Raw genomic sequence first — 49,093 nt, forward strand, 5'->3', positions numbered from 1 at the left:
ATATCAAGAGATTAAACTTAATTCAACTAGATAGATGTTGTAGTAAAATATCCGAATTGATGATCATAACATCCATCTGTTTTGCTAATTCAACATCTCCTTTCTCATAATCACTTCCGATAAAAAGTATATCCAAATTGATATTTATTTGATTTTGGAGAATGGCACCGCGTACCTTTAATTCTTCTTTCGTCCAAGGGTCAAAATTTCCTGATAAAAAAATCTTTTTTCCATTTAGATAATTGTCCCTCATCACCTTATAAGTATAGATTAGTAAACAACCTGTGGTCTCGCATAATAAACTATTGCAATATCGCCAAACTATGTTTTATAATCCTGTACTTTAAGGAGCCTTTACCACGACATTGCTTTTGGGGTGTGATTCCAAACTAAAAATAGAGATAGATAAAACATAAAATTTGCCTTATAATCAATTATTTATGATAATATTTTTGCCCATAGGACTTTATTTTACTCTTGGCTATTTTCATATCGCGTTGAAACCGAATCATCAATAATTTTCGGAAGTACCAGATAACCAAGAGGGACAACAATGAACTTCCTATAGCATACCACTCCAAATAATTATCATCTACAATCCTATGATCTTTAAAAACAAAATATAGTTGTAAAAAGTAGCAGTAAAATGGAATGATTAGAATGATATTGAACCAACGAATGGCCAATGCTGTCAGTAGCAATAAAGGAGAAATAGTTTGAGATATCAACCAGATATAAAAAGAGAAATCCATCCCTATGGCTTCAAATTTCTGTAACATTCCAAACTGAATATCAAAATGTAAAAAAACCTTGTCCAAATAGAGCACTAATCCGGACAAGGCAACTAATATATAACTAACTAAGTATGAAATTCTAATTATCCCCGGGTCGTTTCTTTCCTTTGGAAAGATCAACGCTTTCAATTTGATAACTTGGATTTTTCTGATCATCTATGACTCCTTCTTCAATACTATCTGCTGTACATGAAGAAAAAAGAATCATCAAAAAAATTGTAAAAATTAAATTTTTCATAATCTACTAATTTATGGTTAAAAACCTGAAAATTAGAGATTTTACTTATTCTTTTTCTAAGTATTGAAAAGGCTTTATTAAAAAGTTGTTCAAACAAAGTTATCATTACGAAGGACAAATGGTGCGAGAACAACCCCATAAATTCTGGGGTTTTTCTATGTCCAATGGAATTCTATTGGAAATGATTAAATGGAGTTTGCAATGTAATCATATTCATTACAATCATTATTGGTGGATGTAGAGGTGTGCTACCGAGTTCAAAAAACACTTGGCTAATGGCTACCATTTCCTAATTGGAATAAAGTAAATCTATCTTTCGGTTACCTTTCTCTTCCCTAATGGCAATAGAAATTTTCTCATTTGAATTGGGAACAAACTTATTCAATACCAAAACAAATCTACTGGCTTGCCCTGAAAATAATACGCGCGGAAGCTTGTGGCTATATTGTATCTCTTTCGTTAATTTTTGAAAAGAAGCGCTTTTCTTTTTATTACCATTTATAATCGATACCCTAATATCGTTAATTTCAAAAGGTATATTGGAATTATTTGAGAACTCACAAACGAGATAAACGTCTGGTCCATTGTAGACAATTTTCTCCAACTGTAACTTAATTCCATTCATTCGGTTAATAGCTATTGATTGTTGGGCCAAACTCAATAAATATTCTGATGCGCGACCATAGTAAGTAGCATCTAAAGGTCCTTTGTCGTTTACGTCTCCATTTTTAATTAATGGGGAAATTCCTTCCTCATGCCCAATTCTTTCATTCTCTGTAAAAAAGTAATTCAACAAAGTTAATTCTTTAGAGTACTTTAAGTAATAGGAATACACACTACCATCTTTTGTGACCACCAATAAATTACTCAGGGGGCCCGGAAATGATTGGAGTGTACCAAAATATTGTTCTCTTTCACGATTATAGGTGAAGATAAAGCGAGAATGGCCAGTAATAGCCTGACGGATTGGACTTGGAAAAAAGAGCGTAAGTATTTGGTTCTCATTGGCGTAAAGTGTATCTAGTTCTTTTTGGGCAAACCCCTTACTTATCCAAAAAAAGACCATTGACAATAAAATATAATTTTTCATAGAATGATTTTAGTCATTATCGAGAAGGACCCAATAAAAATTGATAGTTATCTAGGACAAGTACTTTAATAGCCCGATGGTTTCGTTGAAATACTTTCTTCAAACTGTTAACTGGCGGGACACCAGCAATATTAAAATCATCAACCATATCACCTATAATCTCATTGGTAACCTCCTCCTTTATTTGATTTTCAACATAAATTCCCTCACTTCCATCCTGAAAGTCATAGGCCTTTAATTCGACGGAGCGATGATTAATCTTATTTATATCAACTATGACTCTATTAGGCTTAAAACTTATGAAACCATAAATGGGTGTATTTTTCTCTACGATTTCGCCGTCAATAATTGCATCTTTGACCAAGCGCATTTTCAGACGATAGTTTTTTCGAATTTTTTGGTTACCGTCTACTCGAACTATAATTTTTTCAGTGTCGTTTGATAATCCCTTCTCAACAAGGATCCTGGGATTAGAGGAGAAAAACAGTTGATGTTCTAGACCCAATTCTTGACCCGCTACATTAATATCTTTCGAATTATTGTTAGATGGTGTATTTTGAATCATAGTATCGTTTTTCTTTCTCAACAAAATACTGGAATTGGTATCCGTTGCTATTTTTCTTTCACTTTGGAATAGGCTTTGGTTATAAATACTATCTATAAGGCGATGCTTCTCGTATTGTATGTAGTCTGGATTGATGTAGCCCTTTTCATCTACCATATGTTCCGGATATAATGAAGGAACATTTTTTATGCGAGGTTCTTTTAATTCCTCAATAGCTTCTAATTTAGATTCATATTGTTTCTGTTCATCGACTAATTTAGGAGTCAAAACTTCAGTTGAATTGCTCATCTCTTTACCTTCATTCTTAACGTTGCTATAATAATACCCCCCTATGAACAACAACACTGTTGCTAATCCTAAGTAGAAGACCACTCGTTTCTTGTCCAATCTCATCATAACCTTATCTTTTTAGTTTTCATGACTACCTAGAATTAAGTTCTTCAGTGTAATTTTTTTCTAGTTTCCTCAGGGATTTCTCAAAAAACTCGGTGATTAACAACCCATGGGTATTGTTGGGAAAGTTTCTATCTACATGTATCAGCTTACCTGAGGTAATCAATTCATAGGCATCTGTAACCTTACCTCGATTTATTTCCAATACTATTCGGGTCCTAAAGGAATAAGGTTCCTCCTTCAAATCAATTTGAGATTCTATTCGACTCGTTTTTTGAACTAAGGAATATTGTAACAATCGATTATAGAATCCTTCCGCCTTTTTTTGACGGTATAGCTCATCTACCGAACTATTCCCTAACCATAGTGCCTTTTCCAGTTTTTGTTGGTAATTAGAAGCGTCCAGACCGTAGAAATAATTATGGAACAACTGTAAATGTGCCAGTGCCTCCACCTCCAAATTCTCTTTTTGAGAAACCATTTTCAAGGGAATAACATTCCCCTCCGTATTCACTACAAAAGCCCTGTCCACAGTCTCCTTATGTAACTTCAGGACCATTAAAATGGAAAAGATGCAGGTCGAGGACGCTCCTATCACGCAAGACAGAACAATGAATCGATTCAGCTTGAGAATATTATAAATGTTCCTAAAAGGTGTCTTCATATTATGCCGAGAATAGTTTAAGGGTAAAAGAAATTGCTTTGCGGTAGAGCTTGAATTTTATCAACACTATAAAACCTATGGTTGCCACATCTATCAAGGGCGCAAAAAATGCACTTCCCCAATCTGTCCCAAAAAGACGATTCCAAAAATGTTGAGTCATCTCATTATATAAATGGTTGATAAATACGTTGACCAAAAAGAAGGCTGGGACTAACATGTAGACTCCGGCATACAGTTTAAAAAAATGGTAGGCCATATTCCGAAACTTCTCAAAAACAGCCATGCTGATGACCAAGGGGAAAAATGCCTGTAGAATACCTAAAAGGAAAAATCGCTCTGCAAGAAAAATGGGGTAGATAAAAAGATCCAATAGCCATAAAATGACTCCCCCTATGAAAGCTAACATTTTCAAACCATACAAGGGAGTGACCAAGGCTTCATATAGAATGGCCATCGCTTTTTTGGCGGCCTCCAACGCGCCTACTTCCTGTTCCAGGTCTACCTCTTGTAACTGTAAAGGAAGAAGCGCAGGGGCCGTATTCCTATATTGGCCTTCTATTGCCACTAGAATACCGTCAAAAGTTTCTAAAACTTGGGAGGAGAATAGGACTAAGATCACTACCACAAAATTCTTTAAAAGTTCCTGAGGTGTTAGACCCCACGTTTGACCTTCAACAGAAACCATCCCCTCATTATATTTTTTGATAATATTTACCAAAAAGAATAGAATGGCCAGGGCCTTCATTCCTGTCATGGTATATTGGGCAAAGTCACTATTCTTAATCGTTTGGAAAACCGTATCGACATATTCCAATCCCATCCCTACCCTCTTTTAATAATGTGCTAGGCGATTGTTAATTATATCCTGCATTCTACGGAAGGATATGATATCCCTATATCTTTGCGTTTTGGCCTCTATCTCTATCACCATTTCTTTGGATTCCAACTCTTTTTTCTTTAAAATAGCTGTTCGTTCTCCATCGGACATTTTCAGGTTATCACTGGATAGAATTTGATCAATATATTCCAATGAGGCTACCGAATTATCAATAATGTCATTAAAGGATTTGGTCACCCTTTCTACCTCATTGGCTTTGATATAAGGGGAATTTAAAATTTCACGTAAATCCTTTTGAACCAGTTCGTAAAGGCGTTGGTTATTATTGTATAGTTCTTTTACTGCATTCAATTGTTTGATGACATCATTAACTTTTTCTAAATTTTCTTTTTGCTGTTTTAGGAAACTAACCGTTTTCATCAAATTGGAAGTTTGTTTGCCAGATTCAACTAATTGCTTTACCAAACTGATAAAGTTGGTATTATCGTAAACCGGCATGCCTTGACTCCGTGCCTTTTCTGAATTTAGCATGGTCACAAGTATTAAAGACAGGATGACCAATGGCCTTTTTATTTGTTTTTTTTTAATCGTTTTCATAGGATCTATGTTGAATGTCAATAAACTCTCGTATTGCTGATTCCATACTATTGGATTTTTGATAGAGTTTCATAATGGCCTCACTTTCCTTTCCATCGGTTAAATAAGCAGCATATACTTCGGGCGGTACTTCCAAACGATAGATATTGCTCTGTTTACCTATTTTGATAAATATCTCGGTATACTTTCGTTCCCCTGTCAAATGGTTCCGAATGGATTTCAATTGATTCAAATCATGGTTGGAGAGATGAAGCCTATTTTTCAATTCATCGTAACCCTTTTCATTTCGAAGGCTATAGATTACTTGAGTATTTTCAAGAATACTTGCAGACGTAGAATTAACAGGTAATTGATTGATGGATTGTAATATGATACCAATAGCACCATTTTGTTTACGGATGGCTTGATAGTAAAATTCAACGCTTTCCAAAACGTTTCCCAACTTGAGTTGTTTGGCAAATTCATCAAACAAAATAATACCTCGTTCCGACCTATTCCTCCAAATGGTGCGTTGGATGGCAGATTTGATGAGCTTCAGCATTACGGACAATATTTCCTTATTATCCTTTACTTCATCCAACTCAAAAATGATAAGCCGTTTGTCCTCAATTTTATAGGTCTGATCTTGTTCTATATGAAACAAGTAACTATAGATGCCCCCATTAACATATTCCGATAGGATGTGTAAAAAATCATAAACGCTAAAATGCATTTCTTTTATCCCTAATAAATCAAGAAGTGTTGTTTTTCGTTCATCAACAAATTGATATAAAGAAGCCAGAGAGTGCCCAGTAAGTACATTTTCATAATAGAAGAGCAAGACTTTCTTCATGGCTACCTCTTGTGCTTTTGAAACCGTATTTTGCGCCAATAGTTCCATTATAAACACTGACAGGTCTTCCAACCGTTCTGGGGTAAGGTCTGCCTGACCGGAGATGTAAAATGGATTAATTCCTAAATTTTTACCCTGTTCATACCGAAGAATAATGTGCTGTTCGGGATAAAGTTTAGCGAATTTAGTATAGGAACCTCCCAAATCGATAATAACCAGTCGAACGTTTTGCTCAAAGTACTGCCTGAGTATATTGTTTGCCAAAAACGACTTTCCTTCCCCAGTCGGGGCAAAAATGGCAAAGTTCCGTGCCTTAATTCGAACCTTATTTTCATCCCAAACATCCTTTAATACGGGTACATTATACTGCCGCTCATTGAAAATGATTCCCTGTGGATCGGATAGATAATTGGTATGGTTGATAAATAGACAAAGTGCATGTTTTAGATCGGTGACATAGAGGTCCTCATTCGAAAAATTAGAGGCGTGGCAGGGATACGAATTAAGAAAGTAGTGCTTGCGGTGCTCCCCCTTCGGATAATAAGGAACGATGTCTAACTCTTTCAACTCTGCCTTAATATTAGAAGCAATTCGTTTAAGTTCTTCGGACTCGGCATGCCAGAAGATGATGTTCAGATGTCCCCTGATTATTCGCGAGGTGTCATCTTCATTGATACGGTCCATGATGCGTTGAACTTTCTTAAGGACCACTTTATTTTGAGTTCCAAAATTGGAGCTTTTGGTTAATTCTTCTATTTTCTTCTCCAAAAGTTTACGCCATTTTTGTTTGTCATCCAGGTATAGGACCTGGTTAACCATATGGTTTTCTTTAATGTCTAATCCCAAGCCATCGATAAAACCTTGGTGGAAAGTAAATTCGTCGGAGGTGAATTTTTCGTTTGTTTTCGAACTCTGAACAGGTCCCCCAAAACAACCCTCATTGTTGATAACCATCATATCGAAGTAATGCTCTCCTATTTCAATGCTTTTCTTACCCAAAACTATATCGGTATCTAAATCATGATTAAAACCATTGAAATAGTCATTAGTCATTCCCATAAATTGGGACATACTCATAGGTTTCAATAGTAGCTTTCGACTATTGTTAATAAAGGAGATAACATCATTCACTGCAGTTACAAATTCAGCTACTTGGAGGTCCATTTTTCTGTGCAACCCTTTTTCTGATTTTTTGAAAGGATTCACATATTTTGATGCCTTAAGGGTCTTGTCCAATGGCAATAAAAAGTAGAGGTAACTTCTATGCGCTAAATACCTACGCCCTCTAAAATAATTCCTTGTTGCCTTCTCCAAAAAGGACTTATTGGGAAGATTGGAACCCTCATAACCCAGATTTTGATAAATATCTTGTTTATGCACTACGGTTCCTGGGGGTAGAGTTTTCAATGCTTGAAACCAAGTACTGTGCAGTTCATCAAAGTCAGATTCCGATAGGGAATACACCTCTGGTAATTGGGCTTCATAACATAGTAATACATTGCCATTACTAGCAAAAACCATGTGGTCCTGGATATCCAATATGGGGTGAGAAGATTGGAGGTTAATTTTCTTCATAGCTACTAAGACCTATTTTTTTATTACTGATAGATGGAGGAAATGGTTCGTGTTGCAGCGTCAGATTCGGTCGACTTACTAAATAGATTAGAATCGCATAGAACAGAATGTTCCAAAAAACCAAGGATAGGATAATAATGAAACCAAACGAAAATATGATGGCCAGGAGGGACCCTATTACCGAAATCATCATTAGAGCAAAAGAGGAAATCGGTAATCCGAATATGAGCGCACTTTTACGGATGTTTCTATATATCTCAAACTTCTTCATGTTATACGACTATACCGATGAGATACGTGAAAATACCTACTACAGCCCCAGCAATCAGTACAAAAATTAGTACACGGGTGATACCCTTTTTGAGATCAGCGTTCTCTCCAAAAAAATGTCCGGCATTGAATAAAAAACCAACTAGAAATATGACTCCCAAGATGATGGGAAAAATAGTTCGAATGGTATCTGATATTTCGTTTACCGAATCCTCGATACCTCCAATCTGTGCCAAAAGAGCATGAGAAATTAATAATGATAGCAATACGGAAAAATGCAATTTTTTCATATCCAAAATACTTAAAAGATTAAGAATTATTGACACGCTAAAATTATCAAATTAAAGTATTAAAATATTGATTATCAGTTATTTGTGAATAAAATTTTTTAAAGTAATAATTCTTAAAAAAAGTAGTTAAATGACCTTAAATAAAATGATAAATCAGCCATGCATGTTGATAAGTGGTGATTTGAAATTTACACCTGGGAAGGTTTTAGGGAAATTATCCTAATTGACCGGGTTTTAACATCACTGTGTTGCTATTTAAATTGGAAAGCTCGTACGATCCAAATATTAAATGGCAAAGCAGTGTATTATACAAATGTCGCAGTGTGTATAGCACCTTTTGTAGGGAATATCAATTGTGAGAATTCTAAAAGTAAATCATGCCGGCCCTACTGCAGAAAAGTTATAATTCTATAGGTTTCAATCAATCGCATTAGCATTTGACTTATTTTCTCTTATCAGAAGTCTTTTTGTTAAAGGCTACTAAGTTAAAGAGTTCACGCATTCGAGACCGCACGCGGCTGCCATAACGTTCTTCCAGCTCTTTTGCGTTTAAGTTGGTAGTAGCGTGTGTTTTGTAGTTTTTATTGACAAAGAGCTCGTGGCGTGAAAGCAAAATTTCCCCTAACACATTACATTGCTGCCCAAAATGCACTCCCAGGGGCTCAATTCCTAAATCATCAAAACAATAGAGTCTTTGGTCTCCGTAATCCCCGATGATTTTATAACCTAGATGGTTGAAGGCAAAAACAATATTTCGGCTAGGGATGACCGCATACGACCGCTGATGTGGAACAATATGCTTCAACAATTTCATCAGGCTGGTTTTACCGCATCCAACAGGTCCAGATAGTAGTATTCCTTTCCTGATATCAATATCCAACTGATGACAACGTTCTTTATCTTGGATAAAATAGAGACATAATTTGTAAAGTATATCCCGGTCTTCTTTGTAAATTTTAAAATCTTTACCGAACATCAATTGCCCTTTAGCATTGAGGTAAACCAAGATTTTTTCAAAATCATATCTAATTTCTTTGCCTTTAAGAACCCCCAATTGGTATTGTTTAACACCTTCTGTAATGATATGTGGCGCCTTAAAATTCATAAAGGCTCATCATAATTTTTTTCATCAGAAATTTTCAAGTGGTCTCTATAGGGAACACTGGGATAGTTCTTGCCGTAGTTTTTATTTTCGACCGATTCTGAATTCCTTAAATTCTTTTTTTGGACCTTGTTTTTATTAGTTTCTATAGTTTGTATTTGTTTTATTATAGGTACCACTACTTGTCCAGTACTTGTCCCATTTTTGGTACCGTTTTGGTCCACAGCTTGTTCAGTACTTGTACCAAATTCGAACATCATAATGCGACTGCCTTTAAATGGATTGTGCGATGGGTAATAATTTAAATACTTCCAATAATTAAGCTCTTTAATACAACGATGATAGGTGGATTTGGAACCGATTTTGGAAATAGCCATAACTTCTTCACGATTGATGTAAAATTCCTGTTTAAAAAAATTATGGTTCCAAAGCTGAAATAACGCAACATACAGGCTGATATGAGTCGCATTCAACCTCTTATCTTTTGAAAAATGCTCAAATACCGCATTCAGATGGGTGATGTAATTAATTTCCCCCAAAATAATTTAGATATGGTTGTGAATTTTGTTTCGTTCTAATACTTGCATTATTTCATGATATTCATAATAGAGTACCCCTCCAATTTTAGTATAAGGTAAAGTGCCGTTAATACGTAAGTTCTGCAAGGTCCCTGGGGATATACCCAATAATTGCCGTACCTCGTTCGACCGGATCCATTTTTTTTCCATTTTACCCTGATTTTGAAACAATTGTTTAATTTCTTCCAAGAGGTTCATTTTAAATTCATACAGATCATCAGTAGTAACAATTCTTTCTCCCATAACATTTGATTTTAATAAAGAGACCAAAGGCAAAATTCAATTCTGCCATGGTCTCTTTTGAGATTTGACTTTCGTTTGGTAAAGATGTAAAAGGATTTTAATAATCTTTCCCAAGATATGTCCCACCTTGGGGAAGATTATTGTTTCACTGCTAATCGCTCAAATGCCCTTATTCAGGACACGATTTATACTATGACACCCTCTGAAAAGAAACTTTAGTCATTTATGATTGGAATTTGTCAAAAGCCCAAGTTGGCACCCAACTTGGGGTAGCGATTCATTCATTCATCCAAGGAATCCATACGATGTTGAAGAGCATCGATCAATTTCTCTAAAAACCGTGTTCTAGTGGTTTTTCGTGATCGAATTTCAATAAAGGTGTGGTAATAGTTGCCAAGGTCGATATTATAAAAATGTTCAAAATGAGAAGCCATTTCCTTTATGTCTACGGTACCACCATTAATCGATTGACTGGCATGAAGGGCGTATATAAGTTCTATAAGATCTGTTTTACTTCCAGTCCAGAATAATTTTGATGGTTTTTCCATTGCAATGGATTTTTGAGTTTCAAGGTTAATATTTAAATCATCAATCTCCTTTTTAAGGTATACAATGAGCATATCGTATGCCATTATGGTGGAAACAGTACCGTCATGGCACGTAGAAAATTGATCATCAATTAAAAAATGAAATGATTCCAGAGGTAGTCTTAGATCGCGGTTTCCCCTTATAAAATACTGTTCGTCCAATGACATGGCACCCCGTCGGTAATAATTATAAAATTCTAAGTTATCATTGAAAAATGCTTGAAGTTTATCAATTTGATTTTGAAGGTATTTGATTTGCGCTGCGTCATTACCCCGAGGTCTCTTGCTTTCTATATTAAATAACTTCACATAATAAATTAGCTTACTAAAGATTTGAGGTTTGATATGCTTAAAGAAATAGATCTCATCCTCAGGGGTGGCAAAAGGTTTGCCAGTTATTTCTTTTTGAAGTTGCCGAATGCTTTTCTCTACCAATACAATGCCTTTTTCGGCCTTGAAAAGAACATCTCCCTTCCCTCCTTCCAAGGCGTCCAAATGCGACTCAAAGACCGATAGCAACTTTAGGTATTTCATCCATCAACTTTTATTTTGTCCTTCCATAAGACCTAAAAATTCCAACTTATAATTATCACGAGTCTGTAAAAATGCATAGGCTTCATGAATGTGTGCGCCCAGTTTTCTTTTTTCAAAGGACGCTGTCATACCAAAATCAATCTTATGCAAGTCCAAAGCGATAGCTCGTTTGATAGCCTGATAGAGTAGTTGACGGTAAAGGTGATAACTGGAATTGTAGCGATAATCCATTCCAACAAAGGCAGGAATATATTTACCTAATGTGTTGATATAACAGAACATCACGCCAATTAAGGGCATTCCTGATTCGCTTTTCAATCGTAGTATTATGAATTCCCAATTAGGGTTGGAAGCCATTTGGGCCAACATACTTATGGGCAATGGAAAAGTATTTAAACCTAAATTATTTTTTTGAACATTGAGATAGAGCTTATACAAATGTTCCCGCTCCGCCGAGTTGACGTTCTGTAAAATTTCAATTTGGAATTCCGCCTCATAGGGTAAAATCTCTTTTCGAAAATGCCTTCTGTTTCTGGGCGAGAGTTGAGCAATATGACTTTCTGCGGTAATTCCTAACGGTAATGGCAGCGAACAGGTATCTGGCATTCTTATCTTCATATACCCTTGGTTAAAAAGGAAGCTCTGAAGGCGATTTTCTTTGCCAAAATCACGAAAAACCACCATTTGGGCCCCTGTATCACCTTCCATTTTTTCTATAGCTAAAATAAATAAGTGCAAGGCCTTTTTATATAGCGGATGCTTTTCATTTAAAAAAATATGCTTTCCCTCTGTAAATAAGGATCCCATTGAAAGCACTTTTGATGTCATGTAATATGGATTTCCTTTTCTTTTTGCCTCCAATTCCTGGGACACATTTTCTGGTGAAAGCATATCATCCTTCCATAAAGAAATAGTCATAAAGGTTAGAAGAACAGGAATACCCTCGGAATCCTGAATGATGATATATTGAAACTGCCAATTGTTTTCTATCGCCGAGTTATTCTTAAAGTTTTTCTCAAGCCATAACAGCCCATCCCAATTAAACAAACCGTTCCTACCCAAATTGGAATCCCATAATTCTTTATCAACCTTCTCAATAGTTTGGTACACCTTTACAAGTAATTTGCTGTCATTTTTAAAGCTTGGATTCGATGAGGAATGGATTCCAAAGGCTCTTTTAATTCTATCGGTGGATGTGACCGTTTCTTGCAAAGCCTTCGGATAATGATGCTCTAAAGCTTCGGCCAAGGCTTTGATATCATCGAGCTGGTTATGTCGAGATATAGTAATACGGATACCTGTATTTTTAACGGGAACGGCTGGAAACATTCCCAAGTTCGTATAAAAACCGTCGTCCATTAAACGTCGAACCAATTTATATCCCGTTTCAGGCGTACCCGTGCCCACATAGAAAACGGGAGAGTTATTGTCGTCAATAACCACCACTTCCCTTAACTTCAATAGATCATTAAAATACTGAATACGAGTCCATAATTCCGCCTGCAATTGATATATTTCCTTTGAAAGATGAATCTTGGCCGAAGCAATGGCCGCCCCCACAGCTGATGGTTCCAACTGAGCCGAAAAGGTTAGGGGCCCACCAAAAGTCTTAACTTTTTGATGTAGAGTCTCGTTTGGACATATGAGTACCGCTCCACTTGCTCCAAAGGTTTTGCTCAATGTACCAAATACCAAAAGTTGATCGGACAATTCCTTTAACTGATCTAAAACGTATCCTGTTCCGTTTTTTCCAATCCAACTCATCCCATGTACATCATCAAAATACAAATGCAATTGGGGATATTTTTTTGTCAATTCCATTAATTGAATTACTGGGGCGTAATCCCCAAACATTGAATAAATGCCATCGGCCATATACCAAATTTTTCTCCTTTTTGAATGAAACTTGATTCGGTCTTCCAACATTTGTAAATGATTATGCCTAATCATATCCAAAGCGACCCCTTGTGACTTCAGAAGTCGGCATGCGGACTGAACGCTCCAGTGAACCTGATGATCTAAAATGATCGCATCGTTCGTACCGACAATACTCGGAATGACCCCAAGATGTCCCAAAGTGCTATTTTTAGTTACCACTATGGGATATCCATACATTTGATTCAAATGGAATTCCAACTGTTCATATAATGGATGGGAAATGTAGGATTTGGATAAGGGGAATTGGGTGCCATAATTCTCAATGGCTGACATAGCCGCAGACTTCAATCGCTGGTCTTGTTCTAATCCAAGATATCCGGTCGTTCCGAAATGCAAGAGCGATTTTCCCTCTACTGAGATATGTCTTCCGGTTAAATGTTCGCCTTCAGCGTATAGATGCAATACCCCTTCTCGAGAAGCGTTCGTCATCAGCTCGTGTACGGTGTCTAAAAAGTTATTGTGTCTGATTTTTGCCATGATATGATATGATTTATCATAAAATGTACTTTGAATCGTAGGAATAATTAGATACCACAGATATATTAATCCTTTTAACGTATGTTTTAATCCTTCTTACGTATAAATTTCCCTTATATGTAGGGCCTTAAAGGTCTAATCAAAATTTTCAATCATCATATTTTTGTAATTTCAACTTTGATTACCAGTTTTCTAACCATGATGCGAATTTTTTTTGAAAATGAATATGCTGTTTATAGTATCGAGAAAAATATAGTCCATATTGCCTATAAGCCCGGTATAGCTATTAACCGAACAGCTGCAGTTCAAATCGTAAAGGACAGGATTGCCTTTCAAGAGGAACAATCCTATCCCATTTTATGCGATATTCGACAGCTGAGAAAAATAGATAAGCCGGCTCGAGATTATCTTGCCTTGGAAGGTTCAACCTTGGTGAAGGCATTGGCATTTATGATTGATTCCCCAGTAACGGACGCCATGATTCAATTTTACATTCGCACCAACCATTCTTCTATTCCGACCGCATCTTTTTATCAAAAGGAAAAAGCCATTGGATTTCTACAGCGATTTCTTAGCTTCCTAGTGTTACTGGGATTGTTTATTATTTAGATAGATTACGAAAATGTCTTTAAACTAAAAAAAATGTCACCATATAGATCGGATAAAAGATTACAGGAAATTCAGCATATGCTTATGGAAATGGCCAGCGGAAATTTCTTTTATAGAGTGAGAACTTCTAGCGCAAATGACAATGTGGAAGCCTTGTCCATTGTTCTAAATATGCTTGCAGAAGAAATACAGGAATCCTTTTATCATCAAGGTTTTGTAAATAATCAAAATACAACCACCCATCTAATTCAGATGAGCTTTTTGCTGGATCAATCCGGAAGAATACAGATGGTTAATCAAAAGGCTTGCAGTGTGCTATCAAGGTTATGCAATACCATGGTACAGAAACCATTTGAAGATCTTCTTTGCGATAAATCCAAAGATATTTGGAAGAACAAATGGAAAACCTTTTGTAAACGCAAGGTCTATGATACGATTATGGAACTTAGATTTATCACCCATGAGAACCTCACCATTCCAAATCGATGTTACGTAACTTCATTTGTAAATCCCGATTCGGGGGATTTGAGCGTCCTAGTTAACGTCATTCAAACTACAATGGGAAAAAATACTGGTTTGGATAAAAAAGACTACCAACTCCCATCGAAAGGGAGCATGAAAGAACCTAAAAAGTCAAAGGTTCGGTTGAGTTATGATGATATTAGAAAAATTAGACAAGGAAAGGATATGATTCTTAATAACCTTGAAATGGACCCTCCCCATTTGAAGGATTTGGCTCATCAATTAGGGACCAATGAATTCAAGTTAAAATATGGTTTTAAGGAACTATATGGCACTACAGTGCACAAATTTTTGGTAAGGGAGCGTCTTCGCAAAGCAAAGACCATGGTGCAATATACTCAGTTACCGTTCAAAACTATCGGTAAAATGGTAGGCTTCAAAAGTTTCCCACATTTCTCTTGGGCATTTAAGGAAAGGTATGGGGATTCCCCCCGCTATTACCGGGCAAAAATGAAAAGGGAGGAAGCTACATAATCCCTCAGGGCTACATAAATATCCTTTTCAAGTAAATCAGGCTTCCGAAATTCACCATATCAATCCAAAAGATATGGGCACTAAACAAATTTCCCGAAAAGTTCTCTTACTAACAAGAGCCTTCTTTATTTTTCTTTTCACCTATACGGCGGTCAGTAAATTTATTTATCTAATGGAATTTGAAGCTCAATTGGTGCGATTTCCCCTACTCGCTCCCTATAATCACTTCATCTCCATTACAATTCCAGCGATTGAATTAACCATAGCCTGTTTATGGCTGTTTAGAGCAACTACGTATTTAGCTATCTATTCTAGCTTGGTATTGCTCTCTTTATATACGGTTTACATCCTTTATGTTTTAGAATTTAGTAATTCCATCCCATGTTCTTGTGGGGGTATCATCTCATCTTTGAGTTGGAATGGGCACCTCTTAATGAATATGGGTTTCATACTTCAGTTAATCCTTGGCCTTTACCTCCTGAAGGTTTTGAATAAAAATAGACACAATTATCGTACTACGTAGTAATAGGGGAAGCCGAAAACCTTCAAGAGTAGGCATCATTATTTAATACACAAATCCATGAAAAATCGTTTTTTAAAACCCGTTCTTCCGGCATTTGCCATTTTATTAGCTATGGGACTCGCCTTTGCTGAAGCATCTCCTACGGCTGATAGAGAGGCTTATTACAAACCTCTCAATCAAGATTGGCAGCCGATTATGGTTGAAGAAGCTTGCTATCAAGGGGGAGATAACCAATGCACCTACTTAGGGCATCAGTTGTACTCTTCACCCAGTTTTTCAAGCACTGCGCTGAGTAAACCATAAGCATTTGCTTACTGTAATAGAAAGGTGCCCCTAACAAAGGCACCTTTCTTCGCTAATTCAAATCAACTGCATTGAATTTGACAAATCTCGCTAATTAGGTTTTAAATTAAAATTACAAGATCCTATTGAGTGTATGAAGACATTTGGCCCAATGGCCCATTCGAACGGCTTTGGGATATTGGCGCATGTTTTTCTTTATCAAAGTTCGTAAATCCATCAATTCTTGCCATAAAAGACCTTTACAGTAATCAGAAGCAATAAAAAATTGGCTTTCCATATTCATAAAATCCCCCTCTTGCTCCAATAATATTTTTATAATATCAATGTAGGTCTTTTGAATAGCATCTCGTCTTCTATTACCGAGATTTAAAGTTTTGCTTTCGTAAAATAATCCTTTCTGCAATTTGGTAAGGAAGGAATGAAGGAATCCTCCATTTCCGCTTACCTCTTCCAAATATTCCAACCGTTTGAATCGATGGGCCGCTAACATTTCAACTAATAATTTCTGTTGTTCCTGTAAAACAATATCTGGAAAGGTTGAATAACTTACCTTCCTTAGAAAATCAGGGCTAGTTAACCATTTCGGCGGGTCAAAGGCCCACTTTAATAAGAAATCAAGCGCCTTGATTTGCTCTTCCCAAGGAATGGGTTCATACATCTGACCTGGCTGGTTCAGAGCTTTGTAATGAATCGCATATCCTCCGATGAGGGTGGAAAGGTGCTGCATGTGTTGGTAATATAGTTTTAGAGTTTTCCCATACAGGCGATTTAATTGACTATTATCCTTTTGATTTGCACATATGCCAGGTAATAGAGATACTACCCGTTCCAAATTTTTAAGTGCGAGTTCGGTACTTTTTATGGGATTATCGGTTTCGACCACCTCATTAGAGGAGGTGGGCCCAATAACTTCCATTTGATTGTTATTGAATCGGTACCATGGAACCGAATCCTGCCAACGAATCATGCGTTCCAATACCTGTTTTTCTTCTTGAGCGGTAGTACCCCATGGAAATTCTTTATAGGCCCATTGAATTTGGTATTTATCCGTGGGGCCCACGTGTCGTAGCAACAAAGATGGAGAAATGCTATCCGATGGCTGCGGAATATTGGAGGTACGCGTATAGTTCATGACACTTGGAGTATGTCTCATGGTGCGCAACCATTCCTCATCGTTCATTTTTTCCCAAGGATATTGGTATTCCCCAAAATTAGCATCGATGAGACCAAATACATGTCCCGCCTCATGGGCTGCTATCACTTGAAACAATTCGCCAATCAATTCATCGGGAAAGGGCAATTTTCTTGCTCTTGCATCCAATGGAGCTGCCCGAATAAAATAGTTTTCCATGACGGTACGTGCAGAAGCTCCCATAAAAATATCACCCCGAAGGATTTCACCGGATCTTTCATCTATCAGGTGGCCAATGGTTCCCCCAAAATCTTTATTTTCAGAACCTCTTATATATTTCTTTGGATTCCAGTACACCACATTGGAATGGATGCTGTGTGCTTCCCAATCATTGAGGCTGTCCATTTCCTTGACCACGATGGCATCTTTAAAACCAGCCTGTTCGAAAGCCGGCAACCATTCTTCAATTCCCGCTTTTATATAAGGTCTCCACTGGGGCGGCACCTTCGGGGATATGAGAAACGAGATGGGTTTTTTGGGTACACTCCATTTTTGATTCTTAAATTTCTTTTCCAATCGCCACCTGGTAATGTTCGCCACTCCGTTTTGCAAATTAAATGGCGACCCCATTTTACTTTCGTAATAGAACCCCATTCGATAATCGTATCCCCTAGCCTTCATCGGTATGCCTAATTTAATGAGGCCGAAATAGATAGGGATTGAAAGTTTAGATTTCCTTCGCACCATACCCCTGCGCGTTTTAATGATGACTTCATCATCAAAATTCTTGGCATCCAATAAAAGGGATAGACTTGGTACGGGGCTTCCAAAATCGACGCCATAATTGGGCCATTCAATTTCTTGATTTAGAAAGAAATCGGTAGCATTGATCCAATGAGCGTCCCGTTCGGCCCCTTCCTTTTCTATAGGAAACCTTGCTAGCAAAGTATCTTCGAGGTATAAGCCTTCTTTAATGGGAATCATAATTCCCGAGGTAGAGCGAATCGATTGGCGCATCAGCAGAATCTCATCGCGGTGTTTGACCCAGACCACCTGCATATAACCACGTCTCATATCGTCATAGCACGTTAACAACATGGGCGCATTAAAAAGGGTTTCTGGAATTTTGAGGTACAACTGGTTCCCTTTAATTCTAGAGCTGATAAAAGAAGTTTCTTGACCCAAATTATCCATGGACGGATTATCCGTTGGGATTATTGAAGGACTTTGTGGATATCCCCACATATAAATCCATAACAAGGCGATCCATACACTATATTTCATCTCAATTTCAATTTTGGGTTTAGAACTCTCCTAACTGTATTAATGAAAGGATCTTGAAGCCTAAGAATTAACATCAATATCCCGGATTTTGTGGTAATAAATTCGGATTGAGTTCCAGTTCATTCTCAGGTATGGGGAGTAGGAGATCGGTATTTTTCCAGTTTGCCTTGATGTCTCCCAATACCTCTTCAGCCTTTTCCATTCTCTTCAAGTCCAGCCACCTGTGCCCTTGTTCCGTAAATAGTTCCATACGTCTTTCATGTAGTATGGCCTCCAAAACATCTTCTTGCGAGTGGGCTATGAGGTTGGATAATCCGGCTCTACTACGAACAAGGTTCACATCCGCTAAAGCGCCTTCCAACTCTCCCAACCGTGCCTTTGCTTCCGAACGTATAAGTACTTGTTCCGTCGATCGGAACAATACCGAATATTCAAACGATTCCAAGGCATTAATTCCTGCCTTGTATTTATAGGGATAATAGAGTGTTACGGTTGAGTCTTGGTCCGAAATGCTACGGGTCCAATTCATCAGTCGTTGGTCACCCGGCTCAAATGCATTCATAAAATCATTGGACAGTGCATAGGTCTGGCTAGGAACTGCCTGAATAATCAATTGTTGGGCCTCCCTGGTGTTCTTAGGAAAATCATTATCTGCCTTTAGTTGCCAAATAGTTTCTTTGGAATCTTTTAGAAATACCTTGTTCAAATCGGATTCCATTGGAAATAGGTTGATTAGTTCGGAAGAAATAGTTACCGCCCTTTCCCAATTTCCACTCCTTAAATAGTGACGTGCCAATAAAGCCTTAACGGTATATTCATCGGGATAAATTTTTTCAGTTGACACTGGCTCCATACTATTTAAAAGAAGAATGGATCGTTCCAAATCCTCCATAATTTGATTGTTTATAGAGTCTTGGTTCGAACGTGCGACATTATTATTGTCCAAATAATTAGTAGTTTGCACCAATGGTACATCTCCATATAGGTTAACCAACAGAGTATACAGATAGGCTCTTACAAATAAAGCTTCCCCTTCAAAGCGATTTTTTTCCATGGAGGAAAGTTCCGTTGATGCCCGAACGCCCTGCACGATGTCATTCGTTGCGTAAATCAGTTGAAAGGCTTGTGACCACCAATCAGAAACGATACCATTGATAGGAAGCACATTATGCTGATAGAATTGGAGGTAGTCCGCTCCGAAACCATAATAATCCAATTCATCGGTGTAGATACCCATTACGGTGGTCATACCGTAGGTGCCTGAAGTCATTCCGCCCTCTCGCAAATTGTAGTAAAGATTGGCCAAAGCGGATTCGACAGTTGCCGCATCTTGAAAAACCGTTTCTGATACCAAGGTATTTTTAGGGGCATCTATTTCTACAAAGTCGGTACAACAACACAAAGTGCAAATCATTCCGATAAGATGAACTTTTCGAAGTTGATGGTAGTATTTGGGTAATGAACCATGAAAAAGTTTTTCCAATGGGTATTTCAATAAAAAATATTTCATAACTGTTTTTTTGATTAAAAACTGATTTTAAAACCTAGGGTCATCTGTCTAAGAGGTGGAAGACGGGTACTCGCGGGTTGTTCCGGATCGGGGCCATCATAGTTAGTCCAAGTCCAGAGATTTTGCCCTTGGAGGTACACTTGAAAATCCAAATCAGAATGAGATGAGGGTACTCTATAATTGAGAGAAATATTCCTTAAACGAACGTATGACGCATCTGAAATCGCAGCATCGCTATCCCGTTGTAAAGCCCCTAAATCTTGGCCCCCCGCCAACCCCCCGGCCGACTTTTGAATGGGGGCATTATCCCCTGTTTGCGTCCATCTATCGTAGAGTGATTCAGGCGTATTTCCCTTAAACCCAGGCGTAGCAACAAATCGCAATGTATTATAGGCCATTTGTTTCTTAAATTGAAACAACATGTCCATCGACCAACTTCCAAAACTGATGGAGTTTCCTAAGCCACCATAATAAGTGGGTGCCAAGTCCTCAATCCATTGCCTGTCCTCTGTGCTAGTAATATCCGTGTCCCCATTATAATCCTCAAAAGTATATTCACCAGTTTGAGGATCGACACCAAGGGAGTGGTACAACTTAGCGATGGTTAATGGTTCGCCAACGACGTATCTATTAGAGAAGGTAGATGTTTCCAATCCCTCAAAAGACACTAATTTATTTCTAGGTACCGTCAGATTGAATGTTGTTTTCCAGTTAAGCTTATTTGATTGAATATTGATTGTTCGCAAATCAAACTCCCAACCGGTATTCTCCACTTCAGCATCAAAATTACCTGTCAACTCAGAGAAACCGGTAGTGGCCGCCAAGGGAATACCGATTAATTGATTGGATGATTTATTTTTATAATAAGAAGTATTTATAAATATCCGATCCTTCAACCAACCCAGTTCTAGTGCTACTTCCATTTTTCTATTGGCTTCCCAACCAAATAGGGGATTAAAAACCCCTGTTGGTTCCAATAGACTAATATTGTTATAGTTATTTCCAGTTACGCTGTAGGTATCCAGAAATCGATAGTCACCAATGTTATCACTACCCGTCGTACCATAGCTAGCTCTAATTTTACCGAAGCTCAAGGCAGCGTTTTCTTTGAAGAATCCCTCATTCGAAAATATCCAAGCTGCACCCAATGCCCCAAAATTGCCAAACTGCCTACCCGGTCCAAACCGTGAAGAACCGTCCCTTCTTCCAGTTAGATTAATAATATATTTATCCATAAATTCTAGATGAACCCTACCGAACAAGGCATTGTATTTGTATTCTCCATCAGTATCTGAAAATATTTCAATGGTCTCTGCCGCGGTCAGGTTATTAATCAGGCCGTCATTGGGATAACCGAGCCCTCGTTGTACCAATTGATTTGAAACTTCCTCTTGGAAGGTAGTCCCCACTAGTACATCCAACTCCCAAAGGTCCCACCCTTTTTTGTAGTTCAATTGTGGCTCCACAATCCATGATGTCCGCCTCGCATTATTTATGGTATGATTGGAATAATTTTGGGGAGTTACCCCCAAACCAGGATTTCGGGCGGAACTGGGCATCGATCGATAGGAATCTAACCGGTAATCGGAAAAGCCAATGTTGGATTGAAACTTTAAGTTGGTCGTTAATTTATAGGATACCAATGTATTAGCAAACAAGGTGTTGATTTCTGCATTGTAGGTTTCATCTAGCGATGCCAAGGGATTGTCCCAAGTATTGTTTTCCCAATTAATATTGCCTTCCTCATCATAAATTTTTGGTGCATTAGGCTCCAAAGTATAGGCCTTCGTAGAAAAATCAACTGTCGGCATGGTGTTGTTTTCATTGGTATATCCCAAAGAAAGGTTGATGCTGAATCGACGATTTTCGGACTGATGATTGACATTGCTGCGTATGTTAGCCTTTTGGTATTTGGAATCCCCTGGAAAAACGGTTGTTTCGTTCTGAAAGGAACTACTAATTAGAAATTGGGTCAGGTCATTCCCTCCGGACAATGAGAGCTTATAATTGTTGCGAAACGCTGTTCCTCCAATAAGTTCTTCTTGCCAATTGGTATAGCGTTCATTCTCCCATAATTTCACATCGGGCCAGAAAAAATCATAATTAGGGTCATTGAGTAAATCTCCATACCCGTCATTGGCAATTCCTTCTCTTCGTACTTCCAAATATTGATTGGTATTCATTAAATCTAAAAAATGCGAAACTTGGCCCATGGTGGTGCTTACATGTGCTTCAACACGAGTTTTGCCCGACTGGCCCTTTTTGGTGGTAATCAAAACCACTCCATTCGCTCCACGTGAGCCGTATATGGCAGTGGCATCTCCATCCTTGAGTACTTCAATACTTTCTATATCGTTGGGGTCAATAGCGTTTAAAGGGCTAATACTACCTCCCATAATTTGACCAGATACCCTAGATGCCCCCAGTGATTGCGAATTGAAGGGAACGCCATCCACAATAAAGAGAGGGTCACTTACTCCATTTAAAAAATTCCTTCCACGAATTTCGATGTTAAAACCCCCGCCGGGAAGCCCTGTGGTCTGTACAATATTTACGCCGGCCACATGACCCTGCATGGCAGCCAATGGATTATTCACTGGCTGCTTGTCAAAAATATTTGCTTTTACCTTGGCAATGCTACCTGTGCTTTTTTTATCCGATATGGTATAGTAACCAGCATTAAGAACCACTTCTTCCAAAGCAGTAACATCCTCTTCCATTTGTATTGAAATTTCATCCCTGCCATTGATTTGAATAATTTGAGTTTTATACCCTACCATTGAAAAAATGAGGACATCGTCCGCATTGGCTTCAATTTGGTATGTTCCATCCAAATCGGAAATGGCTCCTTTGTACTTGGATTCCACCACAATGTTCACCCCGGCAAGGGGTACTCCCGTGTATTGGGTCACGGTGCCAGTTATGGTGGCCTGTGGTGGATCCAAGATTTTACCCGCCCTAAGTAGGAAAGACAAAAAGGGCATTGATAAGATATAGAGTATCAAGAGCAAAGGTGTTTTGCCCTTTGAATTCAGAAATTTTGTCATAATTATCAGTTTGATGGATTTATGTGTTGGTTTTAGATGACCCCATAAATTTCTTCAGTACAAACTCGGTCGATATGCACAACGCAGCGTATCAACATAAGGTTGTATCTTACATGGGGCCATAAGTGTTTGGACAATAAGTCCCCTGCCCAAAACGCCTAAGCCTCTGGGTTTGGAATATTATCAAGATTCCGACTGTGAAATTGTGTTTGGGCGGTTTCCCAAAAATGTAAACGTCAGTTACGGGTGATATGAATTGAAAAACCGAACATTTGCAGCGTGCAACCCATAACTAGTGTCAAAAAGAAATCAAATGGGGTTTTTAGGCTTTTTTCTAAAGAGGATATCAAACACCGAATGGGAAGTTCCGAATACGGGACAGGCACAGGGTGTAAATCCTACATAAAAAAGTTGCCAGATCATTTCCATTTTAAAAAGTTTAGCGATGTCCGAAAGATTAACAGAAATCAGTCACAAAGAGGAAAGTTAAAACCGATACCAAAAAGGCGTGGAACTCAACTTATCGGTTTGTGGTACTGGTATACCCTGCAACAATAAGAGAGCCCACGCCCGGGTCGTGAGCCTACTGCTTATTGTCTTGTTGCATAAAAATTACCAGTTTTCAAACCAAGACTCTAAGCGAAAGCTTCCAATAAGTTCTAATAGAAGAATCGCAAATTATGTATTTATTAAGCAATATAATAAAATACTTTATTCGATACAAATTTGTATCGAATAAATGCAGCGTATTTCTCAATTTTTACTAAATGAGGAAATACAGCGATTCAGAAATAGAATTAATCAATATTCAAATTGGCTGTTTACTAAGATTGGCACGACTAAGAAAGGGGCTTTCTCAACTTGACTTAGGGCATCAGATAGACTCAAATTCAACATTAATAGGAAGAATTGAAAGAGCGGAAGGGAAAACAGGCTGGGAAAAGATATATATGTTAAGTAAGCAATTAGGGATAAACTTTAATGAGCTATTTGAATTAAAGGACAAGGAAGCTTTAATAGCAATCGTAAAAGAATCATTAAGATATGAAGATAAACTTACACAAGAGAAAAAAAAATATTATACCCTTCTAATCACCAGAATAGAATTAAAGTATAAACAACTTCCCTAACGTTCAAATTAAATTTCCCGATACTCGATATCCATCTATAAATTTGCAAAAGTCTGGTTCAACTCTTTTAAAGAGGCGATTCCTATAATTAGTATTGCAATAATTTTGACAAACGGACTTAGTAAAATTTCAATGACCAATCCATTAAAAAATCCATGATAAACGTCTTTATGCAACCGTTTTTTAACATTAGAACTATTCCCTCTACTTGATTTTTCACATTTCTCAATGTCTATTTCACAAAAGTTCGTAGTATTGCCGACCTTCAAATGAGCTTTAAATCCAATTCAATTATTACGTTTCCATAATCCCCTAATTTAAATCATTGAAATACCTTAAACCCCAAAACTCGTTATTCATCATTACGGGCGGCCCTGGTGTAGGCAAAACCACCCTTTTGGAAGAAATCAAGCGTAATGATATGATTGTTATTCCCGAGATTGCTAGGGCGCTAATCAAAGAACAACAGGATATCGACGGTGATGCCCTCCCATGGAAAAACAAGAATAATTATTTCCAAAAAATGTTCAATCGGTCCATCCAAAATTTTGAAATGGTCTGCAGTGATTTAAGAAATGATGTCCCTGTCTTTTTCGATCGTGGTTTTTTGGATGCACTATGTTATGCAGCATTGGAAGGCCTAGCTATTAGTTCAGAAATGAAATCCTATGCTGAACATTGGCGTTATAATAACCAAGTCTTCCTATTGCCTCCTTGGAAAGAAATCTATGGAACCGATACGCAAAGACACCAAGAATGGAATGAAGCCGTCTTTACTTATAACAAAATGATTCAAACCTATAGAGGGTATGGTTATGAACTATTGGAGGTTCCCAAGGCAACCCCCGTCGAAAGGGCCGATTTTGTGCTAGAACATATCCCTTATTTGATGAAATGAAACCCTACGGTTTAAAAACTTTGGTGGAGCCTCTTCTCCCCATGGGACTAAAAATATGATGTTGGGTGGCGGTAAAAAAATCCTTAAAGATTTTGTTGATCTTATGATGTTCGCTAGCGCCACGAATGCCCAAAAGTGGATATAACCTAATAATGGCCTCTGTAAGATTTTGTACGGAATAGGTAGCTTTGCGATGAATTTCTGTTATGTAAGACTCTGAAATGTTTGTATCGTTTCCTATCCAACTTTCAATGGTATCCGCATCGGAGCGCATATCTTTATAAGCCTTGGTTAGGGTAGCTTTCAGTAACTTGAGCTGCTCAAGAGAACCTAGTATGATATGAGCCTCCTCTAAAAAGTGTTCTGCCAGGCCTAAATAATTGGCCCATAATGTCAAATCGGCAAAGACAGAAAAAGGAATTTTAAAAATAGGATTGGGATGATACACTTTATTGTATACAAAACTTTGGCTCCTTTCCACATATTGGGAATGAACCTGAAAGGAATGGGTGGCCGTGGCTCGTAGTCCCATTGTATTCCAATCCTTGATAATCTCTACTTGTTCCTTTTTCAATATAAAGGATTGTATTTTGGATTGTCCATCCTCGGTTCGTAATTCCTTACCATTCTCCAGTATCTTGGCGTTTAACGTAAAGTGGGTAAGGTAGGGTGCTCCGGTAGCATATTTCCATATCCCAGATATAAGGTATCCTCCTTCCCACCTTTCGGCCGTGCCACCTATAGCTCCGCTTCCTCCAAAAACGGGTAATGGACTTCCTAAAAAAATTTCATCAGCTTTCTCCTTTTCAAGGTTACCCACGAAATAGTTCGCCCCACTGCACAAGGTAACGGTCCATCCCAGGCTACCTTCCCATTTGGCCAAAGTGCGAAGAATTTCCAATCCATCACTCAAGGATGATTGCAATCCACCGTACTCCGTTGGCACCCAAAGGTTCCAAAGATTTTTATGGGCTATCCATTGGAGCAGTTTGGGGTGCAGCTCATCACCGCCCAACCATTCTTTACTAGGCTTTTGCATAGGTATCTTTCTTTTTCAGATGTAGGATTCGCTTCCACTTGAGATATCCCGAAACAGCCACCAAGAATAAGAAGGCGGTAAGGCTGGCATACACATATAATTCCTTATACAATAAAAGGGGAATGGAAATTAGGTTACTTAGATTTAAGTATATCCAATTCTCAATTTTTCGTTTGGCCATGAGCCACATACCTGCCCAGGCAAAGGCACAGACCATCGCGTCCCAATAGGGTACATCGGAGTCTGTATGTGCTCCAAGCCAATAAGCCATTAAGATGAAGCAACCTAATACAATCCCAAGCGCAATCCCTTGCTCTTTTCCATTAGCAATCGAAATTGGCGCTTCTTCTTTATGGCTTCCCTTTTTCCAAAAAAACCACCCATAAATACTCATGACCAGATAATAGAGGTTCAATAGCACATCGGCATATAATCGCGATTGGTAATGTACCCCGATGCTGATGATAATGGCTACCATACCAAATAGATAGTTGTGAATATTATTCTGTCGGGCCAAGAGCACTTGGGCAACACCAAAAACTGTCCCAACCCATTGCCAAAAAAGTAAATGTGCTATGAATTCCATTCCTATTTTCTAGTAAATATGATTACTATGGGGTACCCAGAATGGACCATAAGCCGACTGGCCTTTTCAATTCCCTACGCCAGCATGATCTGGATCAGGTGTGAAGTAGTGCACTTCCGGGTATCATCTCAGCCCTGTACAGGACACCCCATGTTCGGTAAAGGTAGTCAAACCAAAAGTTTCAGATGAGTAGAAGCCTATTCAAACAAGCGACTTGTGATGGCATCAACAATATTATATCCAATTGTTGCTACCCATCTATTGAAACATAGACCTCACCTCTCTATGAACTTTCAGATAATGAGCATCCAAATCTTTTTCGGAAATGGCAAGCGGCTTGGGTAAACCTCGACTTATATCCGGCTTGTAAAATCGCACCAATCGATCCTTACCATCGGCAAACACCACAAATTCGCCTTGTCTTAATCTAAAGAATACCTCTGCCCTACGTTTGGAAACCTCCCGCTCCCCTTCCGTAATGCGTCTTTCCAAACTCCAACCCGAACTTTTACTCACACTCCGAGTGGGTTTTTTAACTAGTTCAAAAAAGCGTTCGTAGTATCGCGCCGTATCCGGGTCGTTCACTTTGCCGAAAAACTGGTATGAAAGATTGGATAGTATGGCCTTGCTGGCCTTTTCACCGTACATCATGTCATTTTGGACCTTATCCTGAAGGACATACATACTGACAATATTATAACTTCTTAAGGTGGCCGGAATTCGATGCATATTCAACAACCTAAGGGTTGAAGCTTCCTCTAATAACATAAATGAAGGTTGCCTGTTTCGCTGGCTCATCTGTTTGGATATGGTGTGGGCGATGGTGGCGATTACTGGGGATAAGGAAGCGTCCTTCTGTGGATTATTGACCAATGCGACCACCGACAGGTTCTTTGGATGATTGATGTCCAATGGAAGCTCGTCAGCCGAGAGTACCAAAAAGATTTTCCGGGTGCTGATTTTTTTAATAGCATTGGCCAAAGTACTCATGACCCCTGCCGTTTGCCGTTCCGACCCCACCCCGCTTAAAAAGGCATCTGCCATGGCACGGGACGTTAAGTTATCTCGCAGAAACTTAATGAGGCTTTTAGTGCCCAACTGTTGATAAAGCGCCATTACATGGGGAAGGGTACAAAAATCGGGATAATCTGTTTTTAGCCGCCAAATAAGACCACTGATCAAACCCTCAGCAGCATCCTGAAAGAACCGAGAGGTGCTGTTCTCATTAGAGCCTTGTTTCTCCATGAGATTTTCTAGAAGTACACGTGATACCTCATGAACACTTTCCTCATCGGGCAAATAACGAGGAGCAATAGGATTGACTCGGTTATATATAGGTCCGAACGATACGATCCGAAAAGGCACCTTTTGGTCGTTCCATAGGGGGCTGGCCATTTCTGTGATTTCAAAATCCTTATAGTCGTGAATAATTCCTGCGAAGCCCTCCTTTCTAAAATGTTCCAAAAAACCGTAGATAACACTTTCGGTTTTACCACTACCGGCGGAAGCCATTACGGAAACCCCTCTTCGAATGTTGTCCAGAACCAAAGTGCGCCCCCTAACCCTAAGACGGACCACAAAGAGATTTGCCGATTTTTTGGAGGATGAATGATGGTCCACCAAAGCAAAAAGAAGAACATGTATCAATAAAATAGGTAATCCTGCTAAAAACATCCACTCCAAAAAGAAAGACCATTCCTTCACTATTCCTGCGCTAATCACAAGTAGGAGCCACCCAACCATACCAAGCAGAAAACCGTATTTTAAATATCGTATCAATGCTGAGGATAATGCAATGGCACACAAAAAAGTCCCTACTATTTTCAGAGTGATGATATTATCCATAATATTTAAATTCCTATAGATCCCGATTCCAAGGCTTTCCCCATACCCTTTTTCAATTGCATAAGAGCTTTATAGGCCATTTGCTTTTGATTGGTTGGGATTAATGGCACTTTGATCCCCGCTTTGAACAATAGGTGGCGTGCTACTTGCTTTTCACTTGTAGGCAGGCCCAATAGAGCCGAAAAAAACTGTTTGGGATTCTTATCCATCAGATTTCGAGCATGGTAGGTTTCCACAAAATTCCTGCGATAGCCAAACTGTTTATCAAAGGTCTTTTCCGCTGCCCTAAAAAATTGATCTCGATCAAACCCCTGTTTGATGGTCTCTCCATGCAATTTGGTTTCCGAAGCCCTAAATCTCGCTCCTGGAGACAAGCTGTGTTTATTGTGGATGTCCATTCGGCTTACAATGATATGGATGTGGCTTTGAGGCCCCTCCTTTTTCATACCGGATACTATCCGTTGACCATTCAGTTGGTGGGGGGCATCCTTCTCCAATACATTTATTTTTGCTTGTAATTGATTCCTGTTCCCTACCGCCTCTCCTCTATCTATAGCCCTAACTCGGTGCTTTAATTCCAAAATCTGTCGTGCATGCGCCTGATTTTCCCTTACTTCCCTATCCTTATCGGAAAACGTTCGCTCTCGCTCGATTTTGGCAAAGTAGAGTATGTCCTTATGGGATACCTCGTGGTCTCTATAAAATGCGGCTGCATATGCCTTCATCATTTCTTTGGTGTAAGCCCTCAATTTTTCAGGGTCATCCCCTAAATGCTTTAGTTCCCTTTGCGATGGGCTTACAACCAGTGAATAATACTTAGGATCCTTCCTTTTCAATTTGGCCGTATTGGCATCGATTTGTGAAATAACCTGTTCCGATTCAATCCGGTCTACCCCTTGATTAAAGTAAAGCTCCTCTAATTCGGGAGCCCTATCCACATTTTCCTTTTCCAGATAATCGACCAAGTCACGAACACTGCCGCGATAGTTTCCTCCCAACTGTTGTCTTGTTATAGCAATGTACATTCGAATTAATTTTCAAGTTTTGTTCTGTATTTATCAAGGGCTTCCGGATTGATTTCTAATTTCAGGTGGTCTTTGCCAAAGCGATTACGAAACATACGTACCTGATTCAGTACGTACTTGAAATCTTCCTTGAGTTCCTGATGCTTTTCCTCCAATCGATCCAATCGAATTTTAGGCACCATGACTTCCATTTCCAAATCCGGTTCCTTGGAATTCTCCGGTTCTGATAGTTGTTTTTCGATAAAATCAAATTCGTTTTCCCATTCTTCATTCTCATTTTCCAACTCCTGTTCGAAAAGCGCTTGGATCATGCCCATGGTAGGAAGTGTTTGTTCTTTTTCGATACTTCGCAGGATGGCAATCAAGGCATTGAAGCGGCGTTTCACTAAGTATTTTAGGCTCGCTATGGTTTCCCCCAGTCGTTCTTGGGGGGACAGCCCGTTATGTTCGAAAAATTCGACCATTGCCATCAGGGTCAATGATTGGGAAGTCCCTTGCGTTTTGCAAAACCTCCTATACTTTTTAGCAATCGACTTTTTGATGCTTAGGCAGGTAAATGCTTCTTTTTCGTATCCTCTATCCATTTTTCCATTAAAAATTCATTGGTTCTATGGGGCTCGTTCCCTTTTTCCATTAATAAACGGGCATCATCACGACCCTATCATATCTGGAAACCCCTCTACCATGGGGCTTCACATAAATCTATTGTTATAGAGCATGCGTTAGCGTGCTACCCTCTTGCTTCTCCTTTTTGCGCTGCAGCCCAAAAAGAATCGCACCCTGGGAGGTAGTCCCGAGGGCTTTTAAAAAAGAATGTAAAGTCAGTGAGGCCTTTGGAAAGTCAAATCATAGCGGCCTTACTATTTATTAAGACTGGTCCTTATATAAATTTATTGACTATCTCTAAAAAATGAAAATGCAGAATCTCTTTGAATAAGTAGAATTGGCAATAAATTTTAGGATGTGCCCATGAAAGGTAAATGGGAACGGTTAGAAGAACCTATAGATATGTAAAAAAGACGAATCTAAATCGTCTTTTAATGAACCCCTACTTTGATTGGGAGTTCTGGAGATGCCTTTTAATTTATAGAACTATTTATGATCCGTATTTTGTTCATTAATGATCTGCATGACCAAATGAAAATTATTTATAAGCCATCCCTTATGGGTCTAAACCCAAAGTTTTGGCTCCTGTAAAAAAAGGGTTGGTACACATGATTTTTGGTCATCCCTTACAATATGCCCTCATCCGCAAAATTTAAATAGGTACCATCGGGTGCCATTATGATATAGTCCAACACCTTTACGTCCAATAATTGGGCAACTTTCTTTATTTTTTCCGTCAATATTCAATCCCGTTCACTAGCCTTTAGAAAATCGGATGAATGATTATGGGACAGGATACCTACGGATAAGGTTTTGAGGGTGATGGCGAATAGGATTCGGTTGTCGACCAAGGTTCCAGTAATACTTCCGTACGATAAGGAATAGACACCTTTGACCTGTTAACTTCCGTATTCCTTACAAACAGAACAAGAATGAAAACTGCCTCTTTTTGCTCAATATTTCATCGATATGCCCGTGATGTTGAGTTTCCTAAAATATTCTCACTATCCCTTTTACAGTCTAGTTTTTAAGCAGTTAAATATTAGATGAAATTAGTTTTATCCTATTAAATGTAATAATTACACTATATTTGGTTATCATCACATAAACTATTAACAAATGAACTCAACTCTAAACAATTTCACTAAAGTTATCTTATTCATTGCGTTAGTATGCAATGCTCAAAATTCAGCATCTCAAGACGGTACGATTTACCCACTTGATGCTCCCGATGAACCAAATGCAATTTTACTGGGTACTGGTGGTGTCGACGACCAACCAGCATCGGAGTCTTGGTTTCGCCAATGGGGAGACCCCATGGCCAGAAATATTACTACAGCAACACTCACGCCTTTTCTACCTGAGCCTGAAAAAGCGAACGGTACTGCCGTCATTGTAGCACCGGGAGGTGGTTTTAGATGGCTGTCGTTGGGCAACGAAGGTTGGGAGGTAGCCGAGGCTTTAGCCAAACAGGGTATTGCTGCCTTTGTTCTAAAATATAGATTGCACCCGACCCCTCAATCACTAGATGAATTTACTGCTTGGATGAATAGGCCTAGAACAGCACCTTCAGAATCGAGCAATACTGAATCTGAGACTAATAGGCCAGTTACCCCTCAAAGAGACCTATCAAATCAACTTGAAGATGCCGAAGCTGCTTATAAAATGATTCTCAAGCGCGCCAAAGAATGGGGTGTCGACACTAACCGAATTGGAATGATCGGCTTTTCTGCCGGAGCAGGGCTTACCATGCATTCAACCTTGAACTCGAAAATTATGAAATTGGCTTTCATCGGACCTATATACGGTGGTATGGGAGCTGTCGAAGTACCTAAGAACGCTCCTCCAATGTTCAATGTCATAGCTTCTGACGACTTTCTTTTCAAGGGACAATTTGGTGTAATCGATTCTTGGTTCAAGGCTGGTATTCCCGTTGAATTTCACCTATACCAAAATGGCGGACACGGTTTCGGACTCGGAAACCCAAATCGCACTAGTAACCGGTGGTTTGATGCATTTGTTCATTGGTTAGATGTCAATGAATTTTTTAAAAAATAAGAAATAGGTACATCATCAATACTATCCTAAATGACTTCGATTAAAAATAGAGGGCATTATAAATGGCGTATAATAAATATAGGGTTGCCACTGTCCTATCTTTATGGTGTTCATTTTTTTAATCGCATTAATAAACTATGTTTTCAAACAAGGGACTTCTTGCGAGACTATTTATTTTGTCCAAAATTTAAAATCTAAATTATATTATAAGATGAAAATACAAGCATATTTAGCTTTTAATGGTAATTGTCAGCAGGCATTAAATTATTATGCCAATCTATTTGGTGCAGAAGTCAAGAATCGTGAGACCTATGAAGATAAAAAAATGGATGTACCCGCTTCATACCGACAAAAATTGCAACATGCAGAGTTAAGTGGGAAGAATATTCATATCATGGCTTACGATGCAGCTCCTGATACACCTATTACCCATGGCAATCAAATTCACATGGCGATAGATGTTGAGAATAGCGAAAAAGCGAAGGAGGTTTTTTCAGAATTATCTAAAGGTGGTCAGATCCATCACAACTTTATGGAACGGGAATGGGGATATTTTGGTCGGTGTACAGACCAATTTGGAATTAATTGGATGGTCAATAGCAAAATATAATTACACTACGCTCATATAAGCTTATTGACGGAAAATTTAAATCTAACCTATTTAACAAAGTTTCCGTCAATGGCTTTAACTCTAATATAATGTTGTAAAGTAATTCTACAAAGGCTTTTATATAAACAACTTTTTATATAAAAGCCTTTGCAACGCATGTATATTTACAATTGCTTCAAATTCAAAGTTGATTTTAAAACTACTCCTACCCTTATGTTATCTAAATGGCTTTATATATAATGATAGGTTCTTAAAGGTCATTTCGGAGCTGGTAGCATCCTAATTGAAATAGGCATGCAAAGAATTTAACTAATCAATTTATTCTATTTTAGATCCTAAAGCAATGTGGACAATATTAATGTAGTTCCCCACCCTATATCGCACCAGTTGGAATTATAGAATTTTGCTTTTGCCCTTTGCCTTGAATTTATGACTGTCAGATACGGTTTTCCTAGAGTATGTTCTAACCCACGGCATCGGTCACTATTTTAGGTCGCACCTCCGAGCTATCAACGACCTTAGGAGCTATGGTTTACCAAGTCAAATTCCTTAGCGTTCGAGTCAATCTGTCTTATTTTAAGCTAATAGATTTACCATATTTAAACTACTAAATAAAAATGTTATGTCAGCACCATGGAAAGATAAGGTTAAGGGCAATTGGAACATTGCGAAAGGAAAAATTAAGCAGGAATGGGGGGAGCTCACCGATGACGACCTGGACTACCAAGAAGGTAAGGAGGACGAATTGATAGGTCGTATCCAAAAAAGGACGGGCGAGAGCAAAGAAAGAGTCAACGATTTTTTGGATAACCTGAAATATTAGAATAATAATCGGTTTGCCAGGCATCCAATATTGGATGCTTGGCAATTCCTTCCATCCCAATCCCCATAAACCATGACTAGTATCGAAACTTAGGTCAACCGCTCATTATTAGTTGAAGCCGTGAGGAGACTTTGCCTCAGTACTTATATACGGCAATAACTTTCCATATTCTATCCGGAACAATTTTTGGCTTTTTCTCACTTAAACACTTCAGTTAAATTTTGGCGCATTTCCTAAAAAAACCCAATAGCACATCCACCTATTTCTCTTCCTATAATTTTACTAGCAAGTTTTGAAGGATTTTGGAGTACATATCCACATTAAGATTATCCTGCGTCTTAAACTAATTTGAATTTTGACAATGGTTATTTAAAGGGCGTTTCTTTAGTAATTAAACTTATAGAATAAATCGGAACATTGAACAATTGTCCTTGGTCCGATGAGGAAAGATACTGACGATAGCAAATCGCGGACTTGGCCTTACGAGATGGATTTAAAACAGGGCTTTATTTTAAAACATTTGAGAATAGGATTGTAACAATCCATTCCATATTCGTTTTGCTATGATAACATGATGTACTCTTAGCTTAAAATGAGTAACCGGGAAATGGTAATCCTAATTTGATATTTCGTTCTCTTTAAGAATCATTTCTTTAAAATCTTCTAAGGCTATTCTCCAAAAATTAACCTCACGTACTTCCTTGATGTAAATTACTTTGCTATAGGTTCAATATTATTGTTTTTGACGACATACGCACCAAGTTCAATTTTATAACTTCAGCGCACTTAATACAAAAATAGTAGTATGAGAAATGTAAAATTAATTCATGCATTGGGAAATTGCATTAACCATTGCAATTATTGTGCGGACGCTTGTCTAGATGAGGAAAACATCGCTATGATGAACAATTGTATTAGAATCGATAGAGTATGTGCCGAAGTTTGTAGTTCACTTGCACAAATTCTAGCTACCTCTTATACGGACGTTCAGGGTCTTGTTGATTATTGTAAGACAATTTGCGAAGCGTGTGCCGATGAATGTTCGCGCCACGACCACCAACATTGCAAAGAATGTGCTAAAGCCTGTAGGGAATGTGCATTAGCTTGTGATGAGTTTTCCAAATAGTATCATAAGAGTTTGGAATTTACTTGTTCTTGAGGATGTCGATGTAATAGTAGATAGTAATTTGTACCGCGTAATGAGCTTTTGAACATCATTATATTTGAACTTTGCATCTATAGGTAGGCACCTATTAAAGTGCAGCTATTTACTAATATTCTAAAGCAACCCTCTTCTAATTTGTACATCTAATGGAAAAACAATAATGAGAGGAATACTAATATTGCTAGTCATTGCAACTGTTTGGTCCTCTTGTTCAAGTTCCAGCGAATCGGCCCATTTTGGATTGGCAATGTATTATGAGCTCACTTCCTTGAATTCTGGGATGTCCGGGGAAATATTGGATAAAGAAGAATTAGGTTTTCGAGAGTCTATCGAATTTTTCCCCGATAGTACCTTTATCAAGCGAAGAGTATATCCAGATAGCACTTCCACTGCTTTCGGTAAATATGACTCGGTAAATTCGGGTGGAAATGATTATCTTAAGTTGTACTATTCCGATGACACTTACCTTATCCAATCCTGTGGAAATTCCTTGGTGGAACACTTGAGTATTCTAAGCGAATCAGAAATGTACAATGGCGGATACTTACTCTGTGACGGACCAGGTTATTATTATACGCGAACTAAGAAATAGCTCAATTTTGAACTTTTCAATTGCCACACTTCGACATTCTGTTAATCCTTTATTTAACTTAGAAACTTTACCAAATCTCTGCCACCATACAGGACTCTTACTATCCGGACATATCCTTTAAATTTACGATAGAAAATTACATGAGAAATGTATGGAAAACTGAAAAGGCCTTCCTTAATTTCATTTCTACTCTTTCCGATATCCGGATTGTTGCCAATTGCCAAAAAATGGTCCTTCAGACCAATCAGGTATTCGATTGCCCGAGCAGTCCCAAAGCGATATTCACCATATTCGAATATATTCTCAATGTCACTATCCGCTTCTTGCGAAAGAACATAGCCAACTTTCACCCATTCTTTTTTGAAGCGATGATTTCATCCATTGTCCGGGAGCTTTCCGGGCCATCCCAACCTTTCTCAATTTCCCTTCTAAGATCATCAATAACCTTGTCCCTATAAATACTATGTAAACGTATTGCATCACGGATAACCTCACTATTGTTCTGGTATTCACCGGTAGCGACTTGCTTGGCAATGTATTCTTCCTGTTTTTTTGTGAAACTGATATTCATAACATAAACATTACTTCCTACAAAATTACACTATTTGTCCATATTTAGCAAATATGGATATTAATTGAATCCTTTTTATGAATTTTCCCCTAAGTTACGATTTATGAATAATCAATTTTAGAAAACAAGGAAGGCTAAATTCCATTCTATTATCAAAACCTATAAATTAAAAAGGCCTTGAATAAACAAGACCTTTCTCCACAAACCAATTAACGCTAAAATTAATGGTCAGTCTTCAATTCCAAGTAATCCGTTCTCTTAAACGTTTATTATACTAACTTTCACCATTAGCCGTTTTAATTTCTAATAGACTTAGATAAGGGTTAGTTTTCGAATACAGGAGCTGGAAATAGCCAACATAGAATAACTATACACAAAATGCCAATTAGCAATAAAGCAATTTCAAATTTCTTTTTCTTCATAATATTTTTTCATACATGAAAAGTTACAATAGGGATTCTATCGATAGGTCCCAACCTATTGACAAAAGATTTGGTTACTCCAAGCCTTCGTAATACACTTGGTTTTTCATCCAAAAAACAAAGTATGCTCTTCGTATGACCTGAGCCATATTCCTTAATTTTATCTAAAGAATTTATATTTCTGATTGACACCATTGATTGAGAAATCGTGCTTAATTTTGAATGAAGTGTTTTATGATTGATTTCTTGGTGCAGACTGATTTGGCAAGGTTGACCAATTTGTAAAATTTTAAATTCAAGCTTCATGTAGCCAAATAGAAAAAGCATATAATCCAATTCCTCTTGGGGAACAGGATTCATGAAATCCGAAACAAAGACGAATTTGTTTCTTCTACTAAGACTCATAGTCTCAGGAATTACCATAATCGGGCACCTTCTAATTTTATTAAGAATCGATGAGATTTGGTGGTCATAAGCTCTGTTTGCGCTATTCATGAATAAAACAATCAAATCCATTTCAAATTCCATAACATTTCTTTGGACCGCACCGAGAATATTAGAACATTCGGTGATTGGATGAAAGGTATGTTTTACATTGGAATGCTCTAACCTGTGCTCCAGAATCACGCTTCTTAGCTTATCCTCTGAAGTCTTTCTAGGCTTTTCGAAAAAACTATCGTCCTCCTGCAAAAAGCGCAAGGTTTCAAGCCCACTCATTCGGTAACTAAATGTGTCGAGTATATAGAACTTGCAATATTGGTTTTCGAACAGATTAGAAAGGTATCCTAAAACAAACTCTATTTCCATGTTCGAATAAGTTGGCACCAAAATTCGTTTTTCCATAATACCTTTTATTTGAGTTTTCTATACTTTTTTAGTTCGTCGAAGATCAGTGTCATTGCCGTCTTATATTCAGCCAAGATTTCCTGAAAGAGTTTCCTACTGTTCTGATAAGCCCGAAGTATACCCACGTCATAAAGCTTTTTCCCATACTCCTTTTCCTTTTTAAGATCTATCTCAAATTGATATAACTTTCTAAGCACAAGGGTGTTCTTTCTTCTAAGACCTAAAAGAGACATTGAAATTTCTGATCTATTCAACAACGTTGTTTCTATTTCCATTAAACTATCCAGTTCCCGATTTATTTGTTCTAATTGGACAGTCCACCATTTTACATCGTAATAATCTCTTTCCAAGCAAAGTTCGGCGAACCAATATTCTTTTTGAGTTGGATTCATCTATCTATAAAATCCTAGTTCAACCAACCAAACTGTCCTTAAGGCGGTTGTAGAAATCTTCCTTTAAATTCCAATATTTCTCCAAATGGTATACATAACTTTTTCGGTACATTTCATGCTCCCTAATGAAAGCCATGTCGCAATGAAGATTATCACACTCGGATATTATTGACCTGTTATTACTGTACCCATTTAAAGCTTTCAGTATATTTTCGTTCTCTACCTCCTTTTTCTCAAATTTTTTGCCTACCTCAATAAAGCTTGACTTTTCTTTAAATTGTTGCACACAGATTTCAATAATTTTCGAGAGCTCTTTACGAATAAAATGTAGATTGGCAATCCAAGCTTTCAATTCCATTGAGTTGATTTTATGAATCAATTCTGTATCGCTCTCATACTGATATAAGTCTAAACCTTCACCTCTCATATTTTACTTTTGTTACAAAGGAAGGTCTAGAACCTTCGGAAGCGGTTGTTTCTTCACTTCACTAATGAAAATTTTTTTGGTGCCCCCTGGAAACTCCCATTCTACGGTACTACCTTCCGGATAGCCGAATAGTGCAGCACCCATCGGGGTAAGAACCGAAATCTTACCGAGTTCGAAATTTCTTTCCGAAGGTATGACCAATTGAATTTTTCGCTGCCAGCCATCAGAAGATTCGATCGTTACGAGACTATTGAACCTAATGACTCCCCTAGGCATATCCAATTCGTCCACTATAAGGGCCAATTGTAGTTCCGAGGATAATTTTTCCAAGGATTTTTTTACGGAATTGTCATTTGAGTATCCAGATAGGTTCAACAACCTTTTAAGAAACACATATTCCCTTTTTTCAACTATTAGATTGTTACTGTTCATCTTCCTTTTTCTATGGGAATATTCCCCGTTGCACATAAGCATTTTCAATTCTATTCAAGGCTATTCCATAAGCAGCCATTCTTAGTGAAATACCCTCAGATGTTGATAAATCGTAGACCTTCTCAAAGGAAGCGCTTATCTTCCTTTCCAATTTTTCCATCACTTCTTCCATATTCCAAAGTTCACCATTTCTATTCTGGAGCCATTCGTAATAACTGGCGATAACACCTCCTGAATTACAAAGAATATCGGGAATAATTTGAGTCCCTCTTGAAATCAATAATTTTTCTGCTGCATCTTCTGTTGGTCCGTTGGCTCCCTCGGCGATAAGGCTTGCCTTGATTTCAAATGCGTTTTCCTTAGTGATTTGGTTGCCTAGTGCGGCCGGTATACATATGTCACATTCAACAGAAAAAAAATCTTTGTCTTTTAAAGTTGATCCTCCACTAAAACCATTGATAACAGATTTGTTCTTTAAACAAAACTCGTGAAGTTCTTCCACTGAAATTCCACTATCATCATATAAGGTTTTAGAGGCATCTTGGACCGCCACCATTCTTGCCCCCATCCTCTCAAGAAAAACAGCAGCCCAATAACCCACATTACCAAAGCCTTGAACTATAAATCTTTTGTCCTTCAGGTCTTGCCCTTTTTTTTCAAGCAAAAGTTTTATTGTCAAGAACACACCGTACCCGGTGGCACGGTCCCTTCCCTCCAACCCCCCACTAGCTGAAGGTTTACCTGTAACAACGTGTTGGTTTGCCGAACGCTCGGCAGGAGGACGCATACTCATATAGGTATCCGCCATCCATGCCATTGTTTGGTCGTTTGTATTCATATCCGGGGCAGGTATATCATGGTCCGGACCTATATTGTCGGCTAAAGCGTACGTAAATCTTCTGGTTATGCGCTCCAATTCAGCGGGTGAATAAGCCGAGGGGTCTATTTGTATACCTCCCTTGGCACCACCGTAAGGAAGACCCGCCAAAGAGGTTTTCCATGTCATCCACATCGCAAGTGCCCTAGCAGCATCCAAGTCAACAGTCTTATGATACCGAAGCCCACCTTTATAAGGGCCTAATGAATTATTATGCTGTACCCTATATCCCGTAAAAACTTCAACTTCCCCATTATCCATCCTTACAGGAAATCTTACAACTAGCTCATTGTTCGAATGCGACAATATTTTTCTTACGTTACTGTTTATACCCAGAAAATCGGCAGCTTCGTTGAATTGCTTCATTACATTCCGCATCATGCCCTGCTGCACCTTACCATTTAAACCCCTTCGAATAATTTTCTTGACCTCGGACATACTGAATTAAATGTTAATTGGAAACGGTTTAAAATCTTGCGAAACTGGTTCTGCCGGAAATGGATCCAATTTTTGATCATGGTATTCACTACATTCCCAAACCCTATCCTTTTTTGCAGTCAGGACGCAATGGGAGAAAAATTTACAATAGGGACATATACTAAAAAACTCGCCTTTCATGCTTTTACAACTTTATAAACAACATGATGCAACTAGTATACCATGTGAAAGCAGATATTGATGCCATGTTCCCTAAGGCCAATGGGAATAAGGTGTAGACATGAGTATTGGAAAATTGAACGATTTATAGCCTGGTAACTATTTACCCGCCTGGGTAAAAAAAACTTGCCTATTGGGACGTGATTGTAGTTTGACGGATAGACAGAACCTTCCCAAATAACCTGAATACAATTTTTGAAGAATATATAAAATGTTAGTTTTTCATTGTTTCAGTTTTTCCCTTAGCGTCTTACGAGTAATGCCTAATATTTCCGCCGCCTTTGTTTTATTATTGCCATAATGCGCCAAAACCTTTCGTAAATACCTTGTCTCCTGTTCACGAAGTGGCAAAAAATCTTCGTCCGGAAAATCGATTTTATATTTTAAAGCATCTGGCAAATTCTCAGTTTCTACACGGCCATCACACATTATCACAGCTCTTTGGACAATGTTTTCCAGCTCTCGGATATTTCCTGGCCAATTATATCTTTTCATTATTTCAAGTGCCTCAGGGGATATCCCTATCAGACGGTCCTTATACTCGACACCATATTTGAACAGGAATTTTTCAACTAAACGAGGAATATCTATTTTTCGTTCCCTAAGCGGAGGAAGTTCTATGTCTACAACGGTAAGACGATAGTATAAATCTTCCCTAAAGGAACCCTTCTGAACCATTTCTTTAAGGTTGCCATTAGTTGCCGCAATAATTCTCAAATCTATTTTCTCCGATTTTCTTGAACCCACCTTAGTTACCTCCTTTTCTTGAAGTGCTCTGAGCAATCTCGTCTGTACAGCTAACGAGGAATTAGCTATCTCATCCAAAAAAAGAGTCCCACCGTCCGCGGCCTGAAAAAAACCGTCCCGTGCACCATCCGCACCCGTAAAAGCTCCCTTAACATAACCGAACAGCTCCGCCTCCAAAAGACTTTCCGGAATACCCCCGCAATTTACTGGCACAAATGCTTGTTGTTTATATTTTCCTGAATAATGAATGCTTCTGGCTATAAGCTCCTTTCCCGTTCCGCTCTCCCCGGTAATCAGTATAGTGGCTTTGTTGTCCTTAACCCTTTCAATAATTTGAAAAATCCTTCCAAGAGCATTTGATTTCCCTACTAAATCTTTAAAATCTCCGGCATTCGACTTGGACGGAATTTGTCTCCTATCCTTCTTGGTTAATGCCTCATTATTGCTTAACAACGATTTCTCAACTGAAGTTTTTAACTCTTCCTTAGTAAATGGTTTTGTAAGGTAGCCAACAGCTCCCGATTTAATGGCCTTCAAAGAGCCTTGCACGGAGGGATATCCCGTAATTATCAATCTGGGGACACCGGGATAATGTTCTGAAACAAATTTAATTAGTTCATAACCGTCTATTTTGGGCATCTTAAGGTCGGTAATAAGCAAATCTATTCGTGAATCCCTCAGAATGGATACGGCCTCCTTGACCGTAATGGCCCTGTATGTATGAAAATTCCAAGATGACAAATGTCTTTGAAGCATTTCAAGTATATGCAGGTCGTCATCCACTATAAGAATGTTCTCTTTTCTCAATTTCATATTACTTTGGAATTTGAACCTTAAAACAAGCGCCTTTGCCTTTGTTGTTTATTGCTTCAATATGACCTCGATGTGCAGATACAATTCCATGGACCACACTTAGTCCCAACCCGGAACCCTCGCCCGTGGGTTTAGTCGTAAAGAAAGGTTCAAAAATTTTTTCATGGGCATCTTTATTAATTCCAGATCCTTCATCGCTTACACTTATTAAAATAGACTCCTTATCTTCGTTGACCTCTATCGTGACCAATCCATTTTTTGGCGAAAAATATATGGCGTTCATAATTAAATTAAAAATGATTTGAGTCAACTGTATAATATCGACTTTCACAAAGATTTCATTTTTTTTGGTCGTGAAAAGGCATTTTATTTCTTCTTTTCTAAAGGTCGCATCCAATAGATCAATGGCCCCCTTGATATGTGGTATGATATCAACTTGCTTTTTTTCATGTGGCATTTCACAAGCAAAGAACATTAGCTTTTTAACGACCTCCCTAGTAAAAATCGAATTTTGAATTATCTTATCAATGTCGCCAGTATCCAAATTCAAGTTTTCCAAATCGGACTTCAGCAGCTCTGCAAAGCCAAGAATGTTAGCCAGAGGTGTATTCATCTCGTGGGCAATCCCCGCTGTTATTTCTCCTAATATTGTCAATCGGTCCGCCCTCTCCATTTGCCTCATCAAGGATCGTTCACTTTTTTGAATTTCCAACTTTTCCAAGAGATTACCAACTTTTAAGGCAATGTTATCCAATAATGGTTGTTCTTCCTTCAAGAACTCCTTATCCGGATTCTGTAGGCGAGCTTGCAATTTCCCTTCGATACGATTGAACACTTTGATATTGGAACTGATAGTTTCACCCATCTTTAATATGCCCGTAAAGACCTCCATCTTCGAAGTTCTTATCAAAATCTCTGTTTGTGATGGATAACGAAAGCCATTTTTCACACATTTAGCAATGGCCTGAAGTACTTCGAGCATTTGTTCCTCTGAGGCATTGACTATTATGGAAGAAACCTCATATAGACAAGTCAGTTCCTTTATTCTTTCATTTAAAGCTTCTTCGGTTGGGTTCATTGCTTATGTTTTTGAAATTCGTATTGCCCGCTATACAATACAGATCAGAGTTAAGTGAATGTTTCTGGAAATACAAAATAAAATCCTCTCGGAATCAACGGCCAAGACCTTAAGCTTCAGCTTTCCTATTTTTAGTTGTTGCCAATATGCAATAACCTACCATTGCGGAAAGTCCTGAACCTAATAAAATTCCTATTTTAGCCGAATTAAGATAAAGGGATGATTCAAAAGCCAGATTGGCTATAAAAAAAGCCATGGTAAAACCAATACCTGCCAAAAAGGAGACACCAAAAATTTGGCGTTGACCAATATCCCCTGGCACAACAAGCCATTTTAACTTTTCTGCAATGTATACTACAAGGCTAACCCCAAATCCCTTTCCCAACAAAAGTGCAAGGGTTATATTGATAGCAAGAACATAGTCTATTTCCCCCAGATCTTTAAGGCTTATACCTGCGTTGGCCAACGCAAATATAGGTACTATAAAGTAGGCTACCCATCCGTGTAGATTATGTTCCAAACTTTGAAGGGGAGACCGAAACTTGACCATAAAATGTTCCATTCTGCCCAATTGATTTAATTGCCCACTTGATAGGACAGGTTTTGACAACACCCTAGCATCTTGTATATCTCTGTAAATTTCTTCAAAGTGGCCCATAAATGCGGGAGTCTTTATTGTTTGGCGCACTGGAACACAGAATGCCATCAAAATTCCTGCCAGCGTTGGATGAACACCGGCCTTTAAAAATAAAAACCAAACTACTATCCCCGAGAAAGTCAACAGAAATTTGGAGTAATAACCTTTATAGGCCAAGAAGTACAAAAGTCCTAAAATCAAAAAGGCGGTCAATAACATAGAAATTTGGATAGTCCCAGTATAAAACAACGCAATCACCATGACAGCCCCAAGATCGTCCACAATGGCAAAAGCGGTCAAGAATATTTTCAGGTTCATCGGAACCTTATTTCCAAGCATGTTCAAGATTGCCAAAGAGAACGCAATATCGGTCGCCATTGGGATACCCCAGGCCAACTCAGTTTCTGAATTTTGGTTGAAGGCCAAAAAAACACAAATCGGTACTAACATACCTCCAATAGCCCCGAACAAAGGAAAAGCAACTTTTCTTACCGAATTTAGTTCCCCGATCAGTACTTCTCTTTTAATTTCCAAGCCTATCAAAAAAAAGAAAATGGCCATGAGTCCATCATTGATCCATAAAAAAAGTGGCTTGGAAAATTCATATGTTTCAGTGATAATGCCCAAGCGAAACTTCCATAAATTAAAATAGCTTGCGGAGAAAGGAGAATTTGCCCAAAAAAGAGCGATAAGGGTAGCTAATATTAATAAAAGTCCACCTAAACTTTCAATTTTAATAAAGTTTTGAAAAGGTGAAAGAATTTTTTTCAACATAGAATTTAGTTGGAAGAAAAGAAATAATTTGCCCACGGACGGTATTGTAACCTGGACTTACCAATTAAAGAATGACTTTGTACAATTTCAAGGCCATTTATCATATATAGGAGTATATTTTCCTAATTTTCTAATTTTCAGTGAAATATAGTTTGCGTTTAAATTTGGAGATGGGTAGTTATTGCCCAAAGGGTAAGAATTACTCTCTGAACATACCATTGGATGTAGTTAGTTAGGAAATCACCGGGAACAGGGTATAGTTGTTTTACTCTAGTTAATTATATTTTTTCACCCGAGGAATTTCCTTTTATGCGTTGAAGTTTCGTTTTGGCCGGTCTAATGGCCCAATGTAATGTTTTAAGAAACCTTCCTTTAGAGGGATAGGTTCTGTTCGGGGTTAAATTATTAAAAAACAATGCAACAACAAACATTATGGATACCCCACTCAATACCGGAAAAAGAACGTACCAATAACCCAGAGAAGTTATTTTTTCTGAACCGATGACTGCAATTAATGCAGTCGCACCTCCAGGTGGGTGTAGGGTTTTTGAAATTTGCATGACCAAGATGGATATGGCCACGGACAAAGCTGCCGCCAACCATAAAATGTCACCTAAAAGAAGAGCTACACTTACACCGACAATTGCACTGAAAATATGTCCTCCCATCAAATTTCTGGGTTGGGCCAACGGGCTATGTATAGCTCCGTAAATCAGCACACCAGTGGCCCCAAAGGAACCGATCAGTAAAACATTATCGCCATGGGACAAATATTGCGATTGGACAAAACCGATGAGCCCAATTCCGCAAAAAGATCCCACAAATGACCAAAAAAGTTCCTTAGGCTCTAACAAAGTTTCTCGGTATACAATGTACCTTCCTATCCGATAACTTCTATTAAATACATTCTTCATACAGGATGGCAAAAATAGAAATCTCAGCCTCAACTCTAAAAAAATTCTATGATGTATCTAAGTATTTCGAAAGGGGTGGTAGATTCCATTTCTCATTTAAATCACCCTAATTAAGTTTATTGAGAGATATATTGATTAATGTTCTTAAGTTTGGGTTGTAGACCATAATCTGTTTTGGCGATAAAAATAGTGGTGAATTGAATTTTTTTATTCGGCAACTTGCTTACTTAAAGTAAATGAGCGAAGCTTTTCTAAATACAATATTCCTAAAATAGGCTGGTAATCTTCTCCATATTTTTTAATAGATTCCAAATTAGATGGAAATATTTCATTCTTCGCTCCATTTTCTCCAGAGGGATATGGTTAATAACGGTTTACTTTTTTTTATCCAAATCGATTTTATCATCTTTTAATGATTTCACAAAGGCAGAAAATAAAATGGTATTGATAATCCATTTTTTGAACTTTCCACTAAGTTACGATTTCTAAATAATCAATTGTAGAAAATGGGGAAGGCTACATTTTTAGGGAGGGCTACAGCAGGAATGGGGCATAGTGACATTGCCATCGTTTTATTGAACTTTAATTTAATTACCCCTATTTAAAACACTTATCACCAAACGTTTTACCGTTTCCATTTCTTCGGGCTTACTGGAAGCAATGAATAGAGTTAAACTTGCCAAGGTATCATTACTGATAATTACTTTGCCATTTTGAGAAACAAGCATACTGTTAGCGCTTAGGAATTTAAGAAAACATGCCGCTGCTATTCGCTTATTACCATCAACAAAGGAATGGTTTTTAGTAATCAGGTATAGCAAAGTGGCAGCTTTTTCTTCTATGGTTGGATAAAAATCCTCAATTCCGAAACCTTTTGTAATCTGTGCGATGGAGCTCTGAAAGTTTTTGTCCTTTTCCTTTCCAAAAACTTCAGAATCAAATTTAGTTGACATCTGTTGTATAAGTACTTGGTATTCCTCTATGCTAGGAAATATGGCTTCTTTTTTAGTTAGGCCTTTCTTGTCCAAGCTCTCGTGATCGTAGTCATCCAATAGTTCCAAACCCTGGGAAAACAGTTTCAGCCATTCATTACTTTCATGGTTTGACTTTTCTTCCATTGCCCTGCCCAATATCGAAATACCGTTTCTAAGTATTTGTATTTCCTCTTCCTTTTGGGCTAACCTGTTTTCATTGACAACATAACCCTTGACTAGATATTTTTTTAGCGTACGGGTAGCCCATATTCTAAATTGGGTTCCCTGTTTCGAATTTACTCGGTAGCCAACTGAAATTATTGCGTCTAAATTGTAGAATAAAACTTTACGTTTTACATGTCTATTACCTTCTTTCTGAACTACCGAGTATTTCTCGGTAGTTGCTTTTTTATCCAATTCCTTGGTGGTAAAGATATTTTTCAAATGTAGGCCAATGGTATCGGTATCTTTATCAAACAACTCCGCCATTTGTTTTTGATTTAACCAAATGGTGTCATTATCCAACCGAATTTCTATGCTTGGTTTATCATCGTATAAAATAATCTCCCCCCTATTCATCCTGTTTTAGGCTAAAGGTAAGAATCAAAAAAAGAACAAATTAACAATGCATTGCGATTAATGACCCTTTTAAGGATATTAAAATCACATTCTCTAAGCATTTAATCATTAATAATATTGTTCCTCATTAGGATTTTTACGTGACTACTTCCTTGGTTGGTTACTTAGTCGCTGACTTGTTCGGTTACTTGTTCGCTACTTGTTCGCTACTTGTTCGGTTTGTATTCTTGAGAATCGTTTTTTGAACTTTCTCAAAATTAGGAAGGCAGATGTAATAAATGTAAGACATCGAATAAAGCTACAATGTCTTAAAAATCAGTAAATACTATTATCAAATACAATTAGTTCTGATCCTAAATCCCGGTCTATGCTTAAGCTATCAACAACTGTATAAGATATTGAACCTTTCCTTCGTAATCTATTCGAAAACGAAAGTTCATCAAGAATTTTTAGCATGATGTCATAATTCTTTATCTCATTTCCATCTATCTGGTTGTTGGCCACGTAAAAATTTAATTTATCGATTAATTCTTGCTTTCTTTTTTCAAAATAAGATCTCTATATAAAAAGATCGTATGCCCTCTAAAGAGAAAAACCCTCCAAAAAGATGTCCGTTCAAAAATCATTTTATGAAATGGATTGTGGATTAAAGATTATCAATGGATGTATAATCGAATTTCTGTCCTCCTACGGAAACATCCGCCATCAACCCTTTCTTAGGTTTTGCAAAAACAATTACGCCGTCATCATAATTGGCATCTATCGAAGCCCCTTCGTGAAGTGCTACAGCTTTTGCTTCAGCGGAGAGCTCCAGCTCACCTTGCTTAAACTCGTTCAAAGCCTCCTCGGTCTCAAAAAAGATTACTTGGGTAATCGCTTGTCCTCCCGCTTGAAGTCCTACATCGACTTTCTTTAGGTCGGCCATTCCAACCACTTCACCGTTCTCATATACTACCCCATTGCCGGACGCTCCGCCGATAATCAAGCCACCTTCTCCAACATTGGGAAAAATTGCATATCCTGTTGAATTTTCAAAGTAACCATCTAGTTTATCATTATCGGTTTGCAGTATCACCTTAGCTTTTTCGGCATCTGCCATGACTTCTTGGTCTACCTTTTCTTGAGCATTCGTTGTGACGGTTAAAAACAGCGTAAAAGATAGGATGCACATATCTCTAAAATTTTTCATGGTATAAAATTTATATTATTAATAGATTAAATTTGGCTGCCATTTCTTAGCTGCCAAATGACTAAAGGCAAGTAAATAAAATCTGAATGTAAAAATTGTTTGGATTACAGGTTTTCTTTGCTCTATCACTGATACAACTAAACAACCATCGGCTAGAAGTTACCATTCTAGCCAGCATTGATTATCAGTTTTATGGCTGTTGGACGGGACTGGATTCTTATCAATATGTATTGGACGTATCCGTAGGATATTATTGATAGACTAATCTCACTTTTGAGTTGTGTTTTAATCGATTGGTATTATACCAGAAGGTGAATATGGAGAATGTACAAGAATTGCTAAATCTATAGGCAGTTTTTTTTCAAATCTGAGTGTACACCTTTTTATCCTTCTAATAAGGCCCTAAGATTACGCTCAAGAAGGATATCCAACAGTCAATTCTACCTATATAAATGGCCAATCATTAATAAGACGGGTGCCATAAATTGGCATTTACCAATCAGCTCAATTTCTTGATGAATTCAGCAATCTTAATCATTCTGTATCAAGTAATTTGCTCACATAGAACATGGGTATGGCGAAAAATAAACTTAGTAGATCCTTGAATTTTTATGACATTTTAATGTTCGGTGTTGGGGGGATTGTAGGTGCCGGAATATATGCAATCATTGGTCAGGCAGCAGGATTAAGTGGAAATATGCTCTGGTTAAGTTTTACCATTGCGGCAATTGTAGCATTGCTCACCGCCTTATCCTATGCAGAATTTGTAAGTCGTTTTCCCGATGCCGGAGGCAGCTTTGAATACATTAAACACGGTATAGGGGAAAAAACAGCCTTGGTCATGTCCATTTTTATGGCCTTCACCGGAATTATTGCACCCGCGGCCATCGCAATTAGTTTTGCTGAATACTTGAACAGACTCGTTGAAATTCCGCATTGGATCGCCATCATTGGGATTATAATACTCATGTCAATGTTCAATATTTTGGGTTCAAAGCAAAGCTCTTATTATAATACTATTGCCACGATAGTCACACTTTTAGGATTGGGGACAGTGGTCATATTCACTATACCGGACTGGAGCACCTTAGAACTTTTTAAGATGGGAGAAAGCGGTATAACGGGAGTCTTATCGGGGTCCGCACTCATATTTTTTAGCTATGTTGGTTTTGAAGATTTAGTAAAAATGGCCGAGGAAACAAAAAACCCAAAAAAGAATATGCCCAGAGGAGTTTTGATGAGCGGAATTATAGTACTCATCATATATGTCGCAATTGCCATTAGTAGCCTTAGCACCTTTAGTGCCATAGAATTGAGTGAAAAAGAGGGACCACTCGCTGCGGTCATAGAATCTCAATGGGGACAGATTGGTGGTATT

At 38.1% G+C, this 49,093-nt stretch carries 47 protein-coding genes and 1 pseudogene; 12 read left to right on the plus strand and 36 right to left on the minus strand.

What is annotated here, in order from left to right; all coding sequences use genetic code 11:
- Window positions 1–22: 22 nt before the first annotated feature.
- From BIZ36_RS18290 to BIZ36_RS18355, 14 genes are all read right to left on the minus strand, one after another.
- A complete protein-coding gene (locus BIZ36_RS18290) occupies window positions 23–253 on the minus strand; it encodes a BRCT domain-containing protein (protein ID WP_121848565.1) in 231 nt (76 codons plus the stop codon).
- 181 nt (window positions 254–434) lie between these two features.
- Window positions 435–950: a hypothetical protein gene (locus tag BIZ36_RS18295; RefSeq protein ID WP_187459344.1), complete on the minus strand. Its 516-nt coding sequence runs from the start codon at window positions 948–950 to the stop codon at window positions 435–437.
- 371 nt (window positions 951–1,321) lie between these two features.
- Window positions 1,322–2,122, minus strand: a complete 801-nt coding sequence (locus BIZ36_RS18300) for a DUF4138 domain-containing protein (protein WP_187459345.1) — start codon at window positions 2,120–2,122, stop codon at window positions 1,322–1,324.
- Window positions 2,123–2,138: 16 nt separating this feature from the next.
- Window positions 2,139–3,083 carry a conjugative transposon protein TraM gene (traM, locus tag BIZ36_RS18305; RefSeq protein WP_187459346.1) on the minus strand — a complete coding sequence of 315 codons (945 nt, stop codon included), beginning with the start codon at window positions 3,081–3,083 and terminating at the stop codon, window positions 2,139–2,141.
- 25 nt (window positions 3,084–3,108) lie between these two features.
- On the minus strand, window positions 3,109–3,639 hold the full coding sequence (locus BIZ36_RS18310) for a hypothetical protein (RefSeq protein ID WP_222937460.1): 531 nt from the start codon (window positions 3,637–3,639) through the stop codon (window positions 3,109–3,111).
- 106 nt (window positions 3,640–3,745) lie between these two features.
- Window positions 3,746–4,564 carry a hypothetical protein gene (locus tag BIZ36_RS18315; RefSeq protein WP_121848560.1) on the minus strand — a complete coding sequence of 273 codons (819 nt, stop codon included), beginning with the start codon at window positions 4,562–4,564 and terminating at the stop codon, window positions 3,746–3,748.
- Window positions 4,565–4,576: 12 nt separating this feature from the next.
- The gene (locus BIZ36_RS18320) at window positions 4,577–5,179 is read right to left on the minus strand and encodes a conjugal transfer protein (protein WP_121848559.1); all 603 of its coding nucleotides are present in this window, start codon (window positions 5,177–5,179) and stop codon (window positions 4,577–4,579) included.
- A complete protein-coding gene (locus tag BIZ36_RS18325) occupies window positions 5,166–7,586 on the minus strand; it encodes a TraG family conjugative transposon ATPase (RefSeq protein ID WP_187459347.1) in 2,421 nt (806 codons plus the stop codon). Before BIZ36_RS18325 ends, BIZ36_RS18320 begins: the two co-directional genes overlap by 14 nt.
- Window positions 7,587–7,858: 272 nt before the next feature.
- Window positions 7,859–8,146: a hypothetical protein gene (locus BIZ36_RS18330; protein WP_121848556.1), complete on the minus strand. Its 288-nt coding sequence runs from the start codon at window positions 8,144–8,146 to the stop codon at window positions 7,859–7,861.
- Between the two features lie 442 nt (window positions 8,147–8,588).
- Entirely contained in the window at window positions 8,589–9,251 is a 663-nt protein-coding gene (locus BIZ36_RS18335; RefSeq protein ID WP_187459348.1) for a P-loop NTPase family protein, read from the minus strand.
- A complete protein-coding gene (locus tag BIZ36_RS18340) occupies window positions 9,248–9,787 on the minus strand; it encodes a hypothetical protein (protein ID WP_187459349.1) in 540 nt (179 codons plus the stop codon). The genes BIZ36_RS18335 and BIZ36_RS18340 overlap by 4 nt, the downstream gene beginning before the upstream one ends.
- Window positions 9,788–9,793: 6 nt before the next feature.
- Window positions 9,794–10,069 carry a helix-turn-helix domain-containing protein gene (locus tag BIZ36_RS18345; protein WP_121848553.1) on the minus strand — a complete coding sequence of 92 codons (276 nt, stop codon included), beginning with the start codon at window positions 10,067–10,069 and terminating at the stop codon, window positions 9,794–9,796.
- Between the two features lie 281 nt (window positions 10,070–10,350).
- Window positions 10,351–11,190, minus strand: a complete 840-nt coding sequence (locus tag BIZ36_RS18350) for an RteC domain-containing protein (RefSeq protein WP_187459350.1) — start codon at window positions 11,188–11,190, stop codon at window positions 10,351–10,353.
- 3 nt (window positions 11,191–11,193) lie between these two features.
- Window positions 11,194–13,605: an aminotransferase class I/II-fold pyridoxal phosphate-dependent enzyme gene (locus tag BIZ36_RS18355; RefSeq protein WP_187459351.1), complete on the minus strand. Its 2,412-nt coding sequence runs from the start codon at window positions 13,603–13,605 to the stop codon at window positions 11,194–11,196.
- Between the two features lie 198 nt (window positions 13,606–13,803).
- Between BIZ36_RS18355 and BIZ36_RS18360 the strand changes: the two genes are divergently transcribed.
- The 4 genes from BIZ36_RS18360 to BIZ36_RS18370 all read left to right on the plus strand — a co-directional run bounded on the left by BIZ36_RS18360 (window position 13,804) and on the right by BIZ36_RS18370 (window position 16,036).
- Complete coding sequence (locus BIZ36_RS18360; protein ID WP_187459352.1) at window positions 13,804–14,214, plus strand: DUF7793 family protein; 411 nt, start codon at window positions 13,804–13,806, stop codon at window positions 14,212–14,214.
- A 33-nt stretch (window positions 14,215–14,247) separates the two neighbouring features.
- Entirely contained in the window at window positions 14,248–15,210 is a 963-nt protein-coding gene (locus BIZ36_RS18365; RefSeq protein WP_187459353.1) for a helix-turn-helix domain-containing protein, read from the plus strand.
- A 73-nt stretch (window positions 15,211–15,283) separates the two neighbouring features.
- Window positions 15,284–15,733 carry a MauE/DoxX family redox-associated membrane protein gene (locus BIZ36_RS21340; protein WP_353616858.1) on the plus strand — a complete coding sequence of 150 codons (450 nt, stop codon included), beginning with the start codon at window positions 15,284–15,286 and terminating at the stop codon, window positions 15,731–15,733.
- Between the two features lie 57 nt (window positions 15,734–15,790).
- On the plus strand, window positions 15,791–16,036 hold the full coding sequence (locus BIZ36_RS18370) for a DUF6520 family protein (protein ID WP_187459354.1): 246 nt from the start codon (window positions 15,791–15,793) through the stop codon (window positions 16,034–16,036).
- Between the two features lie 112 nt (window positions 16,037–16,148).
- Here the strand turns inward: BIZ36_RS18370 and BIZ36_RS18375 are convergent, their stop codons facing one another.
- The 3 genes from BIZ36_RS18375 to BIZ36_RS18385 form a co-directional block, all read right to left on the minus strand.
- The gene (locus tag BIZ36_RS18375; RefSeq protein ID WP_187459355.1) at window positions 16,149–18,452 is read right to left on the minus strand and encodes a zinc-dependent metalloprotease; all 2,304 of its coding nucleotides are present in this window, start codon (window positions 18,450–18,452) and stop codon (window positions 16,149–16,151) included.
- Between the two features lie 73 nt (window positions 18,453–18,525).
- Entirely contained in the window at window positions 18,526–19,962 is a 1,437-nt protein-coding gene (locus BIZ36_RS18380; protein WP_187459356.1) for a RagB/SusD family nutrient uptake outer membrane protein, read from the minus strand.
- A gap of 14 nt (window positions 19,963–19,976) precedes the next feature.
- Window positions 19,977–23,009 (minus strand): SusC/RagA family TonB-linked outer membrane protein, encoded by a 3,033-nt coding sequence (locus BIZ36_RS18385; RefSeq protein ID WP_187459357.1) that lies wholly within the window; start codon window positions 23,007–23,009, stop codon window positions 19,977–19,979.
- A gap of 767 nt (window positions 23,010–23,776) precedes the next feature.
- On the opposite strand from BIZ36_RS18385, the gene BIZ36_RS18390 reads away from it, so the two are divergent.
- Together BIZ36_RS18390 and BIZ36_RS18395 are read left to right on the plus strand one after the other, a co-directional pair.
- The gene (locus BIZ36_RS18390) at window positions 23,777–24,139 is read left to right on the plus strand and encodes a helix-turn-helix domain-containing protein (RefSeq protein ID WP_121848542.1); all 363 of its coding nucleotides are present in this window, start codon (window positions 23,777–23,779) and stop codon (window positions 24,137–24,139) included.
- 325 nt (window positions 24,140–24,464) lie between these two features.
- Complete coding sequence (locus BIZ36_RS18395) at window positions 24,465–25,037, plus strand: AAA family ATPase (protein ID WP_121848540.1); 573 nt, start codon at window positions 24,465–24,467, stop codon at window positions 25,035–25,037.
- Between the two features lie 4 nt (window positions 25,038–25,041).
- On the opposite strand, the gene BIZ36_RS18400 is transcribed toward BIZ36_RS18395, so the two are convergent.
- From BIZ36_RS18400 to BIZ36_RS21345, 6 genes and pseudogenes are all read right to left on the minus strand, one after another.
- Window positions 25,042–26,076 carry an acyl-CoA dehydrogenase family protein gene (locus BIZ36_RS18400; protein ID WP_121848539.1) on the minus strand — a complete coding sequence of 345 codons (1,035 nt, stop codon included), beginning with the start codon at window positions 26,074–26,076 and terminating at the stop codon, window positions 25,042–25,044.
- On the minus strand, window positions 26,063–26,662 hold the full coding sequence (gene pnuC, locus BIZ36_RS18405; protein ID WP_121848538.1) for a nicotinamide riboside transporter PnuC: 600 nt from the start codon (window positions 26,660–26,662) through the stop codon (window positions 26,063–26,065). The genes BIZ36_RS18400 and pnuC overlap by 14 nt, the downstream gene beginning before the upstream one ends.
- Window positions 26,663–26,920: 258 nt before the next feature.
- Window positions 26,921–28,507, minus strand: coding sequence for a type IV secretory system conjugative DNA transfer family protein (locus BIZ36_RS18410; protein WP_121848537.1), 1,587 nt, complete (start codon window positions 28,505–28,507; stop codon window positions 26,921–26,923).
- A gap of 5 nt (window positions 28,508–28,512) precedes the next feature.
- Window positions 28,513–29,532: a MobB family relaxase gene (gene mobB / locus BIZ36_RS18415; RefSeq protein WP_121848536.1), complete on the minus strand. Its 1,020-nt coding sequence runs from the start codon at window positions 29,530–29,532 to the stop codon at window positions 28,513–28,515.
- A gap of 5 nt (window positions 29,533–29,537) precedes the next feature.
- Window positions 29,538–30,116, minus strand: a complete 579-nt coding sequence (locus BIZ36_RS18420; protein ID WP_187459358.1) for a BfmA/BtgA family mobilization protein — start codon at window positions 30,114–30,116, stop codon at window positions 29,538–29,540.
- A gap of 648 nt (window positions 30,117–30,764) precedes the next feature.
- Window positions 30,765–31,016 (minus strand): annotated as a pseudogene (locus tag BIZ36_RS21345) (JAB domain-containing protein); the annotation flags it as partial.
- Between the two features lie 241 nt (window positions 31,017–31,257).
- Here BIZ36_RS21345 and BIZ36_RS18430 point away from each other — a divergent pair.
- From BIZ36_RS18430 to BIZ36_RS18450, 5 genes are all read left to right on the plus strand, one after another.
- On the plus strand, window positions 31,258–32,196 hold the full coding sequence (locus tag BIZ36_RS18430) for an alpha/beta hydrolase (protein ID WP_187459359.1): 939 nt from the start codon (window positions 31,258–31,260) through the stop codon (window positions 32,194–32,196).
- A gap of 211 nt (window positions 32,197–32,407) precedes the next feature.
- Window positions 32,408–32,806 carry a VOC family protein gene (locus BIZ36_RS18435; protein ID WP_121848533.1) on the plus strand — a complete coding sequence of 133 codons (399 nt, stop codon included), beginning with the start codon at window positions 32,408–32,410 and terminating at the stop codon, window positions 32,804–32,806.
- Window positions 32,807–33,428: 622 nt separating this feature from the next.
- Window positions 33,429–33,629, plus strand: coding sequence for a CsbD family protein (locus tag BIZ36_RS18440; RefSeq protein WP_121848532.1), 201 nt, complete (start codon window positions 33,429–33,431; stop codon window positions 33,627–33,629).
- Between the two features lie 805 nt (window positions 33,630–34,434).
- A complete protein-coding gene (locus BIZ36_RS18445) occupies window positions 34,435–34,755 on the plus strand; it encodes a four-helix bundle copper-binding protein (RefSeq protein ID WP_121848531.1) in 321 nt (106 codons plus the stop codon).
- Between the two features lie 199 nt (window positions 34,756–34,954).
- The gene (locus tag BIZ36_RS18450) at window positions 34,955–35,386 is read left to right on the plus strand and encodes a hypothetical protein (protein ID WP_121848530.1); all 432 of its coding nucleotides are present in this window, start codon (window positions 34,955–34,957) and stop codon (window positions 35,384–35,386) included.
- 53 nt (window positions 35,387–35,439) lie between these two features.
- On the opposite strand, the gene BIZ36_RS18455 is transcribed toward BIZ36_RS18450, so the two are convergent.
- From BIZ36_RS18455 to BIZ36_RS18515, 13 genes are all read right to left on the minus strand, one after another.
- A complete protein-coding gene (locus tag BIZ36_RS18455) occupies window positions 35,440–35,736 on the minus strand; it encodes a type II toxin-antitoxin system RelE/ParE family toxin (protein ID WP_121848529.1) in 297 nt (98 codons plus the stop codon).
- The gene (locus BIZ36_RS18460) at window positions 35,733–35,957 is read right to left on the minus strand and encodes a type II toxin-antitoxin system ParD family antitoxin (RefSeq protein ID WP_121848528.1); all 225 of its coding nucleotides are present in this window, start codon (window positions 35,955–35,957) and stop codon (window positions 35,733–35,735) included. The genes BIZ36_RS18455 and BIZ36_RS18460 overlap by 4 nt, the downstream gene beginning before the upstream one ends.
- Before the next feature lie 431 nt (window positions 35,958–36,388).
- Window positions 36,389–37,222 (minus strand): hypothetical protein, encoded by an 834-nt coding sequence (locus tag BIZ36_RS18465; protein WP_162987863.1) that lies wholly within the window; start codon window positions 37,220–37,222, stop codon window positions 36,389–36,391.
- Between the two features lie 8 nt (window positions 37,223–37,230).
- A complete protein-coding gene (locus tag BIZ36_RS18470; RefSeq protein WP_187459360.1) occupies window positions 37,231–37,617 on the minus strand; it encodes a hypothetical protein in 387 nt (128 codons plus the stop codon).
- Between the two features lie 19 nt (window positions 37,618–37,636).
- The gene (locus BIZ36_RS18475; RefSeq protein ID WP_121848525.1) at window positions 37,637–38,044 is read right to left on the minus strand and encodes a hypothetical protein; all 408 of its coding nucleotides are present in this window, start codon (window positions 38,042–38,044) and stop codon (window positions 37,637–37,639) included.
- Between the two features lie 12 nt (window positions 38,045–38,056).
- Window positions 38,057–38,476: a GreA/GreB family elongation factor gene (locus BIZ36_RS18480; protein WP_187459361.1), complete on the minus strand. Its 420-nt coding sequence runs from the start codon at window positions 38,474–38,476 to the stop codon at window positions 38,057–38,059.
- A gap of 10 nt (window positions 38,477–38,486) precedes the next feature.
- Window positions 38,487–39,791, minus strand: coding sequence for a Glu/Leu/Phe/Val family dehydrogenase (locus BIZ36_RS18485; RefSeq protein WP_121848523.1), 1,305 nt, complete (start codon window positions 39,789–39,791; stop codon window positions 38,487–38,489).
- Window positions 39,792–40,232: 441 nt separating this feature from the next.
- The gene (locus BIZ36_RS18490; protein WP_187459362.1) at window positions 40,233–41,570 is read right to left on the minus strand and encodes a sigma-54-dependent transcriptional regulator; all 1,338 of its coding nucleotides are present in this window, start codon (window positions 41,568–41,570) and stop codon (window positions 40,233–40,235) included.
- Window position 41,571: 1 nt separating this feature from the next.
- Entirely contained in the window at window positions 41,572–42,648 is a 1,077-nt protein-coding gene (locus tag BIZ36_RS18495; protein WP_121848521.1) for a sensor histidine kinase, read from the minus strand.
- Between the two features lie 109 nt (window positions 42,649–42,757).
- Window positions 42,758–44,059 (minus strand): Na+/H+ antiporter NhaA, encoded by a 1,302-nt coding sequence (nhaA, locus tag BIZ36_RS18500; protein ID WP_121848520.1) that lies wholly within the window; start codon window positions 44,057–44,059, stop codon window positions 42,758–42,760.
- A 278-nt stretch (window positions 44,060–44,337) separates the two neighbouring features.
- On the minus strand, window positions 44,338–44,973 hold the full coding sequence (locus BIZ36_RS18505; protein ID WP_121848519.1) for an HPP family protein: 636 nt from the start codon (window positions 44,971–44,973) through the stop codon (window positions 44,338–44,340).
- A 587-nt stretch (window positions 44,974–45,560) separates the two neighbouring features.
- Window positions 45,561–46,526, minus strand: coding sequence for a virulence RhuM family protein/type II toxin-antitoxin system death-on-curing family toxin (locus BIZ36_RS18510; RefSeq protein WP_187459363.1), 966 nt, complete (start codon window positions 46,524–46,526; stop codon window positions 45,561–45,563).
- 646 nt (window positions 46,527–47,172) lie between these two features.
- Window positions 47,173–47,715: a lipid-binding SYLF domain-containing protein gene (locus BIZ36_RS18515; RefSeq protein ID WP_121848517.1), complete on the minus strand. Its 543-nt coding sequence runs from the start codon at window positions 47,713–47,715 to the stop codon at window positions 47,173–47,175.
- A 574-nt stretch (window positions 47,716–48,289) separates the two neighbouring features.
- Here BIZ36_RS18515 and BIZ36_RS18520 point away from each other — a divergent pair.
- The coding region (locus BIZ36_RS18520; protein WP_187459364.1) for an APC family permease at window positions 48,290–49,093 on the plus strand (804 nt) is incomplete at its 3' end.

It is taken from the genome of Cytophaga sp. FL35 (genome assembly GCF_014349235.1).
Classification (GTDB): domain Bacteria; phylum Bacteroidota; class Bacteroidia; order Flavobacteriales; family Flavobacteriaceae; genus Euzebyella.

Coding starts and splice junctions, on each gene's coding strand:
- BIZ36_RS18355 (WP_187459351.1), bottom strand. CDS start 13,605: ATGGCAAAAATCAGACACAATAACTTTTTAGACACCGTACACGAGCTG.
- BIZ36_RS18345 (WP_121848553.1), bottom strand. CDS start 10,069: ATGGGAGAAAGAATTGTTACTACTGATGATCTGTATGAATTTAAAATG.
- BIZ36_RS18460 (WP_121848528.1), bottom strand. CDS start 35,957: ATGAATATCAGTTTCACAAAAAAACAGGAAGAATACATTGCCAAGCAA.
- BIZ36_RS18335 (WP_187459348.1), bottom strand. CDS start 9,251: ATGAATTTTAAGGCGCCACATATCATTACAGAAGGTGTTAAACAATAC.
- BIZ36_RS21340 (WP_353616858.1), top strand. CDS start 15,284: ATGGGCACTAAACAAATTTCCCGAAAAGTTCTCTTACTAACAAGAGCC.
- BIZ36_RS18430 (WP_187459359.1), top strand. CDS start 31,258: ATGAACTCAACTCTAAACAATTTCACTAAAGTTATCTTATTCATTGCG.
- BIZ36_RS18300 (WP_187459345.1), bottom strand. CDS start 2,122: ATGAAAAATTATATTTTATTGTCAATGGTCTTTTTTTGGATAAGTAAG.
- BIZ36_RS18410 (WP_121848537.1), bottom strand. CDS start 28,507: ATGGATAATATCATCACTCTGAAAATAGTAGGGACTTTTTTGTGTGCC.
- BIZ36_RS18505 (WP_121848519.1), bottom strand. CDS start 44,973: ATGAAGAATGTATTTAATAGAAGTTATCGGATAGGAAGGTACATTGTA.
- BIZ36_RS18290 (WP_121848565.1), bottom strand. CDS start 253: ATGAGGGACAATTATCTAAATGGAAAAAAGATTTTTTTATCAGGAAAT.
- BIZ36_RS18420 (WP_187459358.1), bottom strand. CDS start 30,116: ATGGATAGAGGATACGAAAAAGAAGCATTTACCTGCCTAAGCATCAAA.
- BIZ36_RS18485 (WP_121848523.1), bottom strand. CDS start 39,791: ATGTCCGAGGTCAAGAAAATTATTCGAAGGGGTTTAAATGGTAAGGTG.
- BIZ36_RS18380 (WP_187459356.1), bottom strand. CDS start 19,962: ATGAAATATTTTTTATTGAAATACCCATTGGAAAAACTTTTTCATGGT.
- BIZ36_RS18465 (WP_162987863.1), bottom strand. CDS start 37,222: ATGGAAAAACGAATTTTGGTGCCAACTTATTCGAACATGGAAATAGAG.
- BIZ36_RS18475 (WP_121848525.1), bottom strand. CDS start 38,044: ATGAGAGGTGAAGGTTTAGACTTATATCAGTATGAGAGCGATACAGAA.
- BIZ36_RS18510 (WP_187459363.1), bottom strand. CDS start 46,526: ATGAATAGGGGGGAGATTATTTTATACGATGATAAACCAAGCATAGAA.
- BIZ36_RS18515 (WP_121848517.1), bottom strand. CDS start 47,715: ATGAAAAATTTTAGAGATATGTGCATCCTATCTTTTACGCTGTTTTTA.
- BIZ36_RS18390 (WP_121848542.1), top strand. CDS start 23,777: ATGAGGAAATACAGCGATTCAGAAATAGAATTAATCAATATTCAAATT.
- BIZ36_RS18450 (WP_121848530.1), top strand. CDS start 34,955: ATGAGAGGAATACTAATATTGCTAGTCATTGCAACTGTTTGGTCCTCT.
- BIZ36_RS18435 (WP_121848533.1), top strand. CDS start 32,408: ATGAAAATACAAGCATATTTAGCTTTTAATGGTAATTGTCAGCAGGCA.
- BIZ36_RS18330 (WP_121848556.1), bottom strand. CDS start 8,146: ATGAAAAAATTGCATTTTTCCGTATTGCTATCATTATTAATTTCTCAT.
- BIZ36_RS18400 (WP_121848539.1), bottom strand. CDS start 26,076: ATGCAAAAGCCTAGTAAAGAATGGTTGGGCGGTGATGAGCTGCACCCC.
- BIZ36_RS18375 (WP_187459355.1), bottom strand. CDS start 18,452: ATGAAATATAGTGTATGGATCGCCTTGTTATGGATTTATATGTGGGGA.
- BIZ36_RS18470 (WP_187459360.1), bottom strand. CDS start 37,617: ATGAATCCAACTCAAAAAGAATATTGGTTCGCCGAACTTTGCTTGGAA.
- BIZ36_RS18490 (WP_187459362.1), bottom strand. CDS start 41,570: ATGAAATTGAGAAAAGAGAACATTCTTATAGTGGATGACGACCTGCAT.
- BIZ36_RS18495 (WP_121848521.1), bottom strand. CDS start 42,648: ATGAACCCAACCGAAGAAGCTTTAAATGAAAGAATAAAGGAACTGACT.
- pnuC (WP_121848538.1), bottom strand. CDS start 26,662: ATGGAATTCATAGCACATTTACTTTTTTGGCAATGGGTTGGGACAGTT.
- BIZ36_RS18350 (WP_187459350.1), bottom strand. CDS start 11,190: ATGAAATACCTAAAGTTGCTATCGGTCTTTGAGTCGCATTTGGACGCC.
- BIZ36_RS18310 (WP_222937460.1), bottom strand. CDS start 3,639: ATGGTCCTGAAGTTACATAAGGAGACTGTGGACAGGGCTTTTGTAGTG.
- BIZ36_RS18385 (WP_187459357.1), bottom strand. CDS start 23,009: ATGACAAAATTTCTGAATTCAAAGGGCAAAACACCTTTGCTCTTGATA.
- BIZ36_RS18445 (WP_121848531.1), top strand. CDS start 34,435: ATGAGAAATGTAAAATTAATTCATGCATTGGGAAATTGCATTAACCAT.
- BIZ36_RS18370 (WP_187459354.1), top strand. CDS start 15,791: ATGAAAAATCGTTTTTTAAAACCCGTTCTTCCGGCATTTGCCATTTTA.
- BIZ36_RS18480 (WP_187459361.1), bottom strand. CDS start 38,476: ATGAACAGTAACAATCTAATAGTTGAAAAAAGGGAATATGTGTTTCTT.
- BIZ36_RS18325 (WP_187459347.1), bottom strand. CDS start 7,586: ATGAAGAAAATTAACCTCCAATCTTCTCACCCCATATTGGATATCCAG.
- BIZ36_RS18295 (WP_187459344.1), bottom strand. CDS start 950: ATGATCAGAAAAATCCAAGTTATCAAATTGAAAGCGTTGATCTTTCCA.
- nhaA (WP_121848520.1), bottom strand. CDS start 44,059: ATGTTGAAAAAAATTCTTTCACCTTTTCAAAACTTTATTAAAATTGAA.
- BIZ36_RS18320 (WP_121848559.1), bottom strand. CDS start 5,179: ATGAAAACGATTAAAAAAAAACAAATAAAAAGGCCATTGGTCATCCTG.
- traM (WP_187459346.1), bottom strand. CDS start 3,083: ATGATGAGATTGGACAAGAAACGAGTGGTCTTCTACTTAGGATTAGCA.
- BIZ36_RS18365 (WP_187459353.1), top strand. CDS start 14,248: ATGTCACCATATAGATCGGATAAAAGATTACAGGAAATTCAGCATATG.
- BIZ36_RS18315 (WP_121848560.1), bottom strand. CDS start 4,564: ATGGGATTGGAATATGTCGATACGGTTTTCCAAACGATTAAGAATAGT.
- BIZ36_RS18360 (WP_187459352.1), top strand. CDS start 13,804: ATGATGCGAATTTTTTTTGAAAATGAATATGCTGTTTATAGTATCGAG.
- BIZ36_RS18440 (WP_121848532.1), top strand. CDS start 33,429: ATGTCAGCACCATGGAAAGATAAGGTTAAGGGCAATTGGAACATTGCG.
- mobB (WP_121848536.1), bottom strand. CDS start 29,532: ATGTACATTGCTATAACAAGACAACAGTTGGGAGGAAACTATCGCGGC.